At 71.5% G+C, this 56,583-nt stretch carries 49 protein-coding genes (2 of these 49 running past the window's edge); 20 read left to right on the top strand and 29 right to left on the bottom strand.

The features are described from left to right. From ACIRPT_RS30740 to ACIRPT_RS30730, 3 genes are all read left to right on the top strand, one after another. Window positions 1-523, top strand: the 3' portion of a protein-coding gene (locus tag ACIRPT_RS30740; RefSeq protein WP_403832965.1) for an ABC transporter permease. Its footprint begins 290 nt before the window's first position; only the last 523 of its 813 coding nucleotides appear in the window; its start codon lies beyond the left edge, outside the window; its stop codon occupies window positions 521-523. Window positions 524-672: 149 nt separating this feature from the next. Continuing rightward, window positions 673-1,554, top strand: coding sequence for an MBL fold metallo-hydrolase (locus ACIRPT_RS30735; protein WP_403832963.1), 882 nt, complete (start codon window positions 673-675; stop codon window positions 1,552-1,554). Between the two features lie 68 nt (window positions 1,555-1,622). Further along, a complete protein-coding gene (locus ACIRPT_RS30730) occupies window positions 1,623-2,627 on the top strand; it encodes a heme A synthase (protein WP_403832961.1) in 1,005 nt (334 codons plus the stop codon). Here ACIRPT_RS30730 and ACIRPT_RS30725 read toward each other — a convergent pair. The 3 genes from ACIRPT_RS30725 to ACIRPT_RS30715 form a co-directional block, all read right to left on the bottom strand. Beyond that, window positions 2,600-3,664 carry an amidohydrolase gene (locus ACIRPT_RS30725; protein WP_403832958.1) on the bottom strand — a complete coding sequence of 355 codons (1,065 nt, stop codon included), beginning with the start codon at window positions 3,662-3,664 and terminating at the stop codon, window positions 2,600-2,602. The genes ACIRPT_RS30730 and ACIRPT_RS30725 overlap by 28 nt on opposite strands. 130 nt (window positions 3,665-3,794) lie before the next feature. Beyond that, window positions 3,795-4,172 carry a hypothetical protein gene (locus ACIRPT_RS30720; protein WP_403832956.1) on the bottom strand — a complete coding sequence of 126 codons (378 nt, stop codon included), beginning with the start codon at window positions 4,170-4,172 and terminating at the stop codon, window positions 3,795-3,797. A gap of 56 nt (window positions 4,173-4,228) precedes the next feature. After that, complete coding sequence (locus ACIRPT_RS30715; protein WP_403832953.1) at window positions 4,229-5,179, bottom strand: heme o synthase; 951 nt, start codon at window positions 5,177-5,179, stop codon at window positions 4,229-4,231. Window positions 5,180-5,655: 476 nt separating this feature from the next. Here ACIRPT_RS30715 and tkt point away from each other — a divergent pair, with 476 nt between their 5' ends. Genes tkt through pgl form a run of 5 tightly spaced genes read left to right on the top strand, consistent with a single transcriptional unit; the run spans window position 5,656 to window position 12,239 of the window. Beyond that, on the top strand, window positions 5,656-7,743 hold the full coding sequence (gene tkt, locus ACIRPT_RS30710; protein ID WP_403832951.1) for a transketolase: 2,088 nt from the start codon (window positions 5,656-5,658) through the stop codon (window positions 7,741-7,743). 34 nt (window positions 7,744-7,777) lie between these two features. Continuing rightward, window positions 7,778-8,896, top strand: coding sequence for a transaldolase (gene tal / locus ACIRPT_RS30705; protein ID WP_403832948.1), 1,119 nt, complete (start codon window positions 7,778-7,780; stop codon window positions 8,894-8,896). Between the two features lie 6 nt (window positions 8,897-8,902). Continuing rightward, window positions 8,903-10,435: a glucose-6-phosphate dehydrogenase gene (gene zwf, locus ACIRPT_RS30700; RefSeq protein ID WP_403832945.1), complete on the top strand. Its 1,533-nt coding sequence runs from the start codon at window positions 8,903-8,905 to the stop codon at window positions 10,433-10,435. Beyond that, window positions 10,432-11,460: a glucose-6-phosphate dehydrogenase assembly protein OpcA gene (gene opcA / locus ACIRPT_RS30695; RefSeq protein WP_403832942.1), complete on the top strand. Its 1,029-nt coding sequence runs from the start codon at window positions 10,432-10,434 to the stop codon at window positions 11,458-11,460. The genes zwf and opcA overlap by 4 nt, the downstream gene beginning before the upstream one ends. Then, window positions 11,457-12,239, top strand: coding sequence for a 6-phosphogluconolactonase (gene pgl, locus ACIRPT_RS30690; RefSeq protein WP_403832939.1), 783 nt, complete (start codon window positions 11,457-11,459; stop codon window positions 12,237-12,239). The genes opcA and pgl overlap by 4 nt, the downstream gene beginning before the upstream one ends. Before the next feature lie 133 nt (window positions 12,240-12,372). Here the strand turns inward: pgl and ACIRPT_RS30685 are convergent, their stop codons facing one another. The 13 genes from ACIRPT_RS30685 to ACIRPT_RS30625 all read right to left on the bottom strand — a co-directional run bounded on the left by ACIRPT_RS30685 (window position 12,373) and on the right by ACIRPT_RS30625 (window position 26,203). Continuing rightward, window positions 12,373-13,146: a hypothetical protein gene (locus tag ACIRPT_RS30685; RefSeq protein WP_403832937.1), complete on the bottom strand. Its 774-nt coding sequence runs from the start codon at window positions 13,144-13,146 to the stop codon at window positions 12,373-12,375. Between the two features lie 73 nt (window positions 13,147-13,219). After that, window positions 13,220-14,908, bottom strand: a complete 1,689-nt coding sequence (gene pgi, locus ACIRPT_RS30680) for a glucose-6-phosphate isomerase (protein ID WP_403833163.1) — start codon at window positions 14,906-14,908, stop codon at window positions 13,220-13,222. 306 nt (window positions 14,909-15,214) lie between these two features. Next, window positions 15,215-15,550: an RNA polymerase-binding protein RbpA gene (locus ACIRPT_RS30675; protein ID WP_016578660.1), complete on the bottom strand. Its 336-nt coding sequence runs from the start codon at window positions 15,548-15,550 to the stop codon at window positions 15,215-15,217. Window positions 15,551-15,707: 157 nt separating this feature from the next. Continuing rightward, a complete protein-coding gene (secG, locus tag ACIRPT_RS30670; protein ID WP_403507261.1) occupies window positions 15,708-15,944 on the bottom strand; it encodes a preprotein translocase subunit SecG in 237 nt (78 codons plus the stop codon). Window positions 15,945-16,055: 111 nt separating this feature from the next. After that, a complete protein-coding gene (gene tpiA / locus ACIRPT_RS30665; RefSeq protein ID WP_403507491.1) occupies window positions 16,056-16,811 on the bottom strand; it encodes a triose-phosphate isomerase in 756 nt (251 codons plus the stop codon). Window positions 16,812-16,850: 39 nt separating this feature from the next. Then, complete coding sequence (locus ACIRPT_RS30660; RefSeq protein WP_403832934.1) at window positions 16,851-18,062, bottom strand: phosphoglycerate kinase; 1,212 nt, start codon at window positions 18,060-18,062, stop codon at window positions 16,851-16,853. Between the two features lie 109 nt (window positions 18,063-18,171). Beyond that, on the bottom strand, window positions 18,172-19,176 hold the full coding sequence (gene gap / locus ACIRPT_RS30655) for a type I glyceraldehyde-3-phosphate dehydrogenase (RefSeq protein WP_403507257.1): 1,005 nt from the start codon (window positions 19,174-19,176) through the stop codon (window positions 18,172-18,174). 233 nt (window positions 19,177-19,409) lie between these two features. Then, window positions 19,410-20,399 carry a DNA-binding protein WhiA gene (whiA, locus tag ACIRPT_RS30650; protein ID WP_018091880.1) on the bottom strand — a complete coding sequence of 330 codons (990 nt, stop codon included), beginning with the start codon at window positions 20,397-20,399 and terminating at the stop codon, window positions 19,410-19,412. Then, window positions 20,390-21,454 carry a uridine diphosphate-N-acetylglucosamine-binding protein YvcK gene (gene yvcK, locus ACIRPT_RS30645; protein ID WP_403832930.1) on the bottom strand — a complete coding sequence of 355 codons (1,065 nt, stop codon included), beginning with the start codon at window positions 21,452-21,454 and terminating at the stop codon, window positions 20,390-20,392. The genes whiA and yvcK overlap by 10 nt, the downstream gene beginning before the upstream one ends. Further along, window positions 21,451-22,377, bottom strand: coding sequence for an RNase adapter RapZ (gene rapZ / locus ACIRPT_RS30640; RefSeq protein ID WP_403833160.1), 927 nt, complete (start codon window positions 22,375-22,377; stop codon window positions 21,451-21,453). Before rapZ ends, yvcK begins: the two co-directional genes overlap by 4 nt. Before the next feature lie 14 nt (window positions 22,378-22,391). Beyond that, a complete protein-coding gene (gene uvrC / locus ACIRPT_RS30635) occupies window positions 22,392-24,443 on the bottom strand; it encodes an excinuclease ABC subunit UvrC (RefSeq protein ID WP_403832927.1) in 2,052 nt (683 codons plus the stop codon). A 265-nt stretch (window positions 24,444-24,708) separates the two neighbouring features. Further along, window positions 24,709-25,560 carry a hypothetical protein gene (locus ACIRPT_RS30630; protein ID WP_403832924.1) on the bottom strand — a complete coding sequence of 284 codons (852 nt, stop codon included), beginning with the start codon at window positions 25,558-25,560 and terminating at the stop codon, window positions 24,709-24,711. A gap of 4 nt (window positions 25,561-25,564) precedes the next feature. Then, window positions 25,565-26,203 (bottom strand): papain-like cysteine protease family protein, encoded by a 639-nt coding sequence (locus ACIRPT_RS30625; protein WP_403832921.1) that lies wholly within the window; start codon window positions 26,201-26,203, stop codon window positions 25,565-25,567. Between the two features lie 242 nt (window positions 26,204-26,445). Between ACIRPT_RS30625 and ACIRPT_RS30620 the strand changes: the two genes are divergently transcribed. After that, window positions 26,446-27,384: a hypothetical protein gene (locus ACIRPT_RS30620; RefSeq protein ID WP_403832919.1), complete on the top strand. Its 939-nt coding sequence runs from the start codon at window positions 26,446-26,448 to the stop codon at window positions 27,382-27,384. Window positions 27,385-27,406: 22 nt separating this feature from the next. Here the strand turns inward: ACIRPT_RS30620 and ACIRPT_RS30615 are convergent, their stop codons facing one another. Beyond that, on the bottom strand, window positions 27,407-27,811 hold the full coding sequence (locus ACIRPT_RS30615) for a Rieske (2Fe-2S) protein (protein ID WP_403832916.1): 405 nt from the start codon (window positions 27,809-27,811) through the stop codon (window positions 27,407-27,409). Window positions 27,812-28,259: 448 nt separating this feature from the next. Here ACIRPT_RS30615 and ACIRPT_RS30610 point away from each other — a divergent pair, with 448 nt between their 5' ends. Both ACIRPT_RS30610 and ACIRPT_RS30605 read left to right on the top strand, forming a co-directional pair. Next, complete coding sequence (locus ACIRPT_RS30610) at window positions 28,260-28,508, top strand: LacI family DNA-binding transcriptional regulator (protein WP_403832914.1); 249 nt, start codon at window positions 28,260-28,262, stop codon at window positions 28,506-28,508. Beyond that, window positions 28,505-29,476, top strand: a complete 972-nt coding sequence (locus tag ACIRPT_RS30605) for a carbohydrate kinase (protein ID WP_403832911.1) — start codon at window positions 28,505-28,507, stop codon at window positions 29,474-29,476. Before ACIRPT_RS30610 ends, ACIRPT_RS30605 begins: the two co-directional genes overlap by 4 nt. 67 nt (window positions 29,477-29,543) lie before the next feature. On the opposite strand, the gene uvrA is transcribed toward ACIRPT_RS30605, so the two are convergent. Together uvrA and ACIRPT_RS30595 are read right to left on the bottom strand one after the other, a co-directional pair. Continuing rightward, window positions 29,544-32,543 carry an excinuclease ABC subunit UvrA gene (gene uvrA / locus ACIRPT_RS30600; protein WP_403832909.1) on the bottom strand — a complete coding sequence of 1,000 codons (3,000 nt, stop codon included), beginning with the start codon at window positions 32,541-32,543 and terminating at the stop codon, window positions 29,544-29,546. 286 nt (window positions 32,544-32,829) lie between these two features. Next, window positions 32,830-33,480, bottom strand: coding sequence for a TetR/AcrR family transcriptional regulator (locus ACIRPT_RS30595; RefSeq protein ID WP_403833157.1), 651 nt, complete (start codon window positions 33,478-33,480; stop codon window positions 32,830-32,832). 159 nt (window positions 33,481-33,639) lie between these two features. On the opposite strand from ACIRPT_RS30595, the gene ACIRPT_RS30590 reads away from it, so the two are divergent. The 3 genes from ACIRPT_RS30590 to ACIRPT_RS30580 all read left to right on the top strand — a co-directional run bounded on the left by ACIRPT_RS30590 (window position 33,640) and on the right by ACIRPT_RS30580 (window position 36,705). Then, window positions 33,640-35,190 carry an FAD-dependent monooxygenase gene (locus tag ACIRPT_RS30590; RefSeq protein ID WP_403832907.1) on the top strand — a complete coding sequence of 517 codons (1,551 nt, stop codon included), beginning with the start codon at window positions 33,640-33,642 and terminating at the stop codon, window positions 35,188-35,190. Window positions 35,191-35,307: 117 nt separating this feature from the next. Beyond that, a complete protein-coding gene (locus ACIRPT_RS30585) occupies window positions 35,308-36,039 on the top strand; it encodes a maleylpyruvate isomerase family mycothiol-dependent enzyme (protein WP_403832904.1) in 732 nt (243 codons plus the stop codon). A gap of 9 nt (window positions 36,040-36,048) precedes the next feature. Continuing rightward, window positions 36,049-36,705: an MBL fold metallo-hydrolase gene (locus ACIRPT_RS30580; protein WP_403832901.1), complete on the top strand. Its 657-nt coding sequence runs from the start codon at window positions 36,049-36,051 to the stop codon at window positions 36,703-36,705. 67 nt (window positions 36,706-36,772) lie between these two features. On the opposite strand, the gene ACIRPT_RS30575 is transcribed toward ACIRPT_RS30580, so the two are convergent. From ACIRPT_RS30575 to uvrB, 4 genes are all read right to left on the bottom strand, one after another. Continuing rightward, complete coding sequence (locus ACIRPT_RS30575) at window positions 36,773-37,756, bottom strand: TerC family protein (protein WP_403832899.1); 984 nt, start codon at window positions 37,754-37,756, stop codon at window positions 36,773-36,775. 293 nt (window positions 37,757-38,049) lie between these two features. After that, complete coding sequence (locus ACIRPT_RS30570) at window positions 38,050-39,996, bottom strand: TerD family protein (RefSeq protein WP_403832897.1); 1,947 nt, start codon at window positions 39,994-39,996, stop codon at window positions 38,050-38,052. A gap of 106 nt (window positions 39,997-40,102) precedes the next feature. Next, the gene (locus ACIRPT_RS30565; RefSeq protein ID WP_403507227.1) at window positions 40,103-40,681 is read right to left on the bottom strand and encodes a TerD family protein; all 579 of its coding nucleotides are present in this window, start codon (window positions 40,679-40,681) and stop codon (window positions 40,103-40,105) included. A gap of 173 nt (window positions 40,682-40,854) precedes the next feature. Then, window positions 40,855-42,999 (bottom strand): excinuclease ABC subunit UvrB, encoded by a 2,145-nt coding sequence (gene uvrB, locus ACIRPT_RS30560; RefSeq protein WP_403507225.1) that lies wholly within the window; start codon window positions 42,997-42,999, stop codon window positions 40,855-40,857. A 518-nt stretch (window positions 43,000-43,517) separates the two neighbouring features. On the opposite strand from uvrB, the gene ACIRPT_RS30555 reads away from it, so the two are divergent. The 3 genes from ACIRPT_RS30555 to ACIRPT_RS30545 all read left to right on the top strand — a co-directional run bounded on the left by ACIRPT_RS30555 (window position 43,518) and on the right by ACIRPT_RS30545 (window position 45,820). Then, window positions 43,518-44,402, top strand: coding sequence for a glycerophosphodiester phosphodiesterase (locus ACIRPT_RS30555; protein ID WP_403507223.1), 885 nt, complete (start codon window positions 43,518-43,520; stop codon window positions 44,400-44,402). A 193-nt stretch (window positions 44,403-44,595) separates the two neighbouring features. Continuing rightward, on the top strand, window positions 44,596-45,192 hold the full coding sequence (locus tag ACIRPT_RS30550) for a methylated-DNA--[protein]-cysteine S-methyltransferase (RefSeq protein ID WP_403507221.1): 597 nt from the start codon (window positions 44,596-44,598) through the stop codon (window positions 45,190-45,192). An 85-nt stretch (window positions 45,193-45,277) separates the two neighbouring features. Beyond that, on the top strand, window positions 45,278-45,820 hold the full coding sequence (locus tag ACIRPT_RS30545; RefSeq protein ID WP_403832893.1) for a DUF1697 domain-containing protein: 543 nt from the start codon (window positions 45,278-45,280) through the stop codon (window positions 45,818-45,820). 22 nt (window positions 45,821-45,842) lie between these two features. On the opposite strand, the gene ACIRPT_RS30540 is transcribed toward ACIRPT_RS30545, so the two are convergent. Beyond that, window positions 45,843-46,313 carry a type II toxin-antitoxin system PemK/MazF family toxin gene (locus tag ACIRPT_RS30540; protein WP_403832891.1) on the bottom strand — a complete coding sequence of 157 codons (471 nt, stop codon included), beginning with the start codon at window positions 46,311-46,313 and terminating at the stop codon, window positions 45,843-45,845. A 140-nt stretch (window positions 46,314-46,453) separates the two neighbouring features. On the opposite strand from ACIRPT_RS30540, the gene ACIRPT_RS30535 reads away from it, so the two are divergent. After that, window positions 46,454-47,884: a WGR domain-containing protein gene (locus ACIRPT_RS30535; protein ID WP_403832888.1), complete on the top strand. Its 1,431-nt coding sequence runs from the start codon at window positions 46,454-46,456 to the stop codon at window positions 47,882-47,884. Window positions 47,885-47,909: 25 nt separating this feature from the next. On the opposite strand, the gene ACIRPT_RS30530 is transcribed toward ACIRPT_RS30535, so the two are convergent. The 3 genes from ACIRPT_RS30530 to ACIRPT_RS30520 all read right to left on the bottom strand — a co-directional run bounded on the left by ACIRPT_RS30530 (window position 47,910) and on the right by ACIRPT_RS30520 (window position 50,765). Continuing rightward, window positions 47,910-48,548 (bottom strand): uridine kinase, encoded by a 639-nt coding sequence (locus tag ACIRPT_RS30530; protein WP_403832884.1) that lies wholly within the window; start codon window positions 48,546-48,548, stop codon window positions 47,910-47,912. 171 nt (window positions 48,549-48,719) lie between these two features. After that, the gene (locus tag ACIRPT_RS30525) at window positions 48,720-49,664 is read right to left on the bottom strand and encodes an IclR family transcriptional regulator C-terminal domain-containing protein (RefSeq protein ID WP_403832881.1); all 945 of its coding nucleotides are present in this window, start codon (window positions 49,662-49,664) and stop codon (window positions 48,720-48,722) included. A 156-nt stretch (window positions 49,665-49,820) separates the two neighbouring features. Continuing rightward, a complete protein-coding gene (locus ACIRPT_RS30520; protein WP_403832878.1) occupies window positions 49,821-50,765 on the bottom strand; it encodes a zinc-binding alcohol dehydrogenase family protein in 945 nt (314 codons plus the stop codon). A 723-nt stretch (window positions 50,766-51,488) separates the two neighbouring features. On the opposite strand from ACIRPT_RS30520, the gene ACIRPT_RS30515 reads away from it, so the two are divergent. Together ACIRPT_RS30515 and ACIRPT_RS30510 are read left to right on the top strand one after the other, a co-directional pair. Continuing rightward, entirely contained in the window at window positions 51,489-52,874 is a 1,386-nt protein-coding gene (locus ACIRPT_RS30515) for an FAD-dependent oxidoreductase (RefSeq protein ID WP_403832875.1), read from the top strand. Window positions 52,875-53,015: 141 nt separating this feature from the next. After that, on the top strand, window positions 53,016-54,092 hold the full coding sequence (locus ACIRPT_RS30510) for an RNA ligase (ATP) (RefSeq protein ID WP_403832873.1): 1,077 nt from the start codon (window positions 53,016-53,018) through the stop codon (window positions 54,090-54,092). A gap of 37 nt (window positions 54,093-54,129) precedes the next feature. On the opposite strand, the gene ACIRPT_RS30505 is transcribed toward ACIRPT_RS30510, so the two are convergent. Continuing rightward, the gene (locus tag ACIRPT_RS30505) at window positions 54,130-56,019 is read right to left on the bottom strand and encodes a helicase-associated domain-containing protein (protein WP_403832870.1); all 1,890 of its coding nucleotides are present in this window, start codon (window positions 56,017-56,019) and stop codon (window positions 54,130-54,132) included. Beyond that, a protein-coding gene (locus ACIRPT_RS30500; RefSeq protein WP_403832868.1) for an SWIM zinc finger family protein crosses the window boundary here: on the bottom strand, window positions 56,016-56,583 show its final stretch. The gene runs 842 nt beyond the window's last position; only the last 568 of its 1,410 coding nucleotides appear in the window; its start codon lies beyond the right edge, outside the window — the gene reads right to left on this strand; it ends in the stop codon at window positions 56,016-56,018. The genes ACIRPT_RS30505 and ACIRPT_RS30500 overlap by 4 nt, the downstream gene beginning before the upstream one ends.

Raw genomic sequence — 56,583 nt, 5'->3', positions numbered from 1 at the left:
CACCGGCCAGGCCATCGCCACCGGCTTCGAACGCCGCTACGGCGTGCTCAAGCGGCTCGCCGTCTCGCCGCTGCCGCGCTGGGGACTGATGACCGCCAAGACCTGCGCGGTGCTGGTCACCGAGGTGCTGCAGATCGTCCTGCTGACGGCGGTCGCCCTCGCCCTGGGCTGGTCCCCGCACGGCAACCCCGTCTCCGTGGTCCTGCTGCTCCTCCTGGGCACCGCCGCGTTCTCCGGCCTCGGCCTGCTGATGGCGGGCACGCTCAAGGCGGAGGCCACCCTCGCCGCCGCCAACCTGGTGTTCCTGCTGCTCCTGGTGGGCGGCGGGGTCATCGTCCCGCTGACGAAGTTCCCGGAGGCCGCGCAGTCGGTGCTCGGGCTGCTGCCGATCTCGGCGCTGTCGGACGGGCTGCGCGAGGTGCTGCAGCACGGGGCGGGCGTTCCGTGGGACGACCTCGGCGTGCTCGCCGGGTGGGCGGTGCTGGGGCTCGGGGCGGCGGCCAGGTTCTTCCGCTGGGAGTGAGCGGCCGGGTGGCCGTTCACCCGGTCGCCCCACCGGCGCATTTTTGTCATGGCCACTTATCCGCCGACCGGCGCAGAGCGGCAGCAACCGGTAAAAACAAGGCCCGGCGCCCCTTCCCCTTTCGCCGGCCACCGAGGAATCTCGTGGTCATGACGGATGCACCCACCGACTGGTACGTGGACGACCGCTGCACCAACTGTGACGTCGCCAGACAGCTCGCACCCGGATTGATCGGCGAGGTGAACGGCCGCTCCGAGATCCTGCGCGGACCGCGCGACGCGACGGAGGAGCAACAGCTGCACGCCGCCGCGTTCGCCTGCCCCACCCGCTCGATCCGCCCCGGCACCCGGCGGCTGGACCCGGACCGGGACCCGTTCCCGCTGGCGCTCGACGACGCCGTCCATCTCTGCGGCCACAACTCACCGCACACCGCCGCGGCCAACTCCTACCTGCTGCGGCGCCCTTCCGGGACCCGCATGATGATCGACACCCCGCGCTGGAGCGAGGCGCTGGCCGCCCGGTACGAGCGGCTCGGCCCCGTCACCGACGTCCTCCTCACCCACCGCGACCACACGGCGCACGGCCGCCGCTACGCCGACCGCTTCGGCGCCCGGCTGTGGATCCACGAGGGCGACCTCGACGCGGCCCCCGACGCCGACCGCGTCCTGCGCGGCACCGAGGCCGTCGAGATCGCCGAGGGGGTCCGCGCCGTGCCGCTGCCCGGTCACACCGAGGGCAGCGTGCTCTATCTGGCCGACGAGCGGTACTGCTTCAGCGGCGACAGCTTCTACTGGTCGCGGACGACGGACGACATCGAGGTGGCGGAGAGCGTCACCTGGTACTCCGTCGAAGAGCTGGCGGCGTCCCTGGCCCGTACCGTCGACCGGCTCCGCTTCGAGTGGCTGCTGCCCGGCCACGGCGACCGCAGGCGGCTGCCCGCCGGGGAGATGGCGCGGCGGATGCAGCAACTGGCCGCGCGCGCCCGGGGCATGCGGCCGCGGCCGGTCGATTTCACCGCGGTGCGCTGGTGACGGCGGGATGAGGGCTCGGAAGGGACCCTCGTGAAAACGCGCACAAGCCGCCGCCTACGATGGCAACCGTGCCGAACACGCTGAATCCCCTCGAGCTGATCGCCCGTCGCTGGCAGCCGTCCGCCCGCTTTGTGCAGCGGGCCGCGCTGGCGACCGTCGTCATGGCCGTCATCATCGTCGTGACGGGAGGCGCGGTCCGGCTCACCCAGTCCGGGCTGGGCTGCTCGACCTGGCCCAAGTGCACCCCGGACAGCCTGACGCCGACCGCGGCGATGGGCATCAACGGCATCATCGAGTTCAGCAACCGCATGCTGACGGACGTGCTGTGCGTGGTCGTCGGCCTGTTCATCATCGCCGCGCGCGCCCGGCACCCGCGGCGCCGCTCGCTCACCCGGCTCGGCTGGGCCCAGTTCTGGCTCGTGATGAGCAACGCCGTGGTCGGCGGCATCACGGTACTGACGGGCCTGAACCCGTACATCGTCAGCTCCCACTTCCTCGCGGCCACGGCGCTGCTCACGGTCGCCGTACTGAGCTGGAAGCGGGCGAGCGAGGGCGACGAGGAACCGCGTGAGCTGGTGGCCCGCCCGGTGCGGCAGCTGGCCTGGCTGCTGGTCGCGGCGACCGGCGCGCTCACCGTCCTCGGCACGGTGGTCACCGGCGCGGGCCCGCACGCGGGCGACGCCAAGAAGGTCCACCGCATTCCGCTGAACTGGCAGGAGATCACACAGCTGCACGTCGACTTCGTCTACATCGTGGTCGGGCTGAGCGTGGCGCTGTGGTTCACCCTGCGGGCCGTCAAGGCCCCGGCGGTCGCGCGCCGGAGGGTCCTGGAGCTATTCGTCTGCCTCGCCTTCCAGGGCGTCATCGGCTATGTGCAGTACTTCATGGGCCTGCCGGCGCTGGTCATCGGGTTCCATATGCTCGGCTCGGCCCTGGTGTGGTTCTGCGTTCTGCGGGTCGCGCTGGCGCTGCGCGACCGCGGTCCGCTCCCGGAGGAGGAGCCCGTCGTTCCCGCACCCTCCGACGGGCACGAGGCGCCCGGTCCTCAGGTCGCCGCCGCGTCCAGCCGGTAGATCCGCCGCGCCGTCCCCGACCCGACCATCTCGGTGATGCCCGGCCCGTCCTCGGGGCCGCACATCCCCTCGTCGGTCCACTCCCGTACGACCCGCTCCATGGCCCGTACGAACAGCCGCGCCCCGGTGACGTAGAGCTCGGGCAGCCCCCGCGCCCCCGAGGAGAACAGCAGCTTGCCGAAGGGCGCCTGGCCGAGGGTCTCCTCGGGGCTCGGTCCGGCATCCGCGTAGACATGGGCGTGCACCGCGGCGAGCTCTGCCGCCCGCCGGTGGTGCGGCGCCCCGGGGAGCAGGACGATGTCCGCGCCGATCCCGGTCGTGGCCCGCATGAAGCCCGCCAGCGGCCGGGGATCGGGGCAGTGCAGCTGTACGGGCAGTCCGGTGGCCATCGCGCTCCACAGCAGATGCCGTATCAGCGCCGGCTCGCCGAGCCGCTCCCCGGGGCGGCGGCCGCGCAGCCAGCGGTCCGCGGCGCGCCGTACCTCGCCCGCCTGCGGGGCGTGGCCGTCGCAGTAGGTGGCGCCGGAGGCGAAGGCGGTGGCGTGCTGGGCCGCGGCGTAGAGGGCCTCGGCGGTGTAGCCGATGAAGGAGTCGACGCTGCCCGAGGTGTCGGCGACCTGTTCGGCGAGCGATTCCAGGCGTACGACCTCATGGGCGCGGGCCTCGGCGGCGGCGGCCAGCTCGGCGGCCGAGGTCAGTTCGCTGGGCGCGCCGGCTTCCAGCAGGAACGTGCCGATGCCGGCGCCGCGCAGCAGCAGCCGGCCGGCGCTGAAGGCGCCGATCTCGCGCCTGCGGGCCAGATAGCGGGCGGGCGGGCAGTGCGGTTCCAGGCCCAGCAGCGGGGGACACCAGCGGCGCAGGGCGAGGCCGGTCCAGCTGTCGAAGTAGCTGGTGCCCGCCGGGGCCGGGCCGTGGGCGCCGGCCGCGGCGGCCAGGTGGGTCTCGAAGGAGCCCAGGCCGAGTTCGCCGTGCAGCGTGCCATGGCTGTGCTGATCGATGAGCGGGGGCTGATCCGCCAGGAAGGTATGGCCGTCCATCCGGTCCTCCTACCCAAGAGCCCGCCGGGCGCGAACGAGGCGCCGCGTCCGGTGGCTTAACGGGTGAGGAGGTGGTGAGGTAGCGGGCTCCGCTTGTGGCGTGCGCCGGGCGCACGCCACCCGGCGGCCGTCAGGCGTTGGCCGGGCCGCCCAGCTGGATGCCCGCCATCCGGGACCACTCGTAGCGGCCGGTGCGGACCTTGGCGGCGAGCTCGCCGTCGAAGTCGTCGTGCAGTGCGAGGCCGGCCCGGTCCGCGGCGTCCTTGGCGGTCTCGAAGGTGTCGGCGACGAGGTTTCCCCACTCGCCGTCGGCCCCGACCAGGGCGATCCGGGTGCGGCCCCGGCCGATGTGCGCGAGCTGGCCCTCGGCGCTGCCGCCGTGCGCGTCGGCGAAGGTGCGGATCTGCCGGGCGAGCCGCTCCGTACGCTTCCGGTCCCGCTTGCCGGCCTGGGCGCCGGTGGTGCTGCCGGCCGTCTCCACCTGCTGGGTCTCTGCCATGGACAGCATGCTACCCGCCGGTAATCACCTGAGGAAGAGGCAGCCGGCGGGTCGGCGGACGGCGGTCAGCGCAGGAAGGGGTCCACGGCCACGGCCACGAACAGCAGCGAGACGTAGGTGATGGACCAGTGGAAGAGCCGCATCTCCTTGAGCTTGGCCCCGGTGATCCCGGCCTTGGCGCGGGCCTGCAGGCCGTGCGCCTCCTTGAGCCAGAAGGCGCCGCAGACGAGCGCGACCGCGGTGTAGAACCAGCCGGTGTAGCCCAGGGGCTGGAGCAGCAGCGAGACGGCGACCATGACCCAGCTGTAGGCGACGATCTGCCGGGCCACCACCTTGTTGCCGGCGATGACCGGGAGCATCGGCACGCCGACCCGCTCGTAGTCGTCCTTCACCTTCATCGACAGCGGCCAGTAATGCGGCGGCGTCCAGAAGAAAATGACGAGGAACAGAATCAGCGCGGCCCAGGAGACCGAATTCGTCACCGAGGACCAGCCGATGAAGACCGGCATGCAGCCCGCGATTCCGCCCCAGACAATGTTCTGTGCGGTGCGCCGCTTGAGGATCATCGTGTAGACAACGACATAGAAAAGCAGCGCCCCGAGCGACAGCATCGCCGACAGCGGGTTGACGAGGAACCAGAACCAGGCGGTGGAGCCGACCGCGAGGGTGGTCGCGAACACCAGGCATTCACGCGGCGAGACCATGCCCGTGACCAGCGGCCGCTGCGCGGTGCGGTCCATCAGGGCGTCGATGTCGCGGTCGATGTACATGTTGTAGGCGCCCGCGCCGCCGGCGGAGAGATAACCGCCGATGCAGGTCGCCAGTACCAGCCACAGGTCGGGTACGCCCTTGGCCGCCAGGAACATCACCGGCACGGTGGTCATCAGCAGCAATTCGATGACCCGCGGCTTGGTCAGCGCGATGAATGCCATTACGCGAGCCTTGAACGGCCGCTTTCCGGGACTCCCGGAGACCTCAGAGAGCGCCCCCGCAGGACGGGATTCGACGGCCGTCACGCACACCCCTGGAAGTAACTTCAGCGGCCATTGCCGCAGAGATAAGGCCCGCAAGCCCGACCGCCGGAAGCGGTAAAGCTTGCGCGTACCACGCCACTTTAGACGTTGGCGAGAGAGCGATCTTCGCGGGGGTGGGGTCGTGTTGGGCGCCGCCCCTGGCCTGGGGACGCCGACATTCCCGGGACGCGCGCCCGGCGTTCAGGAGGCGAACGGCACCGCCGCCCGGCAGTCTGGTCGTATGGCCGGCGCATCCGGGCCGGGAACACCCGATGTCCTGACTTGGCTGCGCAAAGCGATGAGCTCCCGCGTCACCACCCACCGACTGAGCGCGGAAGACGCCGACTGAGCACCGACTGAGCGTCTAAAACACCGACTGAGCGTCGAAAAGGCGCGCGCACCGGCGGGGGTAGGCTCGGCAGCGCCGGCGGACAAGCCGTTCGCGGCGTTCGACATGTGGAGAGGAGCCCTGACTCAGGGTGAGCACCAAGCCGACCACCACAGATTTCGAGTGGACCGATCTGGACAAGCGGGCGGTGGACACCGTCCGCGTCCTGGCCATGGATTCCGTGCAGAAGGTCGGCAACGGCCATCCGGGTACGGCCATGAGCCTGGCGCCCGCCGCCTATGTTCTCTTCCAGAAGCTGATGCGGCACGACCCGGCGGACGCGGACTGGACCGGCCGCGACCGGTTCGTCCTCTCCGCGGGCCACTCCAGCCTGACCCTCTACATCCAGCTCTACCTGGCCGGCTACGGCCTGGAGCTGGATGACCTGAAGGCCTTCCGCACCTGGGGCTCGAAGACCCCCGGCCACCCGGAGTACGGCCACACCACCGGCGTGGAGACCACCACCGGCCCGCTGGGCCAGGGCGTCGCCAACGCCGTCGGCATGGCCATGGCGTCCCGCTACGAGCGCGGCCTGTTCGACCCCGAGGCCGCGCCGGGCACCTCCCCGTTCGACCACACCATCTGGTGCATCGCCGGCGACGGCTGCCTCCAGGAGGGCATCTCCGCCGAGGCCTCCTCGCTCGCGGGCCACCAGAAGCTCGGCAACCTCGTCCTGCTGTGGGACGACAACCACATCTCCATCGAGGGTGACACCGAGACCGCGGTCTCCGAGGACACCTGCAAGCGCTACGAGGCCTACGGCTGGCACGTCCAGCGGGTCGAGCAGCTGCCCAACGGCGACCTCGACCCGGCCGGTCTGGCCAGGGCCCTGGAGGCCGCCAAGGCCGAGACCGAGCGCCCGTCCTTCATCGCGGCCCGTTCGATCATCGCCTGGCCGGCCCCGAACGCCCAGAACACCGAGGCCGCGCACGGCTCGGCGCTGGGCGACGACGAGGTCTCGGCCACCAAGCGCGTCCTGGGCTTCGACCCGGAGCAGTCCTTCGAGGTTTCCGACGAGGTCCTCGCGCACACCCGCGCCGCCCTGGACCGCGGCCGCGACGCCAAGAAGGAGTGGGAGAAGTCGTTCGCCGCCTGGCGCACGGCCAACCCGGAGCGCGCCGCCGAGTTCGACCGGATCGCCGCGACCGAGCTCCCCGAGGGCTGGGAGGGCCACCTCCCGGCGTTCGAGCCCGGCCACTCCGTCGCCACCCGCGCCGCGTCCGGCAAGGTGCTGCAGGCCCTCGGCGCGGTCATCCCCGAGCTGTGGGGCGGCTCCGCGGACCTCGCGGGCTCCAACAACACCACGATCGACAAGACGTCGTCGTTCCTGCCCGAGGGCAACCCGCTGCCGGGCGCCGACCCGTACGGCCGCACGATCCACTTCGGCATCCGTGAGCACTCCATGGCCGCGGAGATGAACGGCATCGCGCTGCACGGCAACACCCGCATCTACGGCGGCACCTTCCTGGTGTTCTCCGACTACATGCGCAACGCAGTCCGGCTGTCCGCGCTGATGCACCTGCCGGTGACGTACGTGTGGACGCACGACTCCATCGGTCTGGGCGAGGACGGCCCGACCCACCAGCCCATCGAGCACCTGGCCTCGCTGCGCGCCATCCCGGGCCTGAACGTCGTCCGCCCGGCCGACGCCAACGAGACCGCCCTCGCGTGGCGCGAGATCCTCAAGCGCTACACGAAGAAGTTCGGCGTGGGGGCCCCGCACGGCCTCGCGCTGACGCGTCAGGGCGTGCCGACGTACCCGGCCAACGAGGACGCCGCCAAGGGTGGCTACGTCCTCTTCGAGGCCGAGGGCGGCAAGCCTCAGGTCGTCCTGATCGGCACCGGCTCCGAGGTGCAGCTCGCCGTCGAGGCGCGCGAGCAGCTGCAGGCCGCCGGCATCGCGACGCGCGTCGTGTCGATGCCTTCGGTCGAGTGGTTCGAGGAGCAGGACCAGGCGTACCGCGACAGCGTGCTGCCGCCGTCCGTCAAGGCCCGTGTCGCCGTCGAAGCCGGCATCGGCCTGACCTGGCACCGCTACGTCGGTGACGCCGGGCGCATCGTCTCGCTGGAGCACTTCGGTGCCTCGGCCGACGGCAAGGTTCTCTTCCGCGAGTTCGGCTTCACCGCCGACGCGGTGGCGGCCGCCGCCCGGGAATCTCTTGACGCGGCTGCGCGCTGACGCCCGTATACGACAAGTAGGAGATGCTAAACCCATGACAGACGCACTCAAGCGCCTCTCCGACGAAGGCGTCGCGATCTGGCTGGACGACCTGTCGCGCCAGCGCATCACGTCCGGCAATCTCGCCGAGCTGATCGACCAGCAGCATGTCGTCGGCGTCACGACCAACCCGTCGATCTTCCAGAAGGCGATCTCGGACGGCCACGGCTACGACCAGCAGGTCGCCGACCTCGCGGCCCGCAAGGTCACCGTCGAGGAAGCCATCCGCATGATCACGACGGCGGACGTCCGCGACGCCGCCGACATCCTGCGGCCGGTCTTCGACGCCACCGGCGGCCAGGACGGCCGGGTCTCCATCGAGGTCGACCCGCGCCTGGCCCACAACACCACGGCGACCATCGCCGAGGCCAAGCAGCTGGCGTGGCTGGTGGACCGCCCGAACACGCTGATCAAGATCCCGGCCACCAAGGCGGGCCTGCCGGCCATCACCGAGGTCATCGGCCTGGGCATCAGCGTCAATGTCACGCTGATCTTCTCGCTGGAGCGCTACCGCGAGGTGATGGACGCCTACCTGGCGGGCCTGGAGAAGGCCAAGGCCGCGGGCCTGGACCTGTCCCTGATCCGTTCGGTCGCCTCGTTCTTCGTCTCCCGCGTGGACAGCGAGATCGACAAGCGCCTGGAGGTGCTCGGCACGGACGAGGCCAAGGCGCTCAAGGGCAAGGCCGCGCTGGCCAACGCCCGCCTGGCCTACCAGGCGTACGAGGAGGTCTTCTCCGCGGACCGCTGGGCCGCGCTCGACAAGGCCGGCGCCAACAAGCAGCGTCCGCTGTGGGCCTCGACCGGCGTCAAGGACCCGGCCTACAAGGACACGCTGTACGTCGACGAGCTGGTCGCCCCGGGCACGGTCAACACCATGCCGGAGGCCACCCTCGAGGCCACCGCCGCGCGCGGTGAGATCACCGGTGACACCGTCCGTGGCACGTACGAGGCGGCCCGGGCCGACCTGGACGCGATCGGGCGGCTGGGGATCTCGTACGACGACGTCGTGCAGCTCCTGGAGGACGAGGGCGTCGACAAGTTCGAGACGTCCTGGAACGACCTCCTCAAGTCCACGGAGGCGGAGCTCAAGCGCCTCGCTCCCTCGGAGGGCTGATCTCCCTTGACTGCATCCCACGGAGCCAACCCGCTTCGTGACGCACTGGACCGACGGCTCCCGCGTATCGCGGGGCCGTCGGGCCTGGTCATTTTCGGCGTCACGGGCGATTTGTCCCGTAAAAAGCTGATGCCTGCCGTGTACGACCTGGCCAACCGCGGTCTGTTGCCGCCGGGCTTCTCGCTCATCGGCTTCGCCCGCCGCGAGTGGGAGCACGAGGACTTCGCGCAGGAGGTGTACGAGGCGGTCAAGCAGCATTCGCGGACGCCGTTCCGCGAGGAGGTCTGGCAGCAGCTGGTCCAGGGCTGCCGCTTCGTCCAGGGCAACTTCGACGACGACGAGGCCTTCGAGACGCTCAAGGCGACGATAGAAGAGCTGGACAAGGCGCAGGGGACCGGCGGCAACTTCGCCTTCTACCTCTCCGTACCGCCGAAGTTTTTCCCCAAGGTCGTCCAGCAGCTCAAGAAGCACGGCCTGGCCGACCAGAAGGAGGACTCCTGGCGCCGCGCGGTCATCGAGAAGCCCTTCGGGCACAACCTCAAGAGCGCCCAGGAGCTCAACCGCATCGTCCACGAGGTCTTCCCGCCCAACGAGGTCTTCCGGATCGACCACTACCTGGGCAAGGAGACGGTCCAGAACATCCTGGCGCTGCGCTTCGCCAACACGATGTTCGAGCCGCTGTGGAACCGCTCGTATGTCGACCACGTCCAGATCACGATGGCCGAGGACATCGGCATCGGCGGCCGGGCCGGCTACTACGACGGCATCGGCGCCGCCCGTGACGTCATCCAGAACCACCTCCTCCAGCTGCTCGCGCTGACCGCCATGGAGGAGCCCGGCTCCTTCGAGGCGGACGCGCTGGTCGCGGAGAAGACCAAGGTGCTGGGCGCCGTACGGCTGCCCAAGGACCTCGGCAAGGAGACCGTGCGCGCGCAGTACGCGGCGGGCTGGCAGGGCGGCGAGCAGGCCGTCGGCTATCTCCAGGAAGACGGCATCGACCCCAAGTCGAAGACCGACACCTACGCCGCCATCAAGTTGCAGGTGGACAACCGCCGCTGGGCGGGCGTGCCGTTCTATCTGCGCACCGGCAAGCGCCTGGGCCGCCGGGTCACCGAGATCGCGGTGGTCTTCCAGCGCGCCCCGCACTCCCCCTTCGACCACACGGCGACGGAGGAGCTGGGCCAGAACGCCCTGGTCATCCGCGTCCAGCCGGACGAGGGCGTGACCGTGCGGTTCGGCTCCAAGGTGCCGGGCACCTCGATGGAGGTCCGGGACGTCTCGATGGACTTCGCGTACGGCGAGTCCTTCACGGAGTCCAGCCCCGAGGCGTACGAGCGGCTGATCCTGGACGTCCTGCTGGGCGACGCCAACCTCTTCCCGCGCCTGGAGGAGGTCGAGCAGTCCTGGCGGATTCTCGACCCGATCGAGGAGTACTGGGACAAGCACGGCAAGCCCGCGCAGTACCCGGCGGGCACCTGGGGCCCGGCCGAGGCGGACGAAATGCTCGCACGAGACGGACGGAGCTGGCGTCGGCCATGAAAATAGATCTGACGGAAACCACGGCCAGCAAGATCAACAAAGCGCTGGTGGAGGGCCGCCGCGCCGTCGGCACGCCCGCCATCGGCATGGTGCTCACCCTCGTCATCGTCACCGACGAGGAGAACGCCTACGACGCCCTGAAGGCGGCCAATGACGCCTCCCGCGAGCACCCCTCGCGGACCCTGGTCGTCATCAAGCGGGTCAGCCGCTCGCCCCGCGACCGCGCCAAGGCCCGGCTGGACGCCGAGGTCCGGGTCGGCACGGACGCGGGCACCGGCGAGACGGTCGTGCTGCGGCTGTACGGCGAGGCGATCGACCACGCCCAGTCCGTGGTGCTGCCGCTGCTGCTGCCGGACGCCCCGGTGGTGGTCTGGTGGGCGGTCAACGCCCCCCTGGACCCGGCAAAGGACCCGCTCGGCGCGCTGGCGCAGCGCCGCGTCACCGACGCCTACGCCGCCGAGCGGCCCGTCGAGGAGCTGACCGGCCGCGCCGAGAGCTACACGCCGGGCGACACCGACCTCTCCTGGACCCGGATCACCCCCTGGCGCTCGATGCTCGCGGCGGCGCTGGACCAGGCGCCGTGCACGGTCACCTCGGCCGAGGTCGAGGGCGAGGAGTTCAACCCCAGCTGTGAGCTGCTGGCCATGTGGCTCGCCAGCAGGCTGGACGTCCCGGTCACCCGCACGGTGTCGGCCGGTCCCGGCCTGACGGCCGTACGGATGCAGTCCAGCGGCGGCACGATCGTGCTGGACCGCCCGGACGGCTCGCTGGCCACGCTCTCGATGCGGAGCCAGCCGGACCGTGCGGTGGCGCTCAAGCGGCGGGAGACCTCCGAGCTGCTCGCCGAGGAGCTGCGCCGGCTCGACCCGGACGACATCTACGCCGCCGCGCTGAAGTACGGCGTGGACCGGCTCGGTGACGGGGCATCGGCGCCCGCGGCACCGGCGGCCGAGGGAAGCGCGCCGCAGGAGCCCGCGGCGAAGAAGGCGCCCGCCAAGCCCGCCAAGAAAGCGGCCGCCAAGTGAGCGCTCCGCAAGTTGTCGTCCACCGCGACAAGGACCTGATGGCGAAGGCCGCGGCGGCCCGGCTGATCACGAAGATCGTGGACGCCCAGGCCGCCCGCGGCTTCGCCTCGGTGGTCCTGACCGGCGGCCGCAACGGCAACGGCCTGCTCGCCGCGCTCGCCGAGGCGCCCGCCCGGGACGCGGTGGACTGGCACCGGCTGGACCTGTGGTGGGGCGACGAACGGTTCCTGCCCGAGGGTGACCCGGAGCGCAACTACACCCAGGCGCGCGAGGCGCTGCTGGACAGCGTGCCGCTGGACCCGGCGCGGGTGCACCCGATGGAGCCGGCCGGTGGCCGTTTCGGCAACGACGCGGACGCGGCGGCCGAGGAATACGCCCTCGAACTCGCCGCCGCCGCCGGGCCCGAGGACCACGCCGCGGTCCCGTCCTTCGACGTCCTGCTGCTGGGCGTCGGCCCGGACACCCATGTCGCCTCGCTCTTCCCCGAGCTGCCCGGCGTCTACGAGCAGGAGCGGACGGTGATCGGGGTGCACGGCGCGCCCAAGCCGCCGTCCACGCGCGTCTCGCTCACCCTGCCCGCGATCCGCGCGGCGCGGGAGGTGTGGCTGCTGGCGGCCGGCGAGGACAAGGCCAATGCCGCGGCCATCGCCCTCTCCGGTGCCGGAGAGGTGCAGGCCCCGGCGGCGGGCGCCCGCGGCCGCAGCCGCACGCTGTGGCTGCTCGACGAGGCCGCGGCGTCCCAGCTGCCGCGCGATCTGTATCCGCCGGCTTCGGCCTGAGGCAGCGGTTCACCACGAGGGCTCCCGTACCGGAAGGTACGGGAGCCCTTCGGTTTTCCGGCCGCGCCAGGGCCGGTCCGAGGGGGCATGGCCGGGCCCGCGGCCTTCCCGCCCCGGCCCCATCGGACGGACCCTAGGAGTAGGGATTGCCGCCCTGGTGAGGGCGCTGCCAAGGCCGGGCCGGGCGCTGCGGGGCCCCCGGGTGGTCCAGCAGCCGGATGCCGTGGAAGCGCCGCAGCCGGTGCATCTCCAGCAGGGCGAGGCAGGTGACCAGCACCGGCGCCCCGAGGATGAAGACCACGCCCAGCGTCAGCCCGAGGCCGTGCAGATCGCCGGTCACCAGATCCGGGATCGCCATCAGCCAGGACGTGACGGACGCCAGCACCGGCGGCAGAGCGCGGTGAACTGCCGCCGTACCGAAGAAGTTGCTGTTGATCCGGACCGCCGCGGCGCATACGAACCACAGCAGCCACAGGGGCACCGGGGCGAAGAACGGGAACTGCACTCCGCCCTGCAGGAGCAGCAGCGTCAGGACCGCGGATCCCACGAAGTACAGCAGCAGCTGCAACGAGCCGATCAGCGCGGGCACCAGCGGCCGCAGCGGTCCCCGGCGGCGCCAGACCGCCAGCATCACCCCGACGGTCAGCGGGGCGATGACCAGCAGGACCACACAGGCGACGACCAGGTTCTCCAGCACTTCCTTGCCGTCGAAGTCCCGCGCGACGAAGGTGTAGACACCGCTCGCCACGATCATCCCCGCAATCACCCGGAAGCGTTTGAGCCGCTCCACCAGCGGGTCGTCCGGCGGCGGGATCCAGCCGGGCTGGAACACCGCCCAGGCCGCGTGCCGCGGCCACAGCAGGCTCGCCCTGGACCGTATGTCGCCGCCGTGCCGCACCCCGGCCATGGCCGTCTCCCCCGGACGTGTACCGCATCGATGATCGTCCGGGGGATCCTATGCGACCGTGGGCGCCGGCCGGTCAGCGTCCGCGCAGCTCCCGGTACTTGGCGACCAGACCGGCCGTCGAGGCGTCCAGCCCCGGCACGTCCGCGCCGTCCGTCAGCGCGGGCTCCACGCGCTTGGCGAGCACCTTGCCCAGCTCCACGCCCCACTGGTCGAAGGAGTCGATGTTCCACACCGCGCCCTGGACGAACACCTTGTGCTCATAGAGCGCGATCAGCTGGCCCAGGACGGACGGGCTGAGCTCCTTGGCCAGGATCGTGGTGGTGGGGTGGTTGCCCTTGAAGGTCTTGTGCGGCACCAGCTCCTCGGCCACACCCTCGGCACGCACCTCCTCGGGCGTCTTGCCGAACGCGAGGGCCTGGCCCTGGGCGAAGAGATTGGCCATCAGCAGGTCGTGCTGGGCGACCAGGCCCGGCTGCAGATCGGCGACCGGCTCCGCGAAGCCGATGAAGTCGGCCGGGATCATCTTCGTGCCCTGGTGGAGCAGTTGGTAGTACGCGTGCTGGCCGTTCGTACCGGGCGTGCCCCAGACGACGGGGCCCGTCTGCCAGCCGACCGGATTGCCGTCGCGGCCCACCGACTTGCCGTTGGACTCCATGTCCAGCTGCTGGAGGTAGGCGGTGAAGCGGGAGAGATAGTGGCTGTAGGGCAGCACGGCATGCGACTGGGCGTCGAAGAAGTTGCCGTACCAGATGCCCAGCAGGCCCATCAGCAACGGGGCGTTCTCCTGCGGCGGGGCCGTGCGGAAGTGCTCGTCGACGAGGTGGAAGCCGGCCAGCATCTCGCGGAAGTGCTCCGGGCCGATCGCGACCATCAGCGAGAGGCCGATCGCCGAGTCGAACGAATAGCGGCCGCCGACCCAGTCCCAGAACTCGAACATGTTGTCCGTGTTGATGCCGAACTCCGCCACCTTCTCGGCGTTGGTCGACAGCGCCACGAAGTGCTTGGCGACCGCTCCCCCACTCTCGACTTCGCTCGAGCGGGAGGTGCCCCCACGCCCCGCCCCCAGCCCGGCCAGCAGCCAATCGCGGGCCGACGTGGCGTTGGTGATGGTCTCGATGGTGGTGAAGGTCTTGGACGCGATGACGAACAGCGTCTCGGCCGGGTCCAGGTCCCGTACCGCCTCGTGCAGATCGGCTCCGTCGACATTGGAGACAAAGCGGAACTGCATGTCCCGGTGGGTATAGGCGCGCAGCGCCTCGAACGCCATCGCCGGTCCCAGGTCCGAGCCGCCGATACCGATGTTGACGACCGTCTTGATACGGCGACCGGTGTGGCCCTTCCAGTCGCCGGAGCGGACCCGGTCGGCGAAGGTGGCCATCTTCGTCAGCACGGAGTGCACGGCGGGGACGACGTTGACGCCGTCGCTCTTGATGACCGCCGAACCGGGCGCGCGCAGCGCGGTGTGCAGCACGGAACGCCGCTCGGTGATATTGATCTTCTCGCCGCGGAACATCGCCTCCCGCAGCTCGGCGACTCCCGTCGCCGCGGCCAGGTCGCCCAGCAACCGCAGCGTCTCGTCGGTGACCAGGTGCTTGGAGTAGTCCAGGTGCAGATCGCCGACCTGGAGGGTGTAACGCTCCGCGCGGGCCGGGTCGCGGTCGAACAGCTCGCGCAGATGCACCTCCCCCAGCTGCTCGCGATGCTTGCTCAACGCGGTCCACTCAGGCATCTGGTCGAGCCTGTTGCGGCTTTCTGCGTTCATCTCGGACATCAGCCTTCTTCGTCTCGTACCGGCACCCCGCCGACTCCCAACCTAATTGATCAGGACGCGATGGGAGCACCTCCCGCGCATGGGGTCCCCCCGCGCGAGCCAGGCCGAGCGTGAGGGAGAAGTCGAGCCTGGGAGAGGGATCTGTCCGCCGCGGAACGGCCGGCCGTCGGCCGTCTTGCGTGCGGGTATCGACGCGGCCTCGGCCAACGGCCGCACCGCCGCCTTCCGGCACGCAAACGGCCCGGCCGGAGGGCGGTCTTCCCTCCGGCCGGGCCGGACATCGCATGCGCGGGTGACTCAGATCTCGCCTCGGAGCTTGGCCAGCGCCTCCGCGAGAATCGCCTCACCGTCGGCGTCGCTGCGGCGCTCCCGGACGTAGGCGAGGTGGGTCTTGTACGGCTCGGTGCGCGGCGGGTCCGGCGGGCTGTCCCGGTCCTTGCCTGCCGGGAAACCACAGCGCGGGCAGTCCCAGGTGTCCGGCACCTGTGCGTCACCGGCGAAGCTGGGCTGCGTCTCGTGCCCGTTGGAGCACCAGAAGGAGATGCGGATGCGCGGCGCGGACTCGCCGCGCTCGGCCTCCCCCATCGGCCCCGCTCCGACCCGACTTCCTCGGATCGCGTTGCCACTTGCCACGGTCGTAACTCCCTGCGTAATGGTGCTGCAAGCATCTAACAGCAGCTGCGCTGCGGGCGCTCCAGTCTATGTAGGGCCCAACGCGCGTCCAGTGACAGGAGTTACCGCCCCGTCCAAGGACGCCGCCCTCATGATAGGCCGCGCCTTCGACGGAATGTCAGTTGCCGAGCTTCATCAGAATGCCGAGGACCACAATGCAGGCGAACCACAGCAGACCGATCACGATGGTGATGCGGTCGAGGTTCCGCTCGGCGACCGAGGAGCCACCGACCGAGGACTGCATACCGCCACCGAACATGTCGGACAGACCGCCACCCTTTCCCTTGTGCATGAGCACCAGCATCATCAGCAGCACGCTGAAGACGATGAGGGCGACCGAGAACCCGATGACCACGGCTGGACCAACTCTCTGGGACTGGTTGAAATGGTGCGGGGCCGGGTGGCGTACTGGACGCCGGACCCGGCCCCGACAGGGTACGACGGGCCGGGCCCGTCGTCATAGCTGCTACTGGTCGCGGAAGCGGACGATCTTCACGAATTCGTCCGCGTCCAGCGCCGCGCCGCCGATCAGCGCGCCGTCGACATCCGGCTGCGCCATGATCGCCGCGACATTGCCGGACTTCACCGAGCCGCCGTACTGGATGCGGACCTTGTCGGCCAGCTCCTGGCTGTAGAGCTCGGCGAGGCGGCCGCGGATCGCACCGCAGACCTCCTGCGCGTCCTCGGGGGTGGCGACCTCACCGGTGCCGATGGCCCACACCGGCTCGTAGGCGATCACGATCGTCTCGGCCTGCTCGGCCGGGATGTCCTTCAGGCCGCCGTCGAGCTGGGCGAGGGTGTGCGCGACCTGGTTGCCCGCCTTGCGGACGTCCAGGCCCTCACCGACGCACAGGATCGGGGTCAGGCCGTGCTTGAAGGCCGTCTTGACCTTGGCGTTGCAGATCTCTTCGTTCTCGCCGTGGTACTGGCGGCGCTCGCTGTGGCCGATGGCCACGAACGTGCACTTGAGCTTGGCCAGCATCGGGCCGGAGATCTCACCGGTGTAGGCACCGGAGTCGTGCGCCGAGAGGTCCTGGGCGCCGTATTTGATCTTGAGCTTGTCACCGTCGACCAGCGTCTGCACCGACCGCAGGTCGGTGAAGGGCGGCAGGACGGCGACCTCTACGGCGTCGAAGTCCTTGTCGGTGAGCGCAAAGGCGAGCTTCTGGACGTGGGCGATGGCCTCGAGGTGGTTGAGGTTCATCTTCCAGTTGCCCGCCATCAGCGGAGTACGGCCGTTGGTGAGAGCAGTCACGTTTGTTCAGTCCTCCAGAGCGGCGAGGCCGGGGAGCGTCTTGCCTTCGAGGTATTCGAGGCTGGCGCCGCCACCGGTCGAAATGTGGCCGAAAGCATTCTCGTCGAAGCCGAGCAGGCGCACGGCAGCGGCCGAGTCGCCTCCGCCGACGACGGTGAAGGCCTGCGAGTCCAGCAGCCCCTTCGCGACGGCCTTGGTGCCGTTCGCGTAGTCGGGGTGCTCGAAGACGCCCATCGGGCCGTTCCAGAAGACCGTGCCCGCGTCGGCGAGCTTCGCGGCGTAGAGCTCGCGGGTCTTCGGGCCGATGTCCAGGCCCTCCTGGTCGGCCGGGATGGCGTCCGCGGCGACGACGGTGGGGTTGGCCGGGGTCTTGCCCTTCAGGTCCGGGAATTCGGGCGAAACCAGGACGTCGACGGGGAGGACGAACTCCACGCCGCGCTTCTCGGCCCGCGCCAGGTAGTCCAGGCAAGCCGGGACCTGGTCCTCCTGCAGCAGCGAGATGCCCACCTCGTGGCCCTTGGCCTTGAGGAAGGTGTACGCCATGCCGCCGCCGACCAGGATGCGGTCGGCCTTCTCCAGCAGCTGGTCGATGACGGCGAGCTTGTCGGAGACCTTGGCGCCGCCGAGCACGACGACGTAGGGCCGCTTGACCTCGTCGGTGAGCTTCTTCAGGACGCCGACCTCGGTGGCGATCAGGTCGCCGGCGGCGTGCGGAAGGCGCTTGGGCAGGTCGTAGACGGAGGCGTGCTTGCGGTGCACGGCGCCGAAGCCGTCGCCCACGTACAGGTCCGCCAGGGCGGCGAGCTGGTCGGCGAAGGCGCCGCGCTCGGCGTCGTCCTTGCTGGTCTCGCCCGCGTTGAAGCGCAGGTTCTCCAGGACGGCCACCTCGCCCTCGCCCAGGCCCGCGACGACGGACCGGGCGGACTCGCCGACGGTGTCCGTCGCGAACGCCACGCTGCGGCCGATCAGTTCACCCAGCCGTTCGGCGGCGGGGGCGAGCGAGAAGGCCGGGTCCGGCGCACCCTTGGGGCGGCCGAGGTGGGAGGCGACGATCACCTTGGCGCCGAGCTGGGCGAGCTTGGCGATCGTCGGCTGGACGGCGCGGATCCGGCCGTCGTCGGTGATGGTGGTGCCTTCCAGCGGCACGTTCAGGTCGGCGCGGACAAAGATCCGCTTGCCCGCCACGCCCTCGGAGGCGAGGTCGTCGATCGTCTTCATGCGGAGTGACTCCATGGTTGGTCGGTCACGGGACGGGGCCCGTACGACGCATCATCGCGCCCTACGAGCCCCGTCCTTACATCTGGGTGCCTCGGCTGTCCGCCAGGGATCAGAGCTGGCCGCCGACGAAGGTGGTCAGGTCCACCAGGCGGTTGGAGTAGCCCCACTCGTTGTCGTACCAGCCGACGACCTTGACCTGCTTGCCCTGAGCCATCGTCAGCTTCGAGTCGAAGGTGCAGGAGGCCGGGAAGTTGACGATGTCCGAGGAGACGATCGGGTCCTCGGTGTACTCGAGAATGCCGTTGAGCTGGCCCTCGGCGGCCTTCTGGAAGGCGGCGTTGATCTCGTCCTTGCTGACCTCGCGGTCCAGCTCGAGGACCAGGTCGGTGACCGAGCCGGTGGGGACGGGCACGCGCATCGCGATGCCGTCCAGCTTGCCCTTGAGCTGCGGAAGGACCAGGGCGGTGGCCTTGGCGGCACCCGTCGAGGTCGGGATGATGTTCTCCGCGGCGGCGCGGGCGCGGCGCAGGTCGCTGTGCGGGAAGTCCAGGATGCGCTGGTCGTTGGTGTACGCGTGGACCGTGGTCATCAGGCCCTTGACGATGCCGAAGTTCTCGTCGAGAACCTTCGCCATCGGCGCCACACAGTTGGTGGTGCAGGAGGCGTTGGAGATGACGTGGTGCTTGGCCGCGTCGTACTTGTCCTGGTTGACGCCCATCACGATCGTGATGTCCTCGTCCTTGGCGGGCGCGGAGATCAGGACCTTCTTGGCGCCGGCCTGGATGTGCTTCTCGGCGTCGGCCTTCTTCGTGAAGATGCCGGTCGACTCGATGACGATGTCGGCGCCGAGCTCCGCCCAGGGGAGCTTCGCCGGGTCGCGCTCGGCCATCGTCTTGAAGGTCTGGCCGCCGACCGTGATGGTGTCGTCGGTGTGGCTGACGTCCTGCTTGAGACGGCCCAGGATGGTGTCGTACTTGAGCAGGTGGACCAGGGTGGCGTTGTCGGTCAGGTCGTTGACACCGACGATCTCGATGTCCGCACCCTGCTCCAGGAGCGCGCGGAAGTAGTTACGACCAATGCGGCCGAATCCGTTGATGCCTACGCGGATCGTCACGAACCGATCTCCTCGTTGGTACGCCGGCGCAGATACCGGCGAGCTGTATGGGATGTCCCCGACCGCCTCCGACCCTACCCCCAAAGAGAGACGTACGTGACATTGACAAAAGCGCTTCCGTACTCTCAAACGAGCGCCCCCGGCCGTCCCGTTCCGCGTCTTCCCCGTCGCTGCCGGTTCGGCAGTGACGCGAGAGCGCGAGGGGACGCCAGGGGCGCACGGAACACGGTCCGTCAGCCGACCATGCCCTCGGCCAGCTCCTCGGTGAGGTTGGACTCGGTGCCGGGGATGCCGAGGTCCTGGGCACGCTTATCGGCCATCGCCAGCAGACGACGGATCCGGCCGGCGACGGCATCCTTGGTCAGCGGCGGATCGGCGAGGGCGCCCAGCTCCTCCAGGGAGGCCTGCTTGTGCTCCATGCGCAGCCGGCCGGCCGCCGCGAGATGCTCGGGGACCTCCTCGCCGAGGATCTCCAGCGCCCGCTGGACCCGGGCGCCGGCCGCGACCGCGGCGCGCGCCGAACGACGGAGGTTGGCGTCGTCGAAGTTGGCGAGGCGGTTGGCGGTGGCCCGCACCTCGCGGCGCATCCGCCGCTCCTCCCAGGCCAGCACCGACTCATGGGCGCCCAGCCGCGTCAGCAGCGCGCCGATCGCATCACCGTCACGGACGACAACGCGGTCCACCCCGCGCACCTCGCGGGCCTTCGCGCCGATGCCCAGCCGGCGGGCCGCGCCGACCAGCGCCAGCGCCGCCTCGGGCCCGGGGCAGGTGACCTCCAGGGACGAGGAGCGGCCGGGCTCGGTGAGCGAACCATGGGCCAGGAAGGCGCCGCGCCAGGCCGCCTCGGCGTCGCAGGTCGCGCCGGAGACCACCTGTGGGGGCAGCCCGCGGATGGGGCGGCCGCGGCCGTCAACCAGGCCCGTCTGCCGGGCCAGCTGATCGCCGCCGGCCACCACCCGTACGACATAGCGGCTGCCGCGCCGCAGGCCGCCGGGGGCCATCACCACCAGGTCGGAGGAGTGCCCGAAGATCTCCAGGATGTCCTTGCGCAGCCGCCGGGCGGCGATGCCCGTGTCCAGCTCCGCCTCGATCACAATGCGGCCGCTGACCAGGTGCAGACCACCCGCGAACCGCAGGATCGACGAGACCTCCGACTTCCGGCAGCAGGTCCGGGTGACGGGGAGCCGGGAGATTTCATCCTTCACCGCAGCCGTCATCGCCATGGGCCGATCCTTCCATGCATCCGAAAAATACGGTCATACGCGGCTGCCAGCAGCTCCGGGTCGTGCCGGTCGGGCGGCGGCCCGGCACTCGGCCGGGCGTCGTCTCCTTGTGCGGCGACCGCAGCCAGCTCGACCTCGCTGCCCACCAGCTGCTTGGCGGCAACCGTCAGACCTTCGATGTCGGGCACGGCGGCCTGGTCGGCCAGCACCACGTCGAAGGCGAGTTTAGGGGCGTGTCGGGCCAAAACCTCCAAATGACGCTGCGGTGAGAAGCCATCGGTTTCGCCCGGCTGGGGAGCAAGGTTGAGCGAAAGGACCTTTCGGGCCTTGGTCTCCTCCAGGGCCTCGCGCAACTCCGGCACCAGCAGATGCGGGATCACGGACGAGAACCAGGAGCCGGGACCCAGCACCACCCAGTCGGCATCGCGCACCGCGGCGACCGCCTCGGGAACGGCCGGCGGGTCCTCCGGAACCACATGGACGGAGAGCACCTCGCCGCGGGTGAGCGCGACGGTGGCCTGGCCGCGGACCGTGGTGACCTCGTCCGGACGCGCCACCTCATGGCCCCTGACCTGGGCCTGGAGCTCCAGAGGCACCGCCGACATGGGCAGCACCCGGCCCTGCGCACCGAGCAGCTTGCCGACCAGGTCGAGCGCCTGGACATGATCGCCGAGCTGCTCCCACAGGGCGACGATCAGCAGATTGCCGACGGCGTGGTCGTGCAGCTCACCCTCGGACTGGAAACGGTGCTGGATCACCCGGGCCCAGGTCTGGCCCCACTCGTCGTCGCCGCACAGCGCCGCCAGCGCCTTGCGCAGATCACCGGGCGGCAGAACCCCCAGCTCATCGCGCAGCCGGCCACTGGAGCCGCCGTCGTCGGCGACCGTGACGACGGCCGTCAGATCGCCCGTGATCCGGCGCAGCGCGGCAAGCGAGGCGGACAGACCCATACCGCCCCCGAGCGCCACCACCTTGGGGGTGGCGCCCTTCTTCGCCGTACGGCCGCCGGGAACGAACCTGCGGACGCGGCGCAGCCGCGGCGTACGGCCGGTCATTCGCGCCCCATGTCCCGGTGGACGACGACCGTTTCGACGCCCTCGGTCACCAGGCGGCTGGCCAGTTTCTCGGACATGGCGACACTGCGGTGCTTACCGCCCGTACAGCCGACCGCGATGGTCACATAGCGCTTGCCCTCACGGCGGTAGCCCTCGGCGACGATGCGCAGCAGCTCGGCGTAGCCGTCCAGGAACTCCTTGGAACCGGGCTGGTTGAAGACGTAGTCGGAGACCTCTTCGTTCAGGCCCGTGAAGGGGCGCAGCTCCGGAACCCAGTGCGGGTTGGGGATGAAGCGGCAGTCGATGACCATGTCGGCGTCGACCGGAAGGCCGTACTTGAAGCCGAAGGACATGACCGTGGCGCGCAGCTCGGGGACCTCCTCGCCGGCGAACTGGGCGTCCAGCTTGGCGCGCAGCTCATGGACGTTGAGGCTGGAGGTGTCGATGACCAGGTCGGCGTCGCCCCGCAGCTCGCGCAGCAGATCGCGCTCGGCGGCGATGCCGTCGACGATCCGGCCGTCGCCCTGGAGGGGATGCGGGCGGCGCACCGACTCGAAGCGGCGCACCAGGGCTTCGTCGGAGGACTCCAGGAAGACGATGCGGCGCTTGACGTTCTGCGCGTCGAGGGTCGCCAGGGACTCCTTGAGATTGGCGAAGAAGCGACGGCCGCGGACATCCACGACGACGGCGATCTTGGCGACATTGCCCTGGGAGCGGGCGCCCAGCTCGACCATCGGCGGGATCAGCTCGGGCGGGATGTTGTCGACGACGAACCAGCCCAGGTCCTCCAGGCACTTGGCGGCCGTGCTCCGGCCCGCCCCCGACATACCGGAGATGATCACCAGTTCGGGGATGGCGGCGCTCTCGCCCTGATCGGTCGTGCCCGTACTCACCTGTGCACCGTCTTTCTCGGTTTCCTGCATTTCGTGCTCTGCGCTCATCGGTCCTGCCCCCGTTCTGCTGACAACGCGGCCGAGGGGACCCCGTCATCCTCAATGATCTCTCCTGTGGCGGTGTTCACCGCGGGGGCGGACGGAGCCGCCCCGGCCAGCGCCGCCGCAACCGTTTCCGCGGTCTTGCGGCCGACGCCCGGAACCTCGCAGATCTCGTCGATGGTGGCGGCCCGCAGCTTCTTGAGCGAACCGAAGTGCTTGAGCAACGCCTGGCGGCGGGTCTCACCCAGGCCCGCGACGGCGTCCAGCGGCGAGGACTTCAGCCGCTTGGTGCGCTTGCTGCGCTGGTAGGTGATGGCGAAGCGGTGCGCTTCGTCACGCACGCGCTGGAGGAGATAGAGGCCCTCGCTGCTACGGGGCAGCACGACCGGATCGTCGTCATCGGGCAGCCAGACCTCCTCGAGGCGCTTGGCCAGGCCGCAGACCGCGACATCGTCGATGCCGAGCTCGTCCAGGGCGCGGCGGGCGGCCGCCACCTGGGGAGCACCGCCGTCGACGACCACCAGCTGCGGCGGATAGGCGAACCGCTTGGGGCGGCCGTCCTCGTCCGTGGGGCGGCCGGCCATCGCATCCGGCGCGCCGTCGTCCTCCACGGGGGCCTCGTCGGCCGGCTCCTCCGTCCACTCCCCCGACTTCTGCTTCTCCTGGAGGTAGCGCTTGAAGCGGCGGCGGATGACCTCGTGCATGGAGCGGACATCGTCCTGCCCCTCGAAGGTCTTGATCTGGAAGCGGCGGTATTCGCTCTTCCGGGCGAGGCCGTCCTCGAAGACCACCATGGAAGCGACGACATCCTCGCCCTGGAGGTGGGAGATGTCGAAGCACTCGATGCGCAGCGGCACCGCGTCCAGCCCGAGGGCCCGGGCGATCTCCTCCAGGGCCCGCGAGCGGGTCGTCAGGTCCGAGGCGCGTTTGGTCTTGTGCAGGCCCAGGGCCTGCTGGGCATTGCGCTGGACCGTGGCCATCAGGTCCTTCTTGTCGCCGCGCTGCGGGATACGCAGCGAGACCTGGGAGCCCCGGCGGCCGGCGAGCCACTCCTGGACCGGCTCGACGGGCTCGGGCAGCGCCGGAACCAGGACTTCCTTCGGAACGGCGTCGCCCCGCTCCTCGCCGTAGAGCTGCTGGAGCGCATGCTCGACGAGACCCGCGGTCGTGACGGCCTCCACCTTGTCGGTGACCCAGCCGCGCTGGCCGCGCACCCGCCCGCCACGGACGTGGAAGATCTGGACGGCGGCCTCGAGTTCGTCCTCGGCGACGGCGATCAGATCGGCGTCCGTGGCGTCCGCGAGCACCACGGCGCTCTTCTCCATGGCCCGCTTGAGCGCACCTATGTCGTCGCGCAGCCGGGCCGCCCGCTCGTACTCCATCTCCTCCGCCGCGTCCTGCATCCGCCGCTCCAGGCGGCGGATGTACGCGCCCGTGCGGCCCGCCATGAAGTCACAGAACTCCTCGGCGAGTTCGCGGTGCTCCGTCGCGGAGACCCGGCCGACGCAGGGCGCCGAGCACTTGCCGATGTAGCCGAGCAGACAGGGACGGCCGATCTGGGCGGAACGCTTGAAGACACCGGCGGAGCACGTGCGTACGGGGAAGACCCGCAGCATCAGATCGACGGTCTCCCGGATCGCCCAGGCATGGCCGTACGGGCCGAAATAGCGCACGCCCTTCTTCTTGGCGCCACGCATCACCTGGACCCGAGGAAACTCCTCGTTGAGGGTCACCGCGAGATACGGATAGCTCTTGTCGTCGCGGTACTTGACGTTGAAGCGGGGGTCGAACTCCTTGATCCAGCTGTACTCGAGCTGGAGCGCCTCGACCTCCGTGGACACGACAGTCCACTCCACCGAGGCGGCCGTGGTGACCATCGTGCGCGTACGCGGATGGAGTCCGGCCAGGTCCTGGAAGTAGTTGGCCAGGCGCTGGCGCAGGCTCTTCGCCTTGCCGACGTAGATGACCCGGCCGTGGTCGTCCCGGAACTTATAGACCCCCGGCGAGTCGGGGATCTGTCCCGGCTTGGGTCGGTAGCTGCTGGGGTCTGCCATGCCCACCACCCTACTGACCGCCACTGACATTCACGGTCGGCAGAGCGATCCGGGACGGGGGGCGGGGGCGTACGGGGCGGGGAGGGGGCCCTCGCGGGGGCGGGGACTGGGCCGACGCGGGCCCCGGGGCGGGGCCCGCGAGCCGTGGCCGGGCCGGCCCCCGCCCCCACCCCCCGTCACCCTGCCCTCCCCCCTTCGGGGGGAGGGCAGGGTGGGGGCGGGGGAGGGTGTGTGGGTGGGGTGGGGGGCGGAAGCCGCGCTTCCGTCAGCCGCTGCGCCGCCTCCTCAGCGCCGCGGCGCCGCAGAGGCCCAGCGCCAGCAGCGCGGCGGCGCCCGCGACGGTCGAGGCGGCGGTGACCGGCATGCCCGCGCCCACGAGCTCATCGGCCCCGGCGCGCTCCGCGCGGGAGCCCGCCCTCACCGGCGCCCCCTTCCGGGCGCCGGCCGCCGGTCCGTACCCCCCGGCCTCGCCGCGCTTGTCGTACGCGGAGCCGGGAAGCTTGTCGCCGTACGCCTTCGCCACCCGCTTCCGGTAGGCGGCGACGGTGCTGCCGTGCGCCCCGACGGCCTTGCGGGCGTCCGGGTCCAGCGGCTCGATGCGGTCGCCGCGCTGTACGTACCAGGCATCGATCTGCGGCTCCCGGAAGACCGTCCCGGTCCCGCCGCCGGCAGCCACGTAACGGGTCTCGTCGTCCCCGTCGGCGATATTGACGACCTTCCAGGTGGCGCCCCGCCGCACCGTCCACACCGAGGCCGTCCGCCCGTCGGCGGCGACCGCCTTGCTGGCGAGGAACTCCAGTCGGGCGACGGGGGCGTTGGCCTTGCCGCGGACGAAGTCGGGGGACAGGACGTATACGGGGACGGCGCCGCCCTCGATGTGCGCCCGGCCCGGAGTGGCGGCGCGGGCGCCACCGGGCGCATGGGCGAAGAACCGGGCGAGGGTGTCGAGGGTCGCGGGCGCGGTGGCCGCTTCGTGGGCGGCGGCGACGGCCGCGCGGGGCGGTGCCGCGGGAGCGTCGGCGGCCCGTGCGGCGTACGGGGCGGCGGCGATGAGCGCGGCGGCGAACGTTCCCGTGGCGGCGGCGCGAAGTGCGGTGCGCGCGGTGCGCTTCGGCATGGCCTCAGGCCCCTATCCGGTAGAGGGAGTGCGTCCAGGAGAAGGAGCTGCCGTTCACGTAGTAGTCGTAGTCGCCCCAGTTGTAGCGGCTGTTGTCGGCCCAGGGGTCGCCCCAGTAGACCCAGTTGTCGGCCGTGTCGAAGCCGTAGATGACGTGCATATGGCCGCCGCCGGAGGACCACTCGATGCGGGTCTCGATGGGCCGGTTGGCGTTGATCTCGCTCTGCACGGTGCTGTAGCGCAGGTATCCGGTCACATAGGAACCGGAGTTGATGCCCATCCAGTCGAATGCGTTCTGCACATTGCCGAGCGTGGCCTGATTGTTGGGGCAGGTCGTGTTCTGCTGGCGGCCGAAGGCGGCGTTGCAGAACTGGTTCTGGCTGTAGTTCCGGCCGTACCAGGCCGCGATGGTGTTGCCGGAGCCGGCCCAGCACCAGTTGGTCTTCTGCTGGGCCTGCATCGAGATGTCGAGACGGTTGGCCGCGGACGCCTTCCTGGTGGCGATGGCGGCGTGCGCCGGGGGCGTGGCCGCCGAAGCGGTCGCTCCCGGAAGCGTGGTGAGCGCCGTGAAAGCGGCGGCGGTGAGCGCCGCTGCCGACAGCCATCTGCGGCGCGCGAGACGTGCGTGGGGGGCACGGGTCATGGCGTTCCTCCCGAGACGGGGGGTGAGGGGGTGAGAGGAGCGCATCCGGATGCTGCTGAGGAGCATCGGGTGTTGTCGCACGCGGGTCAACACGCTTCAATGCGAGGTGATATGCGGGTGTGGACGGACGGGCCCGGATGTGAACGTCCGGTGCCCGGCGTACTGCAGTGAACAGGCGGTCAGAGCGCACGGCGTGCGAGCCGGTTGTGAACATTCACCAGCGCGCCGGAGGAATTGAGGCAATGGCACAGAACACCCCCGAATCGGCCGAGCTGGACCAGCTGCTGCGGACCGGGCCGTTCCATCTGGCGCTGCGCAGCGCGCTGACCGCCCGCGGCCTCGCGCTGACCCGCGTCCAGCACAAACTCGCCCAGCGCGGCATCAAGGTCGGGGTGACCAGCCTGAGCTACTGGCAGCAGGGCGCCCGGCGGCCGCAGCGCCCCGAATCGCTGCGGGCGGTGCGCGCCCTGGAAGAGGTCCTGGAGCTGCCCGCGCGGTCGCTGCACCGCCTCCTGGTGCCCGAAGGCGGCGCCCGCCCCGAGGCCGAACGCCCCACCGCACGCTCGTACCGCTCCCTGATGGCGCCCGCCGGCGCGCTGCACCAGCTGTTCGCCGAGCTGGAGACCCCCGCGGACGGCGGGCTGCACACCGTCGGCCATCACGAACGGGTCCTGATCGGGCCGCGCCGCGAGCTGCGCGCCCGAGAATCGCTGCAGGTCGTGCGCGCCCACCGGGACGACGTCGACCGCTATGTCGCCATCCACCGGGGCGATACGGGCTGCGATCCGTCCCGGGTGCGCGTGCGGGCGGCGGAGAACTGCCGGCTGGGCCGGGTGCGCGGCGACGCGGACACCGGCGTGGTGGTCGCCGAGCTGCTCTTCGACGCCCGGCTGCGGGCCGGCGACACCCATGTCTTCGGGTACCTCTTCGAGGACGGCAGCGGCGGCCCCAGCACCGAGTACGTACGGGGCTTCAGCTTCGCGGGCGGCCAGTACGTCCTTCAGGTGCGCTTCGACGAGGCGGCGCTGCCGGTGCGCTGCCGCCGCTTCGCCCAGGTCTCGGCCGGCGCCCCGCGCAGCGCCCAGCGAGAGCTGACGCTCGGCGGCACCCACCGGGCCGTCCACCTGGTGGAGCAGGGCGTACGGCCCGGAATACTGGGCATCGGCTGGGACTGGGGGTGAGACTCCCCGGCCGGCCGGGGCCTCAGCCCGCGATCAGCTTCCCGTTCTTCGTCTTGACCGGCACCTCAGGCAACGGCTCGGTCGCCGGGCCCTGGATGACCTGACCGGTGGTGACGTCGAAACGGCTGCCGTGGCAGGGGCAGCTGCCTTCGTTCTTCTGGACCTCGGCGAGGACGCAGCCCCGGTGGGTGCACTTGGCGCCGAAGCACTTGTACTCGCCCTTGGCCGGCTGCGAGACGACGAGCCGGTCCTCGCGGTAGAGCTTGGCGCCGCCGACCGGCACCTCGGCGGCGGCTCCCAGCTCGACGGGCTTGTCCGGCACCGCCGACTCCTCGGCGCCCGGGGAGCAGGCCGCCACCCCGAAGCCGGCGACACCCGCGAGCGCGGCACCGCGCAGCACGGTTCGGCGGGCGGGTGACTGGCTCATGGCTGCTCCAGGGGGGGGTCCGGGGTCAGGGGCGGATGGCCGGCTCCCGACGATACCGGCGCTGATTGTTCCGCTTCCGGCGGGGCCGGGCGCCCGCGCCGCGGCTCCCGCCCGGCCTCCCCAAGACTGCGGGCCTTGGCCTTGCGGCGCTTGCGCTTGGCTCACGGCGCCCGACCCTGCGGCCGTTGGCCCTCCGGCCCTTGCTCCTGCGGCCCTGGGTCTCCGGTACCGGCCGCCGGACGCGGAGGGACGCGCGCGGCGTCGCACCGGCGGAGCACGGAGGGCGTGCGCCGTACCGGCTCGGTGTGCCGAGGAGGCATGCTTGCACGTAAGCGTTTACGTGCAGCCTTGGGGAGTCGTACTGTGGTGCCCTCGCAGGGCGGCGGCCAGGCGCGCCCGCCATGGGCCGGACCGTGGTGGCGCGGCGGCCCCGGGGAGGAAGAGCCGGATGACAACGATGGTGGACGTGGCACGGCGCGCGGGCGTCTCCGTCGTCACGGTCCCGCGTGCGCCGGACGAGAGCCGCCCGGTACGCCCCAGTACCCGCGCCGCGGCGCTCGGCACCGTCGACGAACTGGGCCGCACGCACCACACCTCCGCGCGCCGCGCGTCGTGCGGCTGCCCCGAGGACGCACCGCCGCCGGCCGCGCCACCGGCCACTCCCCCGGCCGCCCAGGAAAGGAACCGCATCCCGTGATCGTCGTCGCCGGCGAGGCGCTGATCGACCTCGTCCCCAACCCTCAAGGCTCCTCGGGAAAGGGCCAGTTGCCCGCGCTGCTTCCGCGGCGCGGCGGCGGTCCGTACAACACCGCGGTCGCCCTGGGGCGGCTGGGTTCGCCCACCGCGTTCTGCTCGCGGGTCTCGACCGACGCCTTCGGCGAGGCGCTGCTGGAGGGGCTGCGGGCCGATGGTGTGGACACCCGCCTGGTGCAGCGCGGCGACGAGCCGACCACGCTCGCGGTGGCGGACATCAGCCCGGACGGCTCGGCCGGATACGGGTTCTATGTGGCGGGCACCGCCGACCGGCTCTTCGCCCTGCCTCCCGCGCTGCCGGACGGGGTCCGCGCACTCTCGCTCGGCACCTGCTCGCTGGCGCTGGAGCCGGGGGCGAGCGCGTACGAGGCGCTGCTGCGGCGGGAGGCCGGGCGGGGGGTGTGCACGGCGCTCGACCCGAACATCCGGGCCGGCCTGATCCCGGACGCGGACGCCTACCGGGCCCGCTTCCGGTCCTGGCTGCCGTATCTGACCGTGCTGAAGCTGTCGGAGGAGGATGCGGGGTGGCTGGCGGGCGCGGGGGACGGGCCGGGCCGGCCGGGCGGGGCCCGGGACGCGGTCGCGGCCGTGGCCAGGGGATGGCTGGGTTACGGTCCGGCGGCGATCGTCATCACCCGGGGCGGCGACGGACTGACGGTGCTGACGCCGGGCGGCGGCGAGGTCAGCGTGCCCGGCCGCCGGATCGAGGTGGTGGACACCATCGGCGCGGGCGACACCGTCAATGCGGCGCTGCTGCACCGGCTGGACGCCCATGACGCCCTCTCGCGCGAGGGCGTCGCCGCGCTCGGCCCCGACGACTGGCGCGACATCCTCGGTTTCGCCGCCCGTGCCGCCGCCGTCACCTGCTCCCGGGCGGGCGCGGAACCTCCGTACGCGGCGGATCTCGCCTGAGGCGCACCGCGGGCGCGGGGCGGACGGACGGCCCATTCGCCGGGCCATCCGTCCGGCCCGCTCGGCGTCAGGAGAGCCTGCGGGCCTTCGCCGCCGCCTTCTTGGCCACCGTCTTCTTCGCCGCGGCCGTCCTGGCCGCACTGACCTTGGTGGAATTCGCCTTGGTCACCGGCTTCTTCGCGGCCGCCTTCTTCGCCGGCTTCCCCGACGTCGCGGCGTCGCTGACCCGGTCGCCGAGGATCTCCCGCAGGAACTTGCCGGTATGGCTGGCCGGGATCGATGCGATCTCCTCCGGCGTGCCCTCGGCGACGACCAGTCCGCCGCCGTTGCCGCCTTCGGGGCCCATGTCGATGACCCAGTCCGCCGTCTTGATCACATCGAGGTTGTGCTCGATGACGATGACGGAGTTGCCCTTCTCGACCAGCCCGGACAGCACCGTGATCAGCTTGCTGATGTCCTCGAAGTGCAGGCCGGTGGTCGGCTCGTCCAGGACATAGACCGTACGGCCCGTCGAACGCTTCTGGAGCTCGCTCGCCAGCTTCACCCGCTGCGCCTCACCACCGGAGAGGGTCGGCGCGGACTGGCCGAGCCGGACATAGCCCAGACCGACCTCGTGCAGGGTCTTCAGATGCCGGGAGATGGTCGGCACCGCCTCGAAGAAGTCCAGCGCCTCCTCGATGGGCATGTCCAGCACCTCGGCGATGGACTTGCCCTTGTAGTGGACCTCCAGCGTCTCGCGGTTGTAGCGCGCGCCGTGGCAGACCTCGCACGGCACATACACATCCGGCAGGAAGTTCATCTCGATCTTGATCGTGCCGTCGCCGGAGCAGTTCTCGCAGCGGCCGCCCTTGACGTTGAAGGAGAAGCGTCCCGGCAGATAGCCGCGGACCTTGGCCTCCATCGTCTCCGCGAACAGCTTGCGGACATGATCGAAGACACCGGTGTACGTCGCCGGGTTGGAGCGCGGCGTCCGGCCGATGGGCGACTGGTCGACATGGACGACCTTGTCGACGAGGTCGTCGCCGTCCACCCGGGTGTGCCGTCCGGGGACCGACTTGGCGCCGTTCAGCTCGCGCGCCAGGTGGGTGTAGAGGATGTCGTTGACCAGCGTCGACTTGCCCGAGCCGGAGACGCCGGTGACGGCGGTCAGCACGCCGAGCGGGAAGGAGACGTCGATGTCCTGGAGGTTGTTCTCCTTCGCGCCGTGCACGGTCAGCTGCCGGGACGGATCCGCGGGCCGGCGGATGTCGGGCGTCGCGATGGACCGCTTGCCGGACAGATACTGCCCGGTGATCGACTCCTTGTTGGTCAGCAGCTCCTTGAGCGGACCGCTGTGGACGACCTTGCCGCCGTGCTCACCGGCGCCGGGGCCGATGTCGACGACCCAGTCGGAGGTCTTGATGGTGTCCTCGTCGTGCTCCACCACGATCAGGGTGTTGCCGAGGTCACGCAGCCGTACCAGGGTCTCGATCAGCCGGTGGTTGTCGCGCTGGTGCAGGCCGATCGAGGGCTCGTCCAGGACGTAGAGCACGCCCACCAGGCCGGAGCCGATCTGGGTGGCGAGCCGGATGCGCTGGGCCTCGCCGCCGGAGAGGGTGCCCGCCGCGCGGTTCAGCGAGAGGTAGTCCAGGCCGACGTCGACCAGGAACTTCAGCCGCTCGTTGACCTCCTTGAGGACCCGCTCGGCGATCTTCTTCTCGCGGGCGTTGAGCGTCATCTCGCGCAGGAAGTCGGCGCAGTCGCTGATCGACATGGCCGCGACCTCGGCGATGGAGCGCTCCTGCACCGTGACCGCGAGGACTATCGGCTTGAGCCGGGTGCCCTCACAGGTCGGGCAGGGCACCTCGCGCATATAGCCCTCGAAGCGCTCGCGGCTGCTGTCGCTCTCGGCCTCGCTGTGCCGCCGCTTGATGAACGGCACGGCTCCCTCGAAGGGGGTGGTGTAGGCCCGCTGGCGGCCGTAGCGGTTGCGGTAGCGCACCTCGATCTGGGTCTTGTGGCCGTGCAGCAGCGCCTTCTTGGCGCGGGCCGGGAGGCCGGCCCAGGGGATGTCCGTACGGAATCCGAGGGCGTCCGCCAGCGCGTCGACCAGGCGGCCGAAGTACTCCTTGGTGTGGCCGCCCGACCAGGGGTGGATGGCGCCCTCGTCGAGGGAGCGGTCCTCGTCGGGGATGATCAGCTCGGGGTCGACCTCCATGCGCGTGCCGATGCCGGTGCAGTCCGGGCAGGCGCCGAAGGGGGAGTTGAAGGAGAAGGAGCGCGGCTCCAGCTCCTCGAAGGACAGGTCGTCGTAGGCGCAGTACAGATGCTCCGAATACATCCGCTCGCGCTGCGGGTCATCGGGGTCGAGATCGACGAAGTCGAGGATGACCATGCCGCCGGACAGGCCCAGGGCGGTCTCGACGGAGTCGGTCAGCCGGCGCTTGGCGCTCTCCTTGACCGTGAGGCGGTCGACGACCACCTCGATGGTGTGCTTCTCCTGCTTCTTCAGCTTCGGCGGCTCGGAGAGCTGGATGGTCTCGCCGTCGACCCTGGCCCGGCTGTAGCCCTTGGTCTGGAGGTCGGCGAAGAGGTCGACGAACTCGCCCTTGCGCTCGCGGACCAGCGGGGAGAGCACCTGGAAGCGGCTGCCCTCGGGCAGCTCGAGGACCTTGTCGACGATGGCCTGCGGCGACTGCCGGGCGATCGGCCGGGCGCACTCGGGACAGTGCGGCTTGCCGATACGGGCGAAGAGGAGCCGGAGGTAGTCGTAGACCTCGGTGATCGTGCCGACCGTCGAGCGGGGGTTGCGGGACGTCGACTTCTGGTCGATCGAGACCGCGGGGGACAGGCCCTCGATGAAGTCCACATCGGGCTTGTCCATCTGCCCGAGGAACTGCCGGGCGTAGGAGGAGAGCGACTCGACATAGCGCCGCTGCCCCTCGGCGAAGATCGTGTCGAAGGCGAGCGAGGACTTGCCCGACCCGGAGAGCCCCGTGAAGACGATGAGGGAGTCGCGGGGGAGGTCGAGCGAGACGTTGCGGAGGTTGTGCTCGCGAGCGCCACGGACGATGAGACGGTCGGCCACGCCGGTCGGCACCTTTCTTGGAGAGGGGCGGGAGCCGCGGCTCTGCGTCCGCCGCTCGGTGCCCGAGCAGAGGCGGCGGAGCGGAGCGGAGCCCCCGCCCCAGGGTATGGGGACCGCCGCGGCACTGTCTTTGTGATGCCATAACGAGCCTATAGCACGTGCATTCGATTTACGGTACGCGCAAGCCCTCTTCACCCAAACGTGTGGCGGCCCCACAACCTTCCCGCCCCGCCCCCGCCCCTCGGGCACCGCCCCGCGGCCGCGCCGGGCCGGAGATCGTCAGGCCTCAGCCCCCGGGCAGCGCCCGCTCCAGCGCATCGAAGGTCCGCCGCAGCACCGCCTCCTGGTCAACGGCCACCTCGTCGGCCGGGTCACCCTTGAGCTGCCGGGCCGCGGCACCGGCGTAGGCGACGCGGAACGCCGCGATGATCAGCGCCGCGGCCAGCCGGGAATCCGCGGAGGGACCGTCCACCGCCCCGGCCGCACCGCCCGCCGCCTCGTCGAGCAGCCCGGCCAGTGTGTTCTCCATCTCCTCCACCGCCTCGCGGCCCCGCGCCCGCAGGGCGGGCGAGTCCAGCACCGTCTGCCAGAAGTGCTCGAACCCCTCCCCCACGCCCCCCAGCGGATGCCGCCGCGCCAGCAGGCCGAGGGCGAGCCGGCGCAGCGCGGCGAGCGGCGTCTCGTCCGCCGCCCGCTCCCGGACCGCGCGGGTGAGCAGCTCCCGCCCCTCCGGGATCCGGTCGAGGAAGAGGTCCTCCTTGCGCGGGAAGTAGTTGAAGACGGTCATCGTGGACACCTCGGCGGCGCGTGCGACCTCGGCGACCGTGACGTTGTCGAAACCGCGCCGGATGAACAGCAGCGTGGCCTCGCCGGAGATCCGCTGCCTGGTCCGCAGCTTCTTGCGCTCGCGCAACGTCAGGTGCCCGCCCTCCTCCATGCCGCCGGCCTCCGCCGTGTACCCCGTCTCCTCCTGGCGCCCGCGCTCCCCCGGAAGCCCGGCCTCCTTCGCACGCCCGGCCCGTTCGCCGTCCACCACTCCGTCTCCCATGGCCATAATTTTAGCCGGAACAAATTTTTAGTGACTACAATCCATGCCATGAGCCATGACGCAGACGTAGTAGTGGCAGGGGGCGGCCCGGTGGGGCTGATGCTCGCCTGCGAGCTCGCACTGGCAGACGTAACGGTCGTCGTCCTGGAGCGGCTGACCGAAGTGGATACGACGATCAAGGCGGGGGCGATCAACTCCCCCAGTGCGGAGGCCCTTTACCGGCGCGGGATGCTGCCCGACCTGATGGAGGTGCAGCGCGCCGCATTCGAGAAATTCAGCGCGTTCATGCGGCAGCGGGGTGCCGCCGGCGCCTCCCAGGTGAAGGCGCCGCCGAAGTTCGCCGGCCACTTCGCCGGGATCATGCTCCGCGGCGACCTCCTGGACGAGTCGGATCCGGACTTCGGCACGAGCGGCCCGGCCGGCGACCTCGGCCTGATACCCCAGGAGGCACTGGAGCGGCTGCTCGCCGCCCGCGCCGCCGAGCTGGGCGTCGAGCTGCGCCGCGGGGTGACCCTGACCGGCTTCGACGCCGAGGAGGACGGCGTACACGTCCACACCTCGGACGGCTCGCTGCGCACCGGCTGGCTGGTGGGCTGCGACGGCGGCCGCAGCGCGGTCCGCCGGCTCGGCGGATTCCCGTTCCCCGGTACGGCCCCCGAGATCACCGGCCACCAGGCCATCGTCGAACTGACCGGCGCCGACGCCCTGGGAGTCGGCTGGAACTGGACCGCGACCGGGACGTATGTGCACGGCCCGATGCCCGGCCGGATCCTCACCGTGGAGTTCGACGGACCGCCCGCGGACCGCAGCGCGCCCGTCACCGCCGAGGAACTGCAGGCCGCCCTGCGGCACGTCTCCGGCGTGCCGGACGTCACGATCACCAAGGTCCACTCGGCCACCCGCTTCACGGACAACGCCCGCCAGGTGCCGGACTACCGCTCGGGTCGGGTGCTGCTGGCCGGGGACGCGGCGCATGTGCACTCGCCGTTCGGCGGGCAGGGCCTCAACCTCGGCCTCGGCGACGCGATGAACCTCGGCTGGAAGCTGGCCGCCACGGTCAAGGGCCGGGCGCCGGAGGGGCTGCTCGACACGTACACCACCGAGCGGCATCCGCTCGGCGCCTGGGTACTGGAATGGACCCGGGCCCAGGTGGCGCTGATGCGGCCGGAATCGCATACCCGCGCGCTGCGCAAGGTGATCGCGGAACTGACCGGCACGGTCGACGCCACCACCTTCTTCGCCAAGAAGATCTCCGGCGTCTGGCAGCGCTACGACCTGCCGGGCGACCACCCGCTGACCGGCGGCAGCGCGCCCGACCTGGAGCTGTCCGACGGCACCCGGCTCGCCGACCATCTGCGCGGCGGCCACGCCCTGTTGCTCGATCTCGCGGACGACCCCGAGGTCCGCAAGCGCGCCGCCGGGTACGGCGACCGGGTACGGCTGCACACGGCCGGCTGTCCGCAGCGGCCCGGCCTCACCGGTCTGCTGGTGCGCCCGGACGGCTGCACCGCCTGGGCGGCCGACGCCGGGGACACGCCCGACGGGCTCGACGCCGCGCTGCTGCGGTGGTTCGGGGGGCCGGACACCGCGGCGGCCTGAGCCGGGGCGGGCGGCGGCGCCTTCCGGCCTGCCGCCCGCCCTCCCTCCGCCCCCGCGTACGCCCCCGACGGCACCGGCCGACTCCCCAACTCGGCCCAGTGGCGCTACTTTCGGAGCATGACCACCACCCCGCAGGACTTCCCGCGCGACGCATCCGCCGTCCGTGAGGCCACCGACCGGCTCCTGGTCTCGGCCGGCAAACTGGACGACGAGGCGATCGCCGAACCGTCCCTGCTCCCCGGCTGGACCCGCGGCCATGTCCTCGCCCATCTCTCGCGTAACGCGGACGCCCTGGGCAACCTCCTGACCTGGGCCCGTACGGACGTCCGCACGCCCATGTACGCGAGCGAAACGGCCCGCGACACCGACATCGAGCGGGACGCCGACCGCCCGCTGGCCGACCACCTGGAGGACCTGCGGGAGAGCGCCGCCCGCTTCGACGCGGCGGCACGGTCCCTGCCGGACGACCGCCTGGCGTACCGGGTCGAGATGCGCAACGGCGTCGTCGAGCGCGCCGACCGTCTGGCGCTGCGCCGGCTGGCCGAGGTCGAGCTGCACCACATCGACCTGGGCGTCGGATACAGCCTCGACCAGCTGCTGCCCGTATTCGTCGAGGGCGAGCTGGACTTCCTGACCGCGGTGAAATTCGCCGGGCATCCGGCTCTGCCCGCCCTGGAGCTGGTGAGCGACGACGGCCGCCGCCGGCGCACCGGGCGTACGGACACCGGGGCCGCGCCCCTGGTGGTGACGGGTTCCGCGGCACAGCTGGTCGGCTGGCTGACCGGCCGCGACGACGGCGCCGGACTCGATGTCCCGGGCTCCGCCCTGCCCCCCGTTCCCCCGCTCTAGAGTGGCCTCATGGCCTACAGCGGAGCAGTGAAGGTCGGCGGACCGGCCGACGTGCATGAGCTGACCGACCTGATGATCTCGAAGGTCGCGGTCGGTCCGATGAACAACAACGCGTACCTACTGCGGTGCCGGGCCACGGACGAGCAGCTGCTGATCGATGCCGCCGCCGAGCCGCACACCCTGCTCGCGATGATCGGCGACAGCGGCATCGCCTCCGTGGTGACCACGCACCAGCACGGTGACCACTGGGGTGCGCTGCGCGAGGTGGTCGATGCGACGGGTGCGCGGACGTACGCGGGGCGGTACGACGCCGAGGGCATTCCGGTCCCCACGGACGTCCCGGTCGAGGACGGCGACACCATCAGCGTCGGGCATGTCCGACTGACCGCGCGCCACCTGGCCGGCCATACCCCGGGCAGCATCGCCCTGGTCTACGACGACCCGCACGGCGCCCCGCATCTGTTCACCGGGGACTGCCTCTTCCCCGGTGGCGTCGGCAACACCTGGGGCGACGCGAAGAACTTCGCCAGCCTGATCGGCGATGTGGAGGCCAAACTCTTCGACCGGCTGCCCGATGAGACCTGGGTCTATCCGGGCCACGGCGACGACACCACGCTCGGTGCCGAGCGGCCGCATCTGCCGGAGTGGCGCGAGCGCGGCTGGTAGGCGCGCACGGTCGCGGCCGGTGGCCCCGTATCCGTACGGGACCACCGGCCGCGAAACCGCGTGGCCGTCAGGCGTGGACGTCGTCCTTGGCCTTCGCCTCGGTGGCCGCCTGCTTCTTCGAGGCACGCAGGCTGGTGATCGTCGTGACGACGAGGACGGCGCAGATGACGCCCAGCGACACCGGAATGCTGATCTCCGGAACGGCCACCCCGGACTCGTGCAGCGCATGCAGCACGAGCTTCACGCCGATGAACCCGAGGATCACCGACAGGCCGTACGAGAGGTGGACCAGCTTCTTGAGCAGCCCGCCGATCAGGAAGTACAGCTGACGCAGGCCCATCAGGGCGAAGGCGTTGGCGGTGAAGACGATGTACGGGTCCTGGGTGAGGCCGAAGATCGCCGGGATGGAGTCCAGCGCGAAGAGGACGTCCGTCGTGCCGATCGCCAGCATGACGATCAGCATCGGCGTCATCAGCCGCCTGCCGTTCTCGACGATGAACAGCTTGGTGCCGTGGTACGTGTCGGTCGACGGGAAGCGCTTCTCGACCATCTTGAGGAAGCGGTTCTCCTCGAACTCCTCGTCCTCCTCCTCGGCGCGCGCCTCCTTGATGAGCTTCCACGCGGTCCAGATGAGGAACGCGCCGAAGATGTAGAACACCCAGGAGAAGTTGGCGATGATCGCGGCGCCGGCGCCGATGAAGCCGGCGCGCAGCACCAGCGCGATCAGCACACCGACCATCAGCACCCGCTGCTGGTAGATCGCGGGGACCGCGAACTTCGCCATGATCAGTACGAAGACGAAGAGGTTGTCGACGCTCAGGGACTTCTCGGTGATGAAGCCCGCGAAGAACTCACCGGCGGGCGCGGTGCCGCTGAAGACCAGCAGCCCGAGTCCGAAGAGCGCGGCGAGCGCGATCCAGACACCGGTCCAGATTCCGGCCTCCTTGAGGGAGACCTCGTGCGGTTTACGGCCGCCGATGAAGAAATCGGCGGCGATCAGGGCACACAGACCAAGGATGGTCAGCACCCACAGGGTCAGGGAAACGTCCACTGCTCCTCCGGCAGAGTCGTACGGCACTCACAGCGTCGTCGCTGCCGGAGGTCTCTTCCACCCGGATCCGCGCCACTCGCGGTGGCTGCGCCGGGCCGACGCCCCGGGATCTCGTCACACTCGCAATCCGTGATGACGGGTACGTCGTAGCAGGGATGCAGGAATACTCCCCTCCGCACCAGAAAGAGTAAAGGAAGACCAAGGAAGAGTAAAGGAAAAGGTAAAGTCGCTGGTCAGGGGCGTGATGTCGGAAGTGGGACGCGGGGTGGGATACCGGGACGGGACGCCGGATTTCAGTGACGGTGCGCGGGGCGGGCCTGGGCGAGGCGGCCGAGGACCTGGCGCAGGACCTGGCTTCCCTTGGGGACGAGCGGCGGCTCGTACGTCCAGGCGTGGCCGACCCAGGGGTCGGCGAGATGCGCGTCGGGCACCGGCGTGATGCGCAGCAGGGACCGCCACAGCGGGTCCAGGACGGGGCCGTACTCCTGGGACTGGGCACGGTCGGCGACCATCAGCAGATGCACCCCGACGGCGGGGCCCTCGTCGGCCAGATAACGCAGCTGGGTGACGGCCCGGTCGTCGAAGCCGTGCGGGAAGTCATGGACGATCAGCAGCTGCTCGGCGATGTCGACGTCCGGCGGCAGGGAATCCGCGGCGCGGTTGCGCACCGCCATCTGGACGAGGTCCACCCGTCGGGTCAGCGCCTCCAGGGTCGCGGCCACCCCCTGGGCGCCGGGCGCCGGGGGCTCGCGCAGCGCACCGGTCTCCAGCAGCGGGGCGAGCGCGGGAACCGCCGTACCCCCGGGGTCGATGACCTGGACGGCGAAGTCCCCGGCCGGATGGACGGCGAGCAGCCGGGCGGCGAGGGCGACGGCGGTGTCCAGGGCGAGGCGGTGCAGCTCGGCCTCGTCCGGCGGCCCGTCGGTGAGGGCGCTGCCCAGCTCGCGTCGCGGGTACTCGCGCTCGAGGTCCAGGGCGTGGGCGTAGGCGGCCGGTCCGCTGTCGATCCACAGACCGCGCTCCAAGGGGAGGCGCAGCAGCATGGGGATGCGCAGGTCCAGGACCTCCGGGAGGTGCAGATCGCCCAGGCGGAGCGCCATCGGGGGCTCCAGGGGGACGTGATAGCCCTGCCATACGGGGCTGTCCCAGCGGGCGTAGGCGGGCGGCAGCGCCGGCTCGACGACGTCCGACTCGGCGGCGAGCTGGGCGAGGTCGCGGTCGAGGGCGGCGCGGGCCTGGGCCACCAGGGCGGCGTGCTTGTCGCGGGCGGTGGCGCGGGCGACGTCGGCGGCCGCGCCCATGCGGCTGCGCGGGTCGGCGAGGGCCTTGTCGAGCTCCTGCTCGAGGCGGGACTCGGCGAAGTCGCAGGCGCTGCGGTAGGCCGCCACCGAGCGGGCCAGGTCCTCGAACATGCCCCAGACCTGGTTGTAGAGCCGCTCGTCCATGCTCCAACCGGCGGCGTCACCGGCCACCGGGGCCGACGGGGCGTCCGCCGAGGCGGGGGCGGCGGCGACCGCTGGGGCCGGGGCAGTACGACGCTTGGGATGGCGGTAGTCGACGGGGCCGCCGCCCTGCGACGCGGGGGCAGGGTCCGCCGCCCCGGGCTGCTCGGCGCGGCGGGCCGCCACCGATGGGGGTGCCCCCTGCTCGAGCGGAGCCGAGAGCTTGGGGGACGGCACCGCGCGGGCATGCCCCAGGCTGACCGCCTCCTCGATCTCCGTGGCCAGCTCGGCCGCCTGCGGCAGCCCCTGGTCGCGCAGCATGGCCACCAGGCCGTCGGCGTAGCCCTGGCCGACCGCCCGCACCTTCCAGGCTCCCTGCCTGCGGTACAACTCCACGGCGACGACGGCTGCCTCGGCGCCCAGACCGGTGATCGTGTAGCCGGCGAGCTGGCTGCCGTCGAGGCCGGTGACCGCCACGCGGGGCGCCGCGGCCGCGCCGAAACCGGCCGGCGAGCCGGCCCCGGCGGGCAGCGCGAGCAGCACGCTGACCCGGTGGACGGCCTCCGGCATCGCGTCGAGGTCGACCGCGACACGGTGCTCGGACGCCGCCTGGCGGGGGACCTCGACGCCGGTGCGGCGGGGCGCTCCCGGATGGGCCACCGCCTCGACGCCCGACAGCGTGCCCCGTTCATCGCCGAGCGTGACCCCGGCGATGACGGGGCCGCCCGCGGTGATGCGGATCTCCACACGGGTCCGGTCCAGTGGATGGTTCTGCCCACGGACCAGCTCGGCCGTCATTGTCGTGTTCCCCCTGGTTGGCGTGCGTCCCGGGCGGGGCGTCGGGCGTGACGCCCGGGTGCGGCGGCGGCGCGGCCCGGCGCGCGCTGCCGCTGTGGTGCGGTGGTTACAGGTGCGGCAGCATCGCGGGCACCAGGTCCTGGAAGGTGCGGCCGCTGGAGGGCTCACCGATGGCGGTCATCGCCCAGCCGTTGCCCACGCGGTGCACCTTGGACATGACCTGTGCGGTGTACTGGCCGCCGCCCGTGAGGGTGTAGCGGGCCAGCTCCTGGCCGTTGGTCTCGTCGACGAGCCGGCAGAAGGCGTCCTGCACCTCGGCGAAGGTCTGGCCGGTGAAGGAGTTGACGGTGAACACGATCTGATCGATGTGTACCGGAATCCGCGCCAGGTCGACCAGGATCGCCTCGTCGTCGCCGCCCTGGCCGGCGCCGCCGACCCGGTTGTCGCCGGTGTGCCGCACCGAGCCGTCGTCGCTGATGAGGTGCTGGAAGAACACGACGTCGACGGGCTTCTTGTCGGCGAACAGCACCGCCGAGGCGTCGAGGTCGATCTCGTTGGTTCGCCGCCCGAACAGGCCACGGCGCGGCGCCGAGCGCCAGCCCAGCCCCATCCGCACCGCGGTCAGGGTGCCTCCGTCGGACTTCTGCAGGCTGATGCCCTGCCCCTTGGACAAATTGACCGACACGCGCCGTCCCCTCTCCGTACTTCCCCGCCCGCTTTTCCGGCGGTGCCTTCGACCCTACGCACGACGACGGGGCAAGGACGTCCGCGCCCCGCGTTTTGTGGCGTTTCTGCAACACACCCGGAGCGGGGAAGTCGCCGCGCCGACGTGTGGCGACTCCGGTCATTTCACATCCGTCACTTCACGCCGGCCTCCTTCATCTGTCGCAGCTCCTTCTTCAGTTCGCCGACCTCGTCGCGGAGCCGGGCCGCGACCTCGAACTGCAGCTCGGCCGCGGCGGCCCGCATCCGCTCCGTCATCTCCTCGATGAGCTCGGCGAGTTCGGCGGCCGGACGGTCCGTCACGGCCACCTCGCCCTTGCCGCCCTTGCCCTTCGCGCCCGCTGCGGCCTTCCCGCCGAGCGCCGGCACCGGGGCCTTGCCGCCCTTGCCGCCCGCCGCCTCGGAAGCCTTGCGGTACGACGTGCCGAGCAGCTCCTGGGTGTCGATCTCCTCCCGCGCGATGGTCGCCACGATGTCGCCGATCTTCTTGCGCAGCGGCTGCGGGTCGATGCCGTTCTCCTTGTTGTACGCGAGCTGCTTCTCCCGGCGGCGGTTGGTCTCGTCGATGGCCTTCTCCATCGCCGCGGTGATCTTGTCGGCGTACATGTGCACCTGGCCGGAGACGTTACGGGCGGCACGTCCGATCGTCTGGATCAGCGCCGAACCGGAGCGCAGGAAGCCCTCCTTGTCGGCGTCCAGAATGGCCACCAGCGACACCTCGGGCAGGTCGAGGCCCTCGCGCAGCAGGTTGATGCCCACCAGGACGTCGTACTCGCCGGACCGCAGTTCACGCAGCAGCTCCACGCGCCGCAGGGTGTCCACGTCGCTGTGCAGATAGCGGACCTGGATGCCGAGCTCCAGGAAGTAGTCCGTGAGGTCCTCGGCCATCTTCTTGGTCAGGGTCGTGACCAGGATGCGCTCGTCCTTCTCGGTCCGCGCCCGGATCTCGTGCACCAGGTCGTCGATCTGTCCGTCGGTGGGCTTGACCACCACCTCCGGGTCGACCAGGCCGGTCGGACGGATGATCTGCTCCACGAAGCCGTCGCCGCGCGCGAGTTCGTACTTGCCGGGGGTCGCGGACAGATAGACGGTCTGGCCGATGCGCTCAAGGAACTCTTCCCACTTCAGCGGCCGGTTGTCCATGGCCGACGGCAGCCGGAAGCCGTGCTCGACCAGGGTGCGCTTACGGGAGGCGTCGCCCTCGTACATCGCGCCGATCTGCGGGACGGTGACATGCGACTCGTCGATGACCAGCAGGAAATCGTCCGGGAAGTAGTCGATGAGGGTGTTGGGCGCGGAGCCCGGCTCGCGGCCGTCCATGTGCATCGAGTAGTTCTCGATGCCGGAGCAGGAGCCGATCTGCCGCATCATCTCGATGTCGTAGGTGGTGCGCATCCGCAGCCGCTGGGCCTCCAGCAACTTGCTCTGCTTCTCCAGGGTCGCCAGACGCTCCGCCAGCTCGGCCTCGATGCCGGCGATGGCCCTCTCCATGCGCTCGGGGCCGGCGATGTAGTGGCTGGCCGGGAAGATGTACAGCGACTGGTCGTCGGTGATCACCTCGCCGGTGAGGGGGTGGAGCGTGGAGAGCGCCTCGATCTCGTCGCCGAACATCTCGATCCGGACGGCCAGCTCCTCATAGACCGGGAAGATCTCGATGGTGTCGCCGCGGACCCGGAAGGTGCCGCGGGTGAAGGCGACGTCGTTGCGGGTGTACTGGATGTCGACGAAGCGGCGCAGCAGCTGGTCTCGGTCGATCTCGTCGCCGACCTTCAGGGGCACCATCCGGTCGACGTACTCCTGCGGCGTACCCAGGCCGTAGATGCAGGACACCGAGGCGACCACGACGACGTCCCGGCGGGTGAGCAGCGAATTCGTCGCGGAGTGGCGCAGCCGTTCGACCTCCTCGTTGATGGAGGAGTCCTTCTCGATGTACGTATCGGACTGCGGGACGTACGCCTCGGGCTGGTAGTAGTCGTAGTAGGAGACGAAGTACTCGACGGCGTTGTTGGGCAGCAGCTCGCGGAATTCGTTGGCGAGCTGCGCCGCGAGGGTTTTGTTGGGCGCCATGACGAGGGTCGGGCGCTGCAGCTTCTCGATCATCCACGCGGTGGTCGCCGACTTGCCGGTGCCGGTCGCGCCCAGCAGGACGACATCCTTCTCACCCCCGCGGATGCGCCGCTCCAGCTCGGCGATGGCCGCCGGCTGGTCGCCATTGGGCTGGTAGGAGCTGACGACCTCGAAGGGCGCCACCGTGCGTTCGATCTTTGATACGGGCCGCATGGGATCCACCGTACGACCCGCCACTGACAACCGGCGTGGCAAACGCTCCGACCAGCGCATTCGCGCGAATGGCCGCCGCCCGTCGCGGGCGCCCGGCGGCCCGCCCGCGACGGGCGGCCGCGGCCCTCACCCTCGCGCGGCCGGAGCGGACCGCGGGCCGCTCAAGCGGTCTGACCTCGCGGTCCGCCGCGGAGCGGGGTACGGCGGCCGCCACAGGGGCGGGGCCGGGACGTGTCCTGAGGTCAAAACCGTTCACAAGCGCTACGGGTGACGAGGCATCGGTCGAGATGCGCGGACGCCGTGGCTCCGGCAAGTTGGACGGCGTCGGGCGCACTGGCGCACGGCAGATACGGGCATCCTGCAACTACGGCGCTCACACGGAACACCTGCCGCTTCTCCTTCATCCCCCGGCCACGTGCCGACCACCTACCGCTACGGCCCGGCTGCGAGCCTCCGCTCGTATGACCGGTGCACGTCAGCCCAGGCCCTTCACGTCCCCGACGTCACGAGGAGTCCGTATGCGTATTCGTCCCGTCGCCACCGTCGCCGCCGGTGCGCTCATGGGTCTGTCCGCGCTCGTCGTCTCCAGCCCCACCGCGCAGGCCGCGGCCGACGGGCACAGCACAGTGGCCATCGCCCATCGGGGTGCCCCGACGCACGCCCCCGAGAACACCCTGGCCTCCATCGACGAGGCTCACCGGCTCGGCGATGTCTGGGTCGAGAACGACGTCCAGCGCACCAAGGACGGCGAGCTCGTCGTCCTGCACGACAACTCGCTGGCCCGGACCACCAACGTCGAACAGGTCTTCCCCGACCGGAAGCCGTGGAACGTCAAGGACTTCACCCTCAACGAGATCCAGAAGCTGGACGCGGGCAGCTGGTTCAGCCCGAGCTTCGAGGGTGAGCGGGTGCCCACGCTCGAGGACTACATGGACGAGGTCGAGGACAACGGCCAAAAGCTCCTGCTGGAGCTCAAATCGCCGGAGCTCTACCCCGGCATCGAACTGCAGACCCTGACGCAGCTGCGCCACCAGGGCTGGCTGGACAGGAGCCACGTCAAGCGCCGGCTGATCATCCAGAGCTTCAACGCCGGCTCCGTCAAGACCGTCCACAGCATCCGGCCGGACATCAAAACGGGCTTCCTCGGCAACCCGTCGGTCGCCGACCTCCCCACCTACGCGGAGTACTGCGACCAGATCAACCCCAACTACACGACAGTGACGTCCGGCTACGTCAACGCCGTGCACGGGCTGCGGGGCCCGCACGGGCGCCGGATGCAGCTCTACACCTGGACCGTTGACGACGGCACGAAGGCGGTCGGCCTCGCCCAGATGGGTGTCGACGGCATCATCAGCAACAAGGCCGACGAGATCCGCGAGGCGCTGGAGACCAGCGACGGCTGACCGCGCCGGCGGGACGGCGGGCGGGCAGAACGGGCTGGACGGTATCGGAGCCCTGTCCTGCCCGTACCCGGCTTCCGGCGTGTGCCGTCCGGCATCGAGCGTCCGGCGTCCGGCACCCGTCCTCCGTCGCGCGATTCCTGCCCCGGCGCCCTTTTCCCGGCGCGATGTCAGTGGCGGGTCCTAGGCTGATCACGTGACGAATTCTGAGCAGAGCGCACAGGAGACCGGTCCGGCGACGCCGCCGGAGGCGGACCGCACCGCCCGCCGCGACTGGGCGTGGACGCGGCGAGAGACCCCCATCGGTCCGCTGCTGCTCGCCGCGACCGGGGAGGGCCTGGTCCAGGTGGTCTTCCATGCCGACGAGCGCACCACCCGCCGTGCGCTGACCCGACTGGAGCACTACTTCGGCGGGCCGCCGGTTGCCGCGATACCCCACCTGGCGACGGCCGCCTCCGAGCTCACCGCCTATTTCTCGGGCGAGCTGCGGTCCTTCACGGTCCCTCTGGACTGGTCGCTGTCGTCCGGCTTCAATGCCCGGGTCCTGCACGCCCTGGCCGACGGTGTCCCCTATGGCAGCGTCGTCGGCTATCAGGACCTCGCCGACCGGGTCGGCGAGCCGGGCGCCGCCCGCGCGGTGGGCGCGGCGATGGGCTCCAATCCGCTCCCGGTCGTCGTGCCCTGCCATCGGGTGGTGGCCAGCGACGGCGGTATCGGCGGCTTCGGCGGCGGCCTGGAGACCAAGCGGCTGCTGCTGGCTCTGGAGGGTGTCCTGCCCGCGCCGCTGTTCTGACCCTCTCCCGTTCTCCGATCCCCCCTCCCCGTCTCCATTTCCCCCGGCCGGCGTCCGGCGTCCGGCTCCTGCGAAGGGCAGTGCCATGTCCCGTCAGATCGCTCTGCTCCGCGGCATCAACGTCGGCGGCCACAACCGCTTCCCCAAGGCGAAGCAGCTGGAGCTGGCCCGGGCCCTGGGGTTCCAGGACGTCTCGGTCCTGCTGCAGACCGGCAATATCGTCTTCGCCGACCCGGGAAGACCGCCGGCGGAGACGGCCCGGGTGATCCACGACCGGATAGCCGCCGATCTGGGCCTGACGGTGCCGGTGGTCGTACGGACCCGCGACGAGCTGGCCGCCGCCATCGCCGCGAATCCCTTTCCGCAGGCCACGGCGGAGCCCAAGAGCCTGCACGTGACCTTTCTGTCGGCGGTGCCGGCCGACACCTCCCGGCTGGACGCGCTCGATGCGGCCGCGTCCGCGCCCGATCAGTTCCGGCTGACCGGGCGCGAACTGTATCTGTGGTGCCCGAACGGCATCGGCCGCTCCAAGCTCGCCGATGCCGTGAGCCGCGCCCCGCTCGGGGTGACGGCCACCGCCCGCAACTGGAACACCGTCACCAAGCTGCTGGCCCTGGCGGACGCCTGACCGCTCGCGGTACCCCAGGCGGTCAGCGCCAGCCGTAGCGTTCCCGCAGCCGGTTGACGACCAGGTTGAAGCGGCCCCGGTCCAGTGCGCAGGCCTCGCGCCGCATGCCCTCCGGGTGCACCCGCAGCACCCGGTCCACCGCCACCCAGGAGTCGCGCCCCGCGCGGTCCCACGGACCGACGCCTATGGCGACCCAGTCCCGGTCGTGGTTGTGCCGCTTGCTGGAGAGCTGCACGGCCAGCAGGGTGCCGCCGCTCTCGCGGGCGACGACGAGGACGGGCCGGTCCTTGCCGCGGCCGTCGTTCTCCTCGTAAGGCACCCAGGTCCACACGATCTCCCCGGGGTCCGGGTCGCCGTCGTGGTCGGGTGCGTACGAGGTCTTGACGGTGCCGACGGAGCGCGGCAGGGCTTCCACGGTCGCGGTGGGCCCCACACGGCCGGGCAGCGGCGTGGCGTCGTCGGATGCGTTGTGTGCGGTGGATGAAGTGGTCACGGCCACACGCTAACTGCCGTCGCCGGCTGGGTGTCCGGCGGCCCGTGACCAGCGCTGGAAGACCGATTGTCAGTGGTGGGTCGTACGGTTTTCAGCAGCGGGGGACGGTCGTTGGGACCGCCCGGGGGAGGGAGTTCGCCATGTCCGAGAGCACGACATATCTGGAACTGTCCCAAGACGGCGGCGGCGCGCACAAGTTCTACGAGGTGAGGGTTTCCGGCACCGAGGTCTCGGTGCGCTACGGCCGGATCGGGGCGGCCGGCCAGCAGCAGACCTCGGCGTTCCCGACGCGGGAGAAGGCGCAGGCCGCGGCCGCGCGGAAGATCGGCGAAAAGGTCCGCAAGGGCTACGCACCCGCCGTCCAGGGGCAGCGCTCCGCCCGGCCGGTGACGCGGCGCCAGGTCGACTCCGCGCCGTCGACGGCGCGCGCGGTCGCGCCGGTGCTGTGGCGGTTCCGTACGGGCGCCGCCACGTTCGGGATCCATATCGCCGAGGACCGTTGCTGGGTGGGAAACCAGAACGGCGATGTCTACACCCTCGGCCACGACGGCGAGGTGCTCGCCCGCTATCAGCTCCCGGACGGCGTCAAGTGCCTGGTGGCGGACGACTTCTGGATCTACGCCGGCTGCGACGACGGCAAGGTCTACGACCTGTCCTCGAAGCTGCCGTTCGCCGCCTATGACATCGCGCCCGACGTCGACATCTTCTGGCTGGACATCCGCGAGGGCATCCTCAACGTCGCGGACCGCAGCGGTGGCCTGACCGTCATCGACCACGAGGACGAGTACCAGTGGTCGCGGCGCAGCGCGGGCCGGCACGCCTGGATGGTGCGGCGCGACGAAGCCGCCGTCTACCACGGTCATCAGCGGGGCGTCACCGCATATCGTGCCAACGGCAGCGGCGAGCTGTGGCACACCCCGACCCAGGGCGCGGTGCTGTTCGGCTGGCAGGAGGACCGCGCGGTCTACGCCGGCACGGACAAGCGCGTGGTCCAGCGGCTGGCGAAGGACACCGGTGCCGTGGAGGCCACCTACAGCTGCGACACGGTCGTCTACTCCTGCGCCACCGCCCTCGACGGCCGCTATGTCTTCGCCGGTGACTCGGCCTCCTCGGTGTACTGCTTCGCCGCCGACGGCACCCGGCTGTGGAAGCTGGGCACGGGCGGTGGCTCGGCGCTGTCGATGCAGTATCTGGACGAGAAGCTGTACATGGTGACCACCGACGGCTCCCTGGTGTGCGTGGACGCCGGCGACGCGGCGATCGCCGCCGCACGGTCGGGCACGATCCCGGTTGCCCGGGACATCAAGTCGGCCGCCGCGCTGCCCACTTACACCCCTTCGGCCACGGTGCGGACGGTGGCGTCCGCCGCGGCCTCCGGGATCGTGGTGGAGTGCGTCCAGGAGGGTGGCCGGCTGCGGGTCCATGTGGTCTCCGAAGGCTATGAGCCGTCCTGGAACGTCCAGTTCCCCCGCCACATACGCCGTCCGGGGACGCGCTATGTCGTCGAGGACCTGTCGCCTGCTTCGGGCGGTTTCTACCGCGTCCGGGGCGAGATCCGGCAGCTCGTCTGACGCCCTGGGGTGCCGCCCGAGGTGCTCAGCCGAGCCCGCTCCAGGCCGGCCGGTGGGGGTCATCGGCCCGTACGACGACATCCGCCGCCTCCTCCGGCCGCGTCCCGTCCTCGTAACGGGCGAACGCGGGCAGCATCCAGCGCTGGTCCTGCGGCGTACGGCGGGCGAGCGCGGCGGGCGACAGCTTCAGGTGCACCGTGAGATCGAAGGGGAACCAGTGACCGAGCAGCAGCGGACCGTGCAGCACCAGGACGCCGCCGGGCGGGAGTTGCACGTACCCGCTGCGGGTGGCGCGGTCCGCCACGGGATCCCACAGGTCCGGAAGCACCCGCCCGGTGCCGCCCGGATCCAGCGGCTGGAACACCTCGCGCCACAGGGCCCGCCGGTCGAACCACTCGTCGTGAAAAGCGTCGGGGTCCTCGCGGCCGTACTCCAGCCGCAGGGAGGCGGGGCGCAGAAAGCCGAAGGTGCCGGCCTTGCGCACCGCCCTCCCCCGGATCCGCAGCGCCTCGGCGAGCCGCCCGGCCAGCTCGTCCGGCGAGGCCGCGGGAGCCCCATCGACCGCGATCCGCAGCCAGGGGCTCCCGTCCGTCGCCGTCATCGCCGTGATGTGCCCGGCGAGGGCGTCGGCCAGCCGGTCCCAGGTGATCGCTTCAAACCGCACCGGGCCATTGTGCCCGGCCGCCCAACGGCCGCCACTTCGCGGCGTACGGCGGCTCGGTCCTCCGCCGTCATCCGCTGCGCCCACGTCGTCGGCCCTGCCGTGGCGAGGTCCGCCGATTCCGCGTCCATCGAGTCCCGTTGTCCGCCGTGCGGGCTTCGTCGCTGCCTGGCTTCAGGCCTCGTTCGCGGGCGGGCGGGCGGCTCCGTAACGGCTGAGTTCGGCCGCCGCCTCCTTCGTCGCCTCGATGGCGCTCTCGGGCGGCTGCGGCATCACCGTCTTGGGCTTGAGAAGCAGCACCGAACCCATGATGGAGCCGTCCCACATGATCGGCGCCGCGCAGGAGTTCCAGCCGGCCATGCACTCCTCGTAACCGAGCGCATGGCCGAGGTCGCGGACCTCCGCCAGGGACGCCATCAGCGCGTCGTTGTCCCGGAAGACGCCGGGCCCCGCCTGGTCGGGTACGGGCTCGGCCAGCACCCGCTGCTGGAGTACCGGGGGCAGGTAGGCGAGGATCGTCCGGCCGGAGGCGCCGGTGCGCAGCGAGCGGGTCACCGACAGCACATCGCGGGGCGTCATCCCCAGCTCGGCGAGGTCGGAGTCGCCGACGGCCATGTCGATGCACTGACGCTGCGCGCCGGAGAACGGCGCCACCATGTAGAGGAAGGCCAGCCCGCCGTCGGTGGCCTCGCGCAGCGCGCGCAGAGCCGTTTGTGTGGTGTCGCCGGTGAGGCGGTGGTCGAGGGCGCTGAAGGCCAGCTGGGCGGCGGAGGTCCGCAGCCGGTAGAGGCCGCGGTCCACGCGTTCGAAGATGCGCTGGTAGATACCGGACTGGAGGATGCGGTAGACGACGGAGTCGTCCAGGCCGGTGAATTCGGCTATCTCCCCCGGTCCATGGGCGGATCCGCCGAGTTCGGCGAACGCCGTCTGGACGAGGAAGACCCGCTCGGCATGGCCGGATCCCGATGTCCGCGCGCCCGCGGTCGAGGCGGCCTTGGGGGCCTGGCCCGGGTTCTTGGCGCGGCCCGGGCTGCGCTGCGCCGTGGCCGCGGTGCCCGACGCGGAGGCGGTGGCGGCGGCCGAAGCCGCGGCCCCCGGCGCTGTGGTCCTGTTGCCCATGGTGTGCTCTCTCCCCTGGCAGTGATCCGCGCCCTGCGGCGCACGGCATATGTGGTGCGAGCCGGCACCCCCCTCGCTCGCGGCCCCGGCTGCTGCCCCGGTTGGGCGGCTTCGGGGTGCCTTCCCGAAGCCGTTGTGCCCATGCTGCTGCCTCGGCTACCGGGCAACGTCCAGGGTGAGTTTCCCGGTCGGGGTGCGCGCGGCCAGATCGTGGTGTGCGCGCGCCGCGTCACCGAGAGCGTAGGTCGCGCCGAGCAGCGGCTTGAGCCGGCCGTCGGCCACCGCGTCGAACAGGGCCCGCATGGAGGTGGGCAGAGCGGTGCGGTCGGCGTAGAGCTGCGGGAGCCAGAAGCCCGAGAGCGTGAGGGACCGCTCCATCAGATCCCGGGTCGGCACGCTCGCCAGCTCGCCGCCGGCGAAGCCGTACACCGCCATCCGGCCGCGCGGGGCGACGGCGGCGAGGGTCCGTGCGAAGGTGGCGCCGCCGGTCATCTCCAGCGCCGCCTGCACCGGGCCGCCGGCCGCCGAGACGATGCGTTCGGTCAGGTCGTCCGCCGTGGAGTCGACGACCGCGTGGGCGCCCAGTTCAGCCGCCACCTTGCGCTTGGCCTCCGAGCCGGCGAGGGCGATGACCTTGGCGCCGGCGTGCGCGGCGAGCTGAACGGCCAGGGAGCCGACGCCGCCGGCCGCGGCCGGGACGACGACGGTCTCGCCCTCGGTGATACGCAGCGAGGTGAACAGCAGATGCCAGGCACTGTTGCCCTGGAGGGCCAGCGCTACGGCCTGTTCATCGGTGATGCCGTCGGGCACGTCCCAGGTGACGCGGCGGTGCAGCAGCGTCCGCTCGGCGTATCCGCCGCCCCGGGTCAGCCCGACGACGCGACGCCCGCCGTCCACGGTGCCCACGACCTCGTTGCCCGGTATGTAGGGCAGTTCGACGGGAGCGAGGTAGGAGTCCCCGCGGACATGCACGTCCGCGTAGTTGATGCCGGCGAGGGTCACCTCGACCGGAGAGTGGCCGGCGCGGGGTTCGGGGTCGGGCACGTCCTCCAGCCGCAGCACGTCCGGGCCGCCGAATTCTCGCATCACAATCGCGCGCACGACTCTCCCTCGGGTTCTCAGGTGCGGTGCCCGCACAGGGTAGGCATGGCGCCCGCCGGCACGTCGCTATCCGATCAATTCGCGCCAACCATCCGGCCCTTCGTGCGTCATCTTTCCGCGTCCGGCGACACATATCCGGCGGCTTTCTCGCGACGTGAGAAAGCAGTGAGACGCTTTCCGCCCATTGACCCGAATTGCAATAGATCTACCCAACGGTATTCGGGGGGTGGCTCCTACGCGCCCTTCGTTTTCTTCCGGCTACCGGAAGGGATCTCCGCCGCCTACGATCCGGAACAGTGTCCGCCGTTGACCGGATGTGACGGCCACGCCCCCGGGGGCGGCGCGCGTTCCGCGAGGCAATCGCGTCGGCCCACCCCACCCGGTGAGACGGGCGGGTGGCGGCGGGTATGGCCCCGTGTGCGGTGGGGCGGGCACGGCCTGAGGGGGAATCATGATGGGGAAATCGGGGGGCGGCAGGCCGGCGTTCGCGCCGGCCTGCCGGGACCTTCAACGGGCTCAGCCCGCACTGCCGGTACCGCTGCGCCTCCTGCGGTCAGCCTCCGCTTCCCTGCCCGCCTCTCTGACGGCCTCGATCGCAGCCGCCACCGACGCCGTCATCGCCGCCGCGCGCCGGCACTCCCGCATGAATGCGGCACCGCCCTTTCTGGACGCGACCCGCTACCGCAGGGGAACCACGCGCCCCCGCCGAGAAAGGCACTGCCCATGAACGCGTCGAGCAGTACGAGCACCACCGGGCTCCAGTTCACCCACCCGTATCTCGCGGTGGTGCTGGGCGGCGGCTTCACGGGAATGCTCGCCGCCGCGGCGCTCTCCGAGCACGCCGATGTCGTCATCGTCGAGCGGGACCGGCTGCCGCGCACCCGCGCCCTGCCCACGGACCTGCCGCAGGCCCGGCACGCGCATCTGCTGTCGGCGGACGGCGCCCGGACCGTGGAGGAGCTGCTGCCCGGCGTCGTCGAACAGTGGCTGGCCGAGGGGGCCCGCCCCATGCCGCTGCCGTCCGGGCCCGCCGGCACCGCCCCGCAGGGCTGGTTACCGCGCCGGCCCGCGCAGTGTGTGATCGCCTGCTCCCGCGACCTGCTCGACAGGGTCCTCCGTGAGCAGGTGCCGGCCCTCGACGGCATCAGCGTCCTCGACGGAACGGAAGCCGAGGAGCTGACCGGGACCGCGGAGCACATCACCGGGGTACGCGTCCGGGACACGGTCACCGGCAAGGCCCGCCGGCTGGACGCCGATCTCGTCGTCGATGCCACGGGGCGCGACTCCACCACGCCCGGCCGGCTGGCCGCGCTGGGCCTGCCGGTCGTGCGCGAAGAGCTCGCCGACCGCGGCATCGTCTGTGCCACCCGTATCTTCCGTGCACCGCCCGGCACGGAGAACTGCCCGGTGATCACCGCCCGTTCCGCCCCGGAGAGCCCCCAGGACCCCGGTAGCACGGCGACGCTCGTCCCCATCGAGGGCGGTCGCTGGCTGGTCACCCTCAGTGGCGGCGGCGCCGGCCGTCCGTCCGAACACGCCGACCGGTTCGTGCCGTTCGCCCGCCGAATACCCCACTCCGTCATCGGCGACCTGATAGCCGACGCCGAGCCGCTGAGCGAGGTCCGCGTCTCCCGCGACACCGCCGGCCGGCTGCGGCATTACGAACAGCTGCGGTGCTGGCCCACCGGGTTCGTCGCCCTGGGCGGCGCGGTCGCCGCGTTCGCCCCCGATTACGGTCAGGGCCTGTCCGTCGCCGCGCACAGCGCCCTCGCGCTGCGGGAGGCGGTGCGCCGGCGCGGGCTGGACGAGCCGGCCCTCGCCCGCGGTGTGCAGCAGTCCATCGCGCGCATCGCCCAGGCACCCTGGGCACCGGCCACCGGCCGGGCACTCCCCGCCGCCCCCGGCGGACGAGCGCAGTCCGCGGCCACGCGGTTCGTCCGCGGCGCCGTCAACGGCGTGCTCGGCGCCGCCATCGGCCGCCCCTCGGTCTGCCGCGCCTACGTCGACGTGATCACACCCGGCGCTGCCATGACCCGCATCGCGCGCCCGGCCGCCTCGGTACCCGTATCGACGACCGCGGCCGGCCGGCGCAAACCGGCAGAGCGCTGACGGGCCGGCCCGCCCGGCTGGGAAAATCCGTTCGCCCGGCGCCCGCCCGTCGATCACAGTGGTGGCGGGGTGCCGCACCGCGCGGCACAGCGAACCAGGCAATCACGGCGCAACTGCCGTGCGCAGAAACGGGGATCCGGCATGTCGACGCTGCGCGTCACGGTCGAGCAGGTGACGATTCATGAGCATCCCAACGCCGATGCGCTGGAGCTCGCCCAGGTCGGGCTGTACCGCGCCGTCGTCGCCAAGGGCGCCTACCGCACCGGCGACTTCGCCCTGTACATCCCCGAGCAGGCCGTACTGCCCCAGGAGCTGGTGGCCGAGCTGGGACTGACCGGCAAGCTCGCCGGGTCCGCCGCCAACCGGGTCAAGGCGATCCGGCTGCGCGGCGAGCTGTCGCAGGGCATCGTCTGCCGGCCGAAGGCGCTGGACGGCAGGGACCTGGCACGGGCGGGCGAGGAGGGCGCGGACTTCGCGGTGGAGCTGGGCATCGTGAAATGGGTGCCGCCGGTGCCGATTTCGATGAGCGGCGAGGTCGAGCCGGCGCCCGATCTGCTGCCGTGGATCGATATCGAGAACCTCAAGCGCTATCCGGAGGTGTTCGCCGAGGGCGAGCCGGTGGCGGTCACGGAGAAGGTGCACGGCACCGCGTGCTGTCTGACCTACAACGCCGGCCACGACCGCGTCCAGGTGACGTCCAAGGGGCTGGGTGCGCAGCGGCTGGCGCTGGTGGAGGACCCGAAGAACCTGTACTGGCGGGCGGTGCGCGCCCATCGCACGGACCGGGTCGCGGCGGAGCTGGCCGCGGAGCTGGGGGCTTCGCGGGTCGGCATCTTCGGCGAGGTGTACGGCGACGGCGTACAGGATCTGGGGTACGGCGCGGACAGCCGCCGGGGAGAGCCCGCGTACGCCGTGTTCGATGTCTCGGTGGAGGTCGGCGGGCAGGTGCGCTGGCTGACGCCGCGGGAGCTGACCCAGGCGCTGGGCGGGCGGCTTCCGGTGGTGCCGACGCTGTTCACGGGTCCCTTCGACGCGCGGCGGGTGATGGAGCTGGCCGAGGGGCGCGAGACGCTGTCCGGGCGTGCGGTGCACATCCGGGAGGGTGTGGTCGTCCGTCCGCTGGGCGACCGCTACAGCCCGGTGCTGGGCGGCCGCGCCATCGCCAAGGTGGTCGGGGGCGCGTATCTGACGCGCAAGGGCGGCACGGAGTACGAGTGACCGCAAGCCCGTTGGCCGGCGCCGGCCGGCCTGCGGGTCAGGCTCCGCGGGCTGCCGCCAGGAGGCGTCGGGCCAGGGCCAGCGGGGCGCCGGGGTCGCGGGTCGGCGCCGGAGCCGTGGTCCGGTGCGTGGGCGGGCGTTCGACCGTCGTCGCGCCGGTGTCGGATTCCAGGGCGGGGGCGTAGCCCGCCGCGCGCAGCGCCTCCAGGGTGGCGGCCGGGGGACGGCCGCTGACCAGGACGGTCGGCGCGATGGCGCGCAGCCCCAGGCCGCGCAGGCCGCGGTGGGCGGCGAGTTCCGTCACGAGGCTTTCGTCGTCGGAGCGGATGCAGCAGGCGGCGGGCAGTACGCGCATCCGGCCGTGGCTGCGGGCGGTGTCCTGGATGAGGTAGCCGAGCGGCTGCGGCAGGCCGCCGGTCGCCGAGGCGGCCTCGAGGTCGGCGCGGAGGGTCTCGGCGTCCCGGCCGGTGTCCAGGGCGCGGCGTACGGAGGCGGGGGTGAAGCGCCAGGTGACGGCGTGGCCTTCGGATTCGCGGTCGGCGGCCGCGGCGAGCAGTTCGTCGAGGGCGGCGGCGGGGCGGCCGGTGACGACGGCGGTCAGATCGGCCTGGAAGTGGGCCCGTTCGAGGAGCGGCGGCAGCAGGTCCCGCAACGGCTCGCCGAGGGAGTGCGGACCGGCGAGGAGGGCCCGGCCCAGCGGCGTGAGCGTGCCCTGGGCGCTCAGGCCGAGGAAGGTGGCTTCGTGGAGGGTGTGGGCGGCGCGGTCCTCGGCCATCGGCTGTGCGGTGACGGCGAGGGGGCGGTGCCAGTCGGCGGCGGCGAGGAGGCCCGGCAGCGGGGGGTGTTCGGCGGATGCCGTCGGCGGCAGGGGCGCCCCGGCACCGAGGGGGACGCCGGCCAGCGCGGCCAGGAGGGCGTGCCGCAGGGCGGGGGCGTGCCGGTCGTGACCCCGTACGAGCGCGGTGGGGGTCTCGCCGAAGGGGGTGTGGGTGGGGACGGCCCACAGGGTGGACCAGGCGGCCAGTACGGGTGCGAGGCGCTCGCCCGGCGGGCCGGCGAGCCAGTCGTCGTAGGCGCCGGTGGGGAGCGCCGTGATGCCTGCCGGGGTGCGGGTTAGCGCGATCAGGCCGGCGGCGAGGGCGAGGTCGAGCAGGAGCCGGGTGTGCGGTTCGGTGGCGCCGGCGGCCTTGGCCAGCCGCTTGATCTCCCGGATCGTCAGGCCGCCGGACTTGCGCAGCGCGGCGGGCTGCGTCGCCAGGGAGGCGAGGAGGCGCTCCAAGGTGGCGGCGAGGGTCGCCACGGCCGCCCGCGATTCGTCGGCCAGGGAGGCTTCGGTGAGCCGGACGGTGATGCCGGGTCCGGCGTGCGGCGCCGGCTGCGGGGCGTGTGCGGCGAAGGGGCCGAGGTCGTGGGCGGCCAGGAGCTGGGGGGTACGCGGCGGGACGACGATGGTGCCGTCCTTGGCCGGCGCGGCCAATCCGTCGTCGTACAGGGCTTGCAGGGCGGTCTCGGCTGCCGTGCGTGCGGGGCCGGGCCCGGCGGCCCCGAGCCGCGCGTACACCTCCTCGGGCGGGACGGGTTCGCTGGCCAGGTGGGCGAAGGAGAGCCGGTGCGCCATCAGGGACTGGTAGTCGGCGCCCGGGGCGGGGGCGACGGGGCCCGGGGCGGTGTGCGCAGCGCGCTCCTGGCTGAGTTGGGCGGTGGCGGCGAGCACCTGCAACCTGGGGTGGTCGAGGTGGATCACCAGCTGGTGGAGGACCTCGTAGGACCACAATGCGCTTGCCAGACCGCGTAGTTGTGCGGGGGCGGGGCGGCGGGCGAGCGGCTCGGCGTGGCGGGTCAGGAGCGCGGCGAGCTGCTCCGGGGTACGCCGGGCGAGGGACCGGGTGAGTGTGTCGAGGCCTTCCACGGCGTCGAGGTTAGTCATCGCGCGAGCAGGGCGGTCAGGGCACCCACGGGGTCGGGGTCGGCGGGGCCGGTGGGCCACCAGTCCTCGGCGCCGGGCTCGGATTCGTACGGATACCAGCGGCTGTCGTGGCCGAACCGCAGCTGGATGCGGCGCCCGGGGTCGGTGAGGTGGTTGTGGCGTGGGCGCAGGGGCGGGAGGTCCGCGGCGAGCAGGGCGCTGCGGGCCCGGTCGAAATCGCCGGCCGGGGGGTCCCAGGGGGCGTCGAGGAGGGCGAGTCCTTCGGGGCCGCCCTGCCGCCAGGCGGCCACGGAGCGGGCCACCTCGGCCGGCGTGCGGCCGGTGGCGGCCGCGAGGTCGCGGTAGAGGGCCCGGGTGGCGGAGGTCAGTCCGGCGGTGGGGTGGGCGGTGGCCGCCAGGCGGATGGCGTCCTCCCATGGGGGCAGGTCCGGGAACGGACCGCGGACCGGCTGGCGTGCCTCGCCGGAGCCGGCGGTTCCGGCGGCTCGGGCGCCCCCGGTGGCGGATACGCAGGCGTGGGCGCGGGCCGCGGCGTCGGCGGCCAGGAATTCCAGGGCGGCCGGG

Origin of the sequence: Streptomyces sp. NPDC101227 (genome assembly GCF_044767545.1) — a bacterium.
Lineage (GTDB): Bacteria > Actinomycetota > Actinomycetes > Streptomycetales > Streptomycetaceae > Streptomyces.
This window is presented reverse-complemented; position numbering and strand designations above follow the sequence as displayed.

What these genes read in the sequence shown, in the direction of transcription:
- ACIRPT_RS30725 (WP_403832958.1), bottom strand. Translation starts at nt 3,664, where the DNA reads ATGGACGGCCATACCTTCCTGGCGGATCAGCCCCCGCTCATCGATCAG.
- ACIRPT_RS30510 (WP_403832873.1), top strand. Translation starts at nt 53,016, where the DNA reads ATGTCGACGCTGCGCGTCACGGTCGAGCAGGTGACGATTCATGAGCAT.
- rapZ (WP_403833160.1), bottom strand. Translation starts at nt 22,377, where the DNA reads ATGCAGGAAACCGAGAAAGACGGTGCACAGGTGAGTACGGGCACGACC.
- opcA (WP_403832942.1), top strand. Translation starts at nt 10,432, where the DNA reads ATGAAAATAGATCTGACGGAAACCACGGCCAGCAAGATCAACAAAGCG.
- ACIRPT_RS30555 (WP_403507223.1), top strand. Translation starts at nt 43,518, where the DNA reads ATGCGTATTCGTCCCGTCGCCACCGTCGCCGCCGGTGCGCTCATGGGT.
- ACIRPT_RS30525 (WP_403832881.1), bottom strand. Translation starts at nt 49,664, where the DNA reads ATGGGCAACAGGACCACAGCGCCGGGGGCCGCGGCTTCGGCCGCCGCC.
- ACIRPT_RS30570 (WP_403832897.1), bottom strand. Translation starts at nt 39,996, where the DNA reads ATGACGGCCGAGCTGGTCCGTGGGCAGAACCATCCACTGGACCGGACC.
- ACIRPT_RS30505 (WP_403832870.1), bottom strand. Translation starts at nt 56,019, where the DNA reads ATGACTAACCTCGACGCCGTGGAAGGCCTCGACACACTCACCCGGTCC.
- ACIRPT_RS30620 (WP_403832919.1), top strand. Translation starts at nt 26,446, where the DNA reads ATGGCACAGAACACCCCCGAATCGGCCGAGCTGGACCAGCTGCTGCGG.
- ACIRPT_RS30590 (WP_403832907.1), top strand. Translation starts at nt 33,640, where the DNA reads ATGAGCCATGACGCAGACGTAGTAGTGGCAGGGGGCGGCCCGGTGGGG.
- ACIRPT_RS30595 (WP_403833157.1), bottom strand. Translation starts at nt 33,480, where the DNA reads ATGGAGGAGGGCGGGCACCTGACGTTGCGCGAGCGCAAGAAGCTGCGG.
- ACIRPT_RS30735 (WP_403832963.1), top strand. Translation starts at nt 673, where the DNA reads ATGACGGATGCACCCACCGACTGGTACGTGGACGACCGCTGCACCAAC.
- ACIRPT_RS30685 (WP_403832937.1), bottom strand. Translation starts at nt 13,146, where the DNA reads ATGGCCGGGGTGCGGCACGGCGGCGACATACGGTCCAGGGCGAGCCTG.
- ACIRPT_RS30610 (WP_403832914.1), top strand. Translation starts at nt 28,260, where the DNA reads ATGACAACGATGGTGGACGTGGCACGGCGCGCGGGCGTCTCCGTCGTC.
- yvcK (WP_403832930.1), bottom strand. Translation starts at nt 21,454, where the DNA reads ATGACCGGCCGTACGCCGCGGCTGCGCCGCGTCCGCAGGTTCGTTCCC.
- tal (WP_403832948.1), top strand. Translation starts at nt 7,778, where the DNA reads ATGACAGACGCACTCAAGCGCCTCTCCGACGAAGGCGTCGCGATCTGG.
- whiA (WP_018091880.1), bottom strand. Translation starts at nt 20,399, where the DNA reads ATGGCGATGACGGCTGCGGTGAAGGATGAAATCTCCCGGCTCCCCGTC.
- ACIRPT_RS30720 (WP_403832956.1), bottom strand. Translation starts at nt 4,172, where the DNA reads ATGCTGTCCATGGCAGAGACCCAGCAGGTGGAGACGGCCGGCAGCACC.
- ACIRPT_RS30515 (WP_403832875.1), top strand. Translation starts at nt 51,489, where the DNA reads ATGAACGCGTCGAGCAGTACGAGCACCACCGGGCTCCAGTTCACCCAC.
- ACIRPT_RS30585 (WP_403832904.1), top strand. Translation starts at nt 35,308, where the DNA reads ATGACCACCACCCCGCAGGACTTCCCGCGCGACGCATCCGCCGTCCGT.
- uvrC (WP_403832927.1), bottom strand. Translation starts at nt 24,443, where the DNA reads ATGGCAGACCCCAGCAGCTACCGACCCAAGCCGGGACAGATCCCCGAC.
- ACIRPT_RS30545 (WP_403832893.1), top strand. Translation starts at nt 45,278, where the DNA reads ATGTCCCGTCAGATCGCTCTGCTCCGCGGCATCAACGTCGGCGGCCAC.
- ACIRPT_RS30660 (WP_403832934.1), bottom strand. Translation starts at nt 18,062, where the DNA reads ATGAAGACGATCGACGACCTCGCCTCCGAGGGCGTGGCGGGCAAGCGG.
- ACIRPT_RS30625 (WP_403832921.1), bottom strand. Translation starts at nt 26,203, where the DNA reads ATGACCCGTGCCCCCCACGCACGTCTCGCGCGCCGCAGATGGCTGTCG.
- pgi (WP_403833163.1), bottom strand. Translation starts at nt 14,908, where the DNA reads ATGAACGCAGAAAGCCGCAACAGGCTCGACCAGATGCCTGAGTGGACC.
- uvrB (WP_403507225.1), bottom strand. Translation starts at nt 42,999, where the DNA reads ATGCGGCCCGTATCAAAGATCGAACGCACGGTGGCGCCCTTCGAGGTC.
- ACIRPT_RS30580 (WP_403832901.1), top strand. Translation starts at nt 36,049, where the DNA reads ATGGCCTACAGCGGAGCAGTGAAGGTCGGCGGACCGGCCGACGTGCAT.
- ACIRPT_RS30630 (WP_403832924.1), bottom strand. Translation starts at nt 25,560, where the DNA reads ATGCCGAAGCGCACCGCGCGCACCGCACTTCGCGCCGCCGCCACGGGA.
- ACIRPT_RS30535 (WP_403832888.1), top strand. Translation starts at nt 46,454, where the DNA reads ATGTCCGAGAGCACGACATATCTGGAACTGTCCCAAGACGGCGGCGGC.
- tpiA (WP_403507491.1), bottom strand. Translation starts at nt 16,811, where the DNA reads ATGGCGGGCAACTGGAAGATGAACCTCAACCACCTCGAGGCCATCGCC.
- ACIRPT_RS30615 (WP_403832916.1), bottom strand. Translation starts at nt 27,811, where the DNA reads ATGAGCCAGTCACCCGCCCGCCGAACCGTGCTGCGCGGTGCCGCGCTC.